At 67.2% G+C, this 55,095-nt stretch carries 59 protein-coding genes and 1 tRNA gene (1 of these 60 cut by a window edge); 29 read left to right on the top strand and 31 right to left on the bottom strand.

The features are described from left to right. From AB0M15_RS32805 to AB0M15_RS32825, 5 genes are all read left to right on the top strand, one after another. Window positions 1-442, top strand: partial view of a hypothetical protein gene (locus AB0M15_RS32805; protein ID WP_363826887.1) — the 3' portion only. Its footprint begins 167 nt before the window's first position; the window shows 442 of its 609 coding nt (coding positions 168-609); its start codon lies off the left edge, out of view; its stop codon occupies window positions 440-442. A 71-nt stretch (window positions 443-513) separates the two neighbouring features. Further along, on the top strand, window positions 514-1,425 hold the full coding sequence (locus AB0M15_RS32810; protein ID WP_363826890.1) for an alpha/beta hydrolase: 912 nt from the start codon (window positions 514-516) through the stop codon (window positions 1,423-1,425). 36 nt (window positions 1,426-1,461) lie between these two features. Continuing rightward, the gene (locus AB0M15_RS32815; RefSeq protein ID WP_363826893.1) at window positions 1,462-1,755 is read left to right on the top strand and encodes a hypothetical protein; all 294 of its coding nucleotides are present in this window, start codon (window positions 1,462-1,464) and stop codon (window positions 1,753-1,755) included. Window positions 1,756-1,787: 32 nt separating this feature from the next. Beyond that, window positions 1,788-2,183: a RidA family protein gene (locus AB0M15_RS32820; RefSeq protein ID WP_363826896.1), complete on the top strand. Its 396-nt coding sequence runs from the start codon at window positions 1,788-1,790 to the stop codon at window positions 2,181-2,183. After that, the gene (locus AB0M15_RS32825; RefSeq protein ID WP_363826899.1) at window positions 2,180-2,674 is read left to right on the top strand and encodes a GrpB family protein; all 495 of its coding nucleotides are present in this window, start codon (window positions 2,180-2,182) and stop codon (window positions 2,672-2,674) included. The genes AB0M15_RS32820 and AB0M15_RS32825 overlap by 4 nt, the downstream gene beginning before the upstream one ends. On the opposite strand, the gene AB0M15_RS32830 is transcribed toward AB0M15_RS32825, so the two are convergent. Beyond that, entirely contained in the window at window positions 2,667-3,983 is a 1,317-nt protein-coding gene (locus AB0M15_RS32830; protein ID WP_363826902.1) for an FAD-binding oxidoreductase, read from the bottom strand. The two genes, AB0M15_RS32825 and AB0M15_RS32830, sit on opposite strands and share 8 nt — an antisense overlap. 63 nt (window positions 3,984-4,046) lie before the next feature. On the opposite strand from AB0M15_RS32830, the gene AB0M15_RS32835 reads away from it, so the two are divergent. Beyond that, the gene (locus tag AB0M15_RS32835; protein WP_363826905.1) at window positions 4,047-5,015 is read left to right on the top strand and encodes a WYL domain-containing protein; all 969 of its coding nucleotides are present in this window, start codon (window positions 4,047-4,049) and stop codon (window positions 5,013-5,015) included. Here the strand turns inward: AB0M15_RS32835 and AB0M15_RS32840 are convergent. Further along, window positions 5,005-5,412: a hypothetical protein gene (locus AB0M15_RS32840; protein ID WP_363826909.1), complete on the bottom strand. Its 408-nt coding sequence runs from the start codon at window positions 5,410-5,412 to the stop codon at window positions 5,005-5,007. The genes AB0M15_RS32835 and AB0M15_RS32840 overlap by 11 nt on opposite strands. 85 nt (window positions 5,413-5,497) lie before the next feature. Between AB0M15_RS32840 and AB0M15_RS32845 the strand changes: the two genes are divergently transcribed. Then, on the top strand, window positions 5,498-6,130 hold the full coding sequence (locus tag AB0M15_RS32845) for a MerR family transcriptional regulator (RefSeq protein WP_363826912.1): 633 nt from the start codon (window positions 5,498-5,500) through the stop codon (window positions 6,128-6,130). A gap of 4 nt (window positions 6,131-6,134) precedes the next feature. On the opposite strand, the gene dnaB is transcribed toward AB0M15_RS32845, so the two are convergent. After that, complete coding sequence (gene dnaB, locus AB0M15_RS32850) at window positions 6,135-8,699, bottom strand: replicative DNA helicase (protein ID WP_363827181.1); 2,565 nt, start codon at window positions 8,697-8,699, stop codon at window positions 6,135-6,137. A gap of 389 nt (window positions 8,700-9,088) precedes the next feature. Here dnaB and AB0M15_RS32855 point away from each other — a divergent pair, with 389 nt between their 5' ends. Further along, window positions 9,089-10,405 carry an MATE family efflux transporter gene (locus AB0M15_RS32855; RefSeq protein ID WP_363826916.1) on the top strand — a complete coding sequence of 439 codons (1,317 nt, stop codon included), beginning with the start codon at window positions 9,089-9,091 and terminating at the stop codon, window positions 10,403-10,405. A 61-nt stretch (window positions 10,406-10,466) separates the two neighbouring features. After that, the gene (locus AB0M15_RS32860; protein WP_363826920.1) at window positions 10,467-10,913 is read left to right on the top strand and encodes a hypothetical protein; all 447 of its coding nucleotides are present in this window, start codon (window positions 10,467-10,469) and stop codon (window positions 10,911-10,913) included. Between the two features lies 1 nt (window position 10,914). Here AB0M15_RS32860 and AB0M15_RS32865 read toward each other — a convergent pair whose 3' ends face one another. From AB0M15_RS32865 to AB0M15_RS32910, 10 genes are read right to left on the bottom strand one after another with little or no spacing between them, the layout of a single operon-like run. After that, window positions 10,915-11,274 carry a YrdB family protein gene (locus AB0M15_RS32865; protein ID WP_363826925.1) on the bottom strand — a complete coding sequence of 120 codons (360 nt, stop codon included), beginning with the start codon at window positions 11,272-11,274 and terminating at the stop codon, window positions 10,915-10,917. 14 nt (window positions 11,275-11,288) lie between these two features. After that, on the bottom strand, window positions 11,289-11,663 hold the full coding sequence (locus AB0M15_RS32870; protein WP_164601935.1) for a DUF4913 domain-containing protein: 375 nt from the start codon (window positions 11,661-11,663) through the stop codon (window positions 11,289-11,291). Then, on the bottom strand, window positions 11,653-13,506 hold the full coding sequence (locus AB0M15_RS32875; RefSeq protein ID WP_363826934.1) for a TraM recognition domain-containing protein: 1,854 nt from the start codon (window positions 13,504-13,506) through the stop codon (window positions 11,653-11,655). Before AB0M15_RS32875 ends, AB0M15_RS32870 begins: the two co-directional genes overlap by 11 nt. After that, window positions 13,506-15,125 (bottom strand): ATP/GTP-binding protein, encoded by a 1,620-nt coding sequence (locus tag AB0M15_RS32880; RefSeq protein ID WP_363826937.1) that lies wholly within the window; start codon window positions 15,123-15,125, stop codon window positions 13,506-13,508. Before AB0M15_RS32880 ends, AB0M15_RS32875 begins: the two co-directional genes overlap by 1 nt. A gap of 16 nt (window positions 15,126-15,141) precedes the next feature. Next, on the bottom strand, window positions 15,142-16,662 hold the full coding sequence (locus AB0M15_RS32885) for an SCO6880 family protein (protein ID WP_363826940.1): 1,521 nt from the start codon (window positions 16,660-16,662) through the stop codon (window positions 15,142-15,144). Next, window positions 16,637-18,175: a hypothetical protein gene (locus AB0M15_RS32890; RefSeq protein WP_363826943.1), complete on the bottom strand. Its 1,539-nt coding sequence runs from the start codon at window positions 18,173-18,175 to the stop codon at window positions 16,637-16,639. Before AB0M15_RS32890 ends, AB0M15_RS32885 begins: the two co-directional genes overlap by 26 nt. 1 nt (window position 18,176) lies before the next feature. Next, window positions 18,177-19,037, bottom strand: coding sequence for a hypothetical protein (locus AB0M15_RS32895; protein ID WP_363826946.1), 861 nt, complete (start codon window positions 19,035-19,037; stop codon window positions 18,177-18,179). Further along, window positions 19,037-19,888 (bottom strand): hypothetical protein, encoded by an 852-nt coding sequence (locus AB0M15_RS32900; protein WP_363826950.1) that lies wholly within the window; start codon window positions 19,886-19,888, stop codon window positions 19,037-19,039. Before AB0M15_RS32900 ends, AB0M15_RS32895 begins: the two co-directional genes overlap by 1 nt. Window positions 19,889-19,933: 45 nt before the next feature. Next, a complete protein-coding gene (locus tag AB0M15_RS32905) occupies window positions 19,934-20,203 on the bottom strand; it encodes a conjugal transfer protein TrbC (RefSeq protein WP_363826954.1) in 270 nt (89 codons plus the stop codon). 14 nt (window positions 20,204-20,217) lie between these two features. Next, window positions 20,218-20,853, bottom strand: a complete 636-nt coding sequence (locus tag AB0M15_RS32910) for a DUF6668 family protein (RefSeq protein WP_363826958.1) — start codon at window positions 20,851-20,853, stop codon at window positions 20,218-20,220. Window positions 20,854-21,102: 249 nt separating this feature from the next. On the opposite strand from AB0M15_RS32910, the gene AB0M15_RS32915 reads away from it, so the two are divergent. Both AB0M15_RS32915 and AB0M15_RS32920 read left to right on the top strand, forming a co-directional pair. Beyond that, a complete protein-coding gene (locus AB0M15_RS32915; RefSeq protein WP_363826961.1) occupies window positions 21,103-22,509 on the top strand; it encodes a hypothetical protein in 1,407 nt (468 codons plus the stop codon). After that, window positions 22,506-22,745, top strand: a complete 240-nt coding sequence (locus AB0M15_RS32920) for a hypothetical protein (protein ID WP_363826966.1) — start codon at window positions 22,506-22,508, stop codon at window positions 22,743-22,745. Before AB0M15_RS32915 ends, AB0M15_RS32920 begins: the two co-directional genes overlap by 4 nt. Before the next feature lie 587 nt (window positions 22,746-23,332). Here the strand turns inward: AB0M15_RS32920 and rplI are convergent. The 5 genes from rplI to AB0M15_RS32945 form a co-directional block, all read right to left on the bottom strand. Continuing rightward, window positions 23,333-23,779 carry a 50S ribosomal protein L9 gene (gene rplI / locus AB0M15_RS32925; protein ID WP_363826968.1) on the bottom strand — a complete coding sequence of 149 codons (447 nt, stop codon included), beginning with the start codon at window positions 23,777-23,779 and terminating at the stop codon, window positions 23,333-23,335. Between the two features lie 14 nt (window positions 23,780-23,793). After that, window positions 23,794-24,027 (bottom strand): 30S ribosomal protein S18, encoded by a 234-nt coding sequence (rpsR, locus tag AB0M15_RS32930; RefSeq protein ID WP_020390880.1) that lies wholly within the window; start codon window positions 24,025-24,027, stop codon window positions 23,794-23,796. A gap of 79 nt (window positions 24,028-24,106) precedes the next feature. After that, entirely contained in the window at window positions 24,107-24,721 is a 615-nt protein-coding gene (locus tag AB0M15_RS32935; protein WP_363826972.1) for a single-stranded DNA-binding protein, read from the bottom strand. Window positions 24,722-24,810: 89 nt separating this feature from the next. Further along, window positions 24,811-25,101 carry a 30S ribosomal protein S6 gene (gene rpsF / locus AB0M15_RS32940; protein WP_164601910.1) on the bottom strand — a complete coding sequence of 97 codons (291 nt, stop codon included), beginning with the start codon at window positions 25,099-25,101 and terminating at the stop codon, window positions 24,811-24,813. A gap of 220 nt (window positions 25,102-25,321) precedes the next feature. Beyond that, window positions 25,322-26,020, bottom strand: coding sequence for a DUF4241 domain-containing protein (locus AB0M15_RS32945; RefSeq protein ID WP_363826977.1), 699 nt, complete (start codon window positions 26,018-26,020; stop codon window positions 25,322-25,324). 57 nt (window positions 26,021-26,077) lie between these two features. On the opposite strand from AB0M15_RS32945, the gene AB0M15_RS32950 reads away from it, so the two are divergent. Further along, window positions 26,078-26,881 (top strand): deoxyribonuclease IV, encoded by an 804-nt coding sequence (locus tag AB0M15_RS32950; protein ID WP_363826980.1) that lies wholly within the window; start codon window positions 26,078-26,080, stop codon window positions 26,879-26,881. Here AB0M15_RS32950 and AB0M15_RS32955 read toward each other — a convergent pair whose 3' ends face one another. Beyond that, window positions 26,882-27,280: a hypothetical protein gene (locus AB0M15_RS32955; protein WP_363826983.1), complete on the bottom strand. Its 399-nt coding sequence runs from the start codon at window positions 27,278-27,280 to the stop codon at window positions 26,882-26,884. Between the two features lie 63 nt (window positions 27,281-27,343). Here AB0M15_RS32955 and AB0M15_RS32960 point away from each other — a divergent pair, with 63 nt between their 5' ends. After that, window positions 27,344-27,883 carry an NUDIX domain-containing protein gene (locus AB0M15_RS32960; RefSeq protein WP_363826985.1) on the top strand — a complete coding sequence of 180 codons (540 nt, stop codon included), beginning with the start codon at window positions 27,344-27,346 and terminating at the stop codon, window positions 27,881-27,883. Here AB0M15_RS32960 and AB0M15_RS32965 read toward each other — a convergent pair. Further along, the gene (locus AB0M15_RS32965) at window positions 27,852-28,373 is read right to left on the bottom strand and encodes an MFS transporter (protein WP_363826988.1); all 522 of its coding nucleotides are present in this window, start codon (window positions 28,371-28,373) and stop codon (window positions 27,852-27,854) included. The genes AB0M15_RS32960 and AB0M15_RS32965 overlap by 32 nt on opposite strands. Window positions 28,374-28,524: 151 nt before the next feature. Here AB0M15_RS32965 and AB0M15_RS32970 point away from each other — a divergent pair, with 151 nt between their 5' ends. The 6 genes from AB0M15_RS32970 (at window position 28,525) to AB0M15_RS32995 (ending at window position 33,302) form a co-directional block, all read left to right on the top strand. Continuing rightward, window positions 28,525-30,006 carry a recombinase family protein gene (locus tag AB0M15_RS32970; RefSeq protein WP_363826991.1) on the top strand — a complete coding sequence of 494 codons (1,482 nt, stop codon included), beginning with the start codon at window positions 28,525-28,527 and terminating at the stop codon, window positions 30,004-30,006. A 163-nt stretch (window positions 30,007-30,169) separates the two neighbouring features. Beyond that, on the top strand, window positions 30,170-30,973 hold the full coding sequence (locus tag AB0M15_RS32975) for a hypothetical protein (RefSeq protein ID WP_363826994.1): 804 nt from the start codon (window positions 30,170-30,172) through the stop codon (window positions 30,971-30,973). A gap of 177 nt (window positions 30,974-31,150) precedes the next feature. Beyond that, window positions 31,151-31,227: transfer RNA gene (locus AB0M15_RS32980), tRNA-Lys, on the top strand. A gap of 454 nt (window positions 31,228-31,681) precedes the next feature. Beyond that, window positions 31,682-32,407: a hypothetical protein gene (locus AB0M15_RS32985; RefSeq protein WP_363826997.1), complete on the top strand. Its 726-nt coding sequence runs from the start codon at window positions 31,682-31,684 to the stop codon at window positions 32,405-32,407. 84 nt (window positions 32,408-32,491) lie between these two features. Next, a complete protein-coding gene (locus AB0M15_RS32990; RefSeq protein ID WP_363827000.1) occupies window positions 32,492-32,911 on the top strand; it encodes a hypothetical protein in 420 nt (139 codons plus the stop codon). After that, window positions 32,826-33,302: a hypothetical protein gene (locus tag AB0M15_RS32995; RefSeq protein ID WP_363827003.1), complete on the top strand. Its 477-nt coding sequence runs from the start codon at window positions 32,826-32,828 to the stop codon at window positions 33,300-33,302. Before AB0M15_RS32990 ends, AB0M15_RS32995 begins: the two co-directional genes overlap by 86 nt. Window positions 33,303-33,870: 568 nt before the next feature. Here AB0M15_RS32995 and AB0M15_RS33000 read toward each other — a convergent pair. The 5 genes from AB0M15_RS33000 to AB0M15_RS33020 all read right to left on the bottom strand — a co-directional run bounded on the left by AB0M15_RS33000 (window position 33,871) and on the right by AB0M15_RS33020 (window position 36,665). Beyond that, a complete protein-coding gene (locus AB0M15_RS33000; RefSeq protein WP_363827006.1) occupies window positions 33,871-34,335 on the bottom strand; it encodes an Imm1 family immunity protein in 465 nt (154 codons plus the stop codon). Then, on the bottom strand, window positions 34,332-35,114 hold the full coding sequence (locus tag AB0M15_RS33005) for a DddA-like double-stranded DNA deaminase toxin (protein WP_363827010.1): 783 nt from the start codon (window positions 35,112-35,114) through the stop codon (window positions 34,332-34,334). The genes AB0M15_RS33000 and AB0M15_RS33005 overlap by 4 nt, the downstream gene beginning before the upstream one ends. Window positions 35,115-35,120: 6 nt before the next feature. Beyond that, a complete protein-coding gene (locus AB0M15_RS33010; RefSeq protein ID WP_363827014.1) occupies window positions 35,121-35,381 on the bottom strand; it encodes a hypothetical protein in 261 nt (86 codons plus the stop codon). A 197-nt stretch (window positions 35,382-35,578) separates the two neighbouring features. Continuing rightward, window positions 35,579-35,809 (bottom strand): hypothetical protein, encoded by a 231-nt coding sequence (locus AB0M15_RS33015; RefSeq protein ID WP_363827019.1) that lies wholly within the window; start codon window positions 35,807-35,809, stop codon window positions 35,579-35,581. 640 nt (window positions 35,810-36,449) lie between these two features. Further along, window positions 36,450-36,665: a hypothetical protein gene (locus tag AB0M15_RS33020; protein WP_363827021.1), complete on the bottom strand. Its 216-nt coding sequence runs from the start codon at window positions 36,663-36,665 to the stop codon at window positions 36,450-36,452. Window positions 36,666-36,760: 95 nt separating this feature from the next. Between AB0M15_RS33020 and AB0M15_RS33025 the strand changes: the two genes are divergently transcribed. Together AB0M15_RS33025 and AB0M15_RS33030 are read left to right on the top strand one after the other, a co-directional pair. Continuing rightward, window positions 36,761-37,885 (top strand): helix-turn-helix transcriptional regulator, encoded by a 1,125-nt coding sequence (locus AB0M15_RS33025; RefSeq protein WP_363827027.1) that lies wholly within the window; start codon window positions 36,761-36,763, stop codon window positions 37,883-37,885. 14 nt (window positions 37,886-37,899) lie between these two features. Continuing rightward, window positions 37,900-38,475 carry an HD domain-containing protein gene (locus AB0M15_RS33030; RefSeq protein ID WP_363827030.1) on the top strand — a complete coding sequence of 192 codons (576 nt, stop codon included), beginning with the start codon at window positions 37,900-37,902 and terminating at the stop codon, window positions 38,473-38,475. A 111-nt stretch (window positions 38,476-38,586) separates the two neighbouring features. Here the strand turns inward: AB0M15_RS33030 and AB0M15_RS33035 are convergent, their stop codons facing one another. Genes AB0M15_RS33035 through AB0M15_RS33045 form a run of 3 tightly spaced genes read right to left on the bottom strand, consistent with a single transcriptional unit; the run spans window position 38,587 to window position 40,612 of the window. Then, complete coding sequence (locus AB0M15_RS33035; protein ID WP_363827032.1) at window positions 38,587-39,285, bottom strand: MFS transporter; 699 nt, start codon at window positions 39,283-39,285, stop codon at window positions 38,587-38,589. A 30-nt stretch (window positions 39,286-39,315) separates the two neighbouring features. Then, on the bottom strand, window positions 39,316-40,032 hold the full coding sequence (locus AB0M15_RS33040; RefSeq protein ID WP_363827035.1) for an SDR family oxidoreductase: 717 nt from the start codon (window positions 40,030-40,032) through the stop codon (window positions 39,316-39,318). 10 nt (window positions 40,033-40,042) lie between these two features. Then, window positions 40,043-40,612: a TetR/AcrR family transcriptional regulator gene (locus AB0M15_RS33045; RefSeq protein ID WP_363827038.1), complete on the bottom strand. Its 570-nt coding sequence runs from the start codon at window positions 40,610-40,612 to the stop codon at window positions 40,043-40,045. A 144-nt stretch (window positions 40,613-40,756) separates the two neighbouring features. Between AB0M15_RS33045 and AB0M15_RS33050 the strand changes: the two genes are divergently transcribed. The 6 genes from AB0M15_RS33050 (at window position 40,757) to AB0M15_RS33075 (ending at window position 45,660) form a co-directional block, all read left to right on the top strand. Continuing rightward, window positions 40,757-41,689 carry an SDR family NAD(P)-dependent oxidoreductase gene (locus tag AB0M15_RS33050; RefSeq protein ID WP_363827041.1) on the top strand — a complete coding sequence of 311 codons (933 nt, stop codon included), beginning with the start codon at window positions 40,757-40,759 and terminating at the stop codon, window positions 41,687-41,689. A gap of 46 nt (window positions 41,690-41,735) precedes the next feature. Next, on the top strand, window positions 41,736-41,891 hold the full coding sequence (locus tag AB0M15_RS33055; RefSeq protein WP_363827044.1) for a hypothetical protein: 156 nt from the start codon (window positions 41,736-41,738) through the stop codon (window positions 41,889-41,891). Beyond that, the gene (locus AB0M15_RS33060) at window positions 41,879-42,730 is read left to right on the top strand and encodes a hypothetical protein (protein ID WP_363827047.1); all 852 of its coding nucleotides are present in this window, start codon (window positions 41,879-41,881) and stop codon (window positions 42,728-42,730) included. The genes AB0M15_RS33055 and AB0M15_RS33060 overlap by 13 nt, the downstream gene beginning before the upstream one ends. 66 nt (window positions 42,731-42,796) lie before the next feature. Beyond that, on the top strand, window positions 42,797-43,927 hold the full coding sequence (locus AB0M15_RS33065) for a peptidoglycan bridge formation glycyltransferase FemA/FemB family protein (protein ID WP_363827050.1): 1,131 nt from the start codon (window positions 42,797-42,799) through the stop codon (window positions 43,925-43,927). 4 nt (window positions 43,928-43,931) lie between these two features. Beyond that, complete coding sequence (locus tag AB0M15_RS33070) at window positions 43,932-44,933, top strand: alanine racemase (protein WP_363827053.1); 1,002 nt, start codon at window positions 43,932-43,934, stop codon at window positions 44,931-44,933. 46 nt (window positions 44,934-44,979) lie between these two features. Further along, the gene (locus AB0M15_RS33075) at window positions 44,980-45,660 is read left to right on the top strand and encodes a methyltransferase domain-containing protein (protein WP_363827056.1); all 681 of its coding nucleotides are present in this window, start codon (window positions 44,980-44,982) and stop codon (window positions 45,658-45,660) included. On the opposite strand, the gene AB0M15_RS33080 is transcribed toward AB0M15_RS33075, so the two are convergent. After that, window positions 45,661-46,818, bottom strand: coding sequence for an NAD-dependent epimerase/dehydratase family protein (locus AB0M15_RS33080; RefSeq protein WP_363827058.1), 1,158 nt, complete (start codon window positions 46,816-46,818; stop codon window positions 45,661-45,663). It lies immediately after the preceding gene. A gap of 148 nt (window positions 46,819-46,966) precedes the next feature. On the opposite strand from AB0M15_RS33080, the gene AB0M15_RS33085 reads away from it, so the two are divergent. Continuing rightward, on the top strand, window positions 46,967-47,692 hold the full coding sequence (locus tag AB0M15_RS33085; protein WP_363827064.1) for a class I SAM-dependent methyltransferase: 726 nt from the start codon (window positions 46,967-46,969) through the stop codon (window positions 47,690-47,692). Here the strand turns inward: AB0M15_RS33085 and AB0M15_RS33090 are convergent. After that, window positions 47,610-49,823: a glycosyltransferase family 2 protein gene (locus tag AB0M15_RS33090; protein ID WP_363827069.1), complete on the bottom strand. Its 2,214-nt coding sequence runs from the start codon at window positions 49,821-49,823 to the stop codon at window positions 47,610-47,612. The genes AB0M15_RS33085 and AB0M15_RS33090 overlap by 83 nt on opposite strands. Further along, a complete protein-coding gene (locus tag AB0M15_RS33095) occupies window positions 49,820-50,743 on the bottom strand; it encodes an NAD-dependent epimerase/dehydratase family protein (RefSeq protein ID WP_363827073.1) in 924 nt (307 codons plus the stop codon). Before AB0M15_RS33095 ends, AB0M15_RS33090 begins: the two co-directional genes overlap by 4 nt. A 253-nt stretch (window positions 50,744-50,996) precedes the next feature. Here AB0M15_RS33095 and AB0M15_RS33100 point away from each other — a divergent pair, with 253 nt between their 5' ends. Continuing rightward, complete coding sequence (locus AB0M15_RS33100) at window positions 50,997-54,962, top strand: GH92 family glycosyl hydrolase (RefSeq protein WP_363827076.1); 3,966 nt, start codon at window positions 50,997-50,999, stop codon at window positions 54,960-54,962. Window positions 54,963-55,095: the final 133 nt, after the last annotated feature.

Consider the following 55,095-nt stretch of genomic DNA (forward strand, 5'->3'; position numbering starts at 1 on the left):
CAAGGTGTTGCTCTACTACTTCGACGGACCCGAAGACCTGCTCACCCAGGCGGTGCTCCAACTGCGGGAGCGACGGATCGACCGAAGCCTGGCAGCCGCGGAGCTGGCGGACTCGACGCTGGCCGGCCGGGTACGGGCGATGTGGCCGGTCCTCGTCGGTGACGAGTCCTGGGTGCTCGACCAGGCGATCGGCCTCGCGATGTACGACTCCGCCCGGTACGCCGAACTCGCCCGCACCGCATCGGTGCGCTACCTGCCCGCGCTGATCTCGATCTGCCCGCCGCAGTGGCCGGACGAGCGCAAGCACCAGGTGTCCGAGTTCATCCTCGCCGTCCTGCGGGGATTCCTGATCGAGTGGCGGACCAGCGGCGACGGGCCCGGGATCGAGTCCGGCTTCGCCGCGTTGAGCCGGGCGCTCGACCACGAGGAGGCCCGGACCTAGCCCTCGACAGTTTGCGAACCACGTGGTTCACTTTTGGCATCGGAGAGCTTTCGCCAGAGGTGGGGTGCGTCATGGAACGCGAGTCGGTGCGGTTCGTCAGCGGGGATGCCGAGTGTGTGGCCTGGTACTACCCAGGCAGCAACGGCGGGTGTGTGGTGATGGCCGGTGGCTTCGGGGTGACGAAGGAGCCGGGGACGGACCTGTTCGCCGCGAAGTTCCAGCGCGCGGGGTTCGGCGTACTGGCCTTCGACTATCGGCGATTCGGGGAGAGTGGCGGCTCGCCGCGGCAGGTTGCGCGGGTCGGTGAGCAGTTGGCGGATTGGCAGGCGGCGATCTCGTACGCCGGCGAGCTTGCCGGAGTCGAGAGGGTCGCGATCTGGGCGTTCTCGTTGTCAGGCGGCTACATCTTCCCGATCGCGGCGCGGAATCCGCAGTTGGCCGCGGCGATCGCGCAGACGCCCAACGCGGATGGGCCTGCAGCCTCTCGCAATGCGGCCCGACACCAGAAGCCGTTGGCGATGCTGCGCTTCGCCGGCCGCGCTTTGCTCGACGCACTCGGCAGCCTGATCGGACGACCGCCGCTGCTCGTTCCCCTGGTCGGACCGCCCGGCACGGTCGCCCTGCTGACAACGCCGGACTCGCTGCGCACGAACGAAGCACTTAACCCGGGCAATAAATACAGCGAATGGATCCAGGCCGTCGCCGCGCGGTCGGCGCTGCGCATCACCGCCTACCGCCCCGGCCGGGCGGCCTCACGGGTGAAGATCCCGCTGCTCGTCGTCGTGGCCGACCAGGACCAAACGGCGCTCGCTCAGCCTTCTATCGACGCCGTCGGCCAGGCACCTGACGCAGAACTCCTTCGCGTCCCTGGCGGCCACTACGCCCCCTTCCTCGAACAGCACGACGTCGTAGCCGAAACCGAAATCGCCTTCCTGACAAAGCACCTGGTCACGGACAGCCAGCCCTCGGCGAGCACCCGTTGAGATGCGGCTTGGGGAGTTCGTCAAAGGGTAGGTGTGGTGCACCTAGGAAGATGCGGTCTGCCGCGGCGGCGGTTGGCGCCGCAAGGTGGCAGGTATGACTGGATCGGGCGGGAGGCGATCGTCGAGGGGTGGCTGAGCCGGCAGGACTGGCAGGCGGGCGGGTGGGAGTTCGAGTGGTCGATCCTGGCGATCACTGGGGATACGGCTGCTGTCGGTGGTACCGGGGTGTATCGCGAGCTGGGGACGTTCTCGAATCTGTGGACGGTGACGCTCGACCAGCGCGGCAAATGTGTGATGTTCCGGATGTGGAACAACGAGATATCCGTTTGACGGTGGCTCGGTGGGCGCGTTTGCTCTGGAGGGTGACGATTGAGCGCAGCAATCCCCCGGCCCTGCATGAGACGCCTGGCTACCACCATGTGACGAAGATTCGTGCTGATGAGCTGATCATGTTCGCCGGGCAGTGCCCGTTGAGCCCCTCGGGTGAGTTGGCCAAGGGTGGGTTGAGCGGGCAGACCGAGCAGGTGATCCAGAACATCCTGGTCGCTCTCGAGGCGGCGGGCGCTCGGCCAGAGGATGTCGTGCGGACCGTCATCTATGTGGCCAGCCCGGACCGCGCGCAGCTCAGCGCGGTGTGGACCCAGCTCAACGAGTCGCCGCTCGCACCGGCTTTCACCACCGCGAGCACGCTCCTCGGCGTCGCCCAGCTCGGGTTCCCCGGACAGCTTGTGGAGATCGACGTCACGGCCGCTTTGTGAAGACACCTGCCGAGGTCGTCGCGTACGACTCTCGCTGGCCGGCTTGGTTCGACGAGATCCGGGTGTCGCTGGAACGGCTGCTCGACGGGGTGCCTTGCGAGATCGAGCATGTCGGGAGTACCGCCGTACCTGGTCTTGCCGCCAAACCGATCATTGATGTCGACGTGGTCGTACCGGCGGTTGATCAGGTGGCTGCGGCAACTGCTGCTTTGGTGTCCGGTGGTTACGAGCATGAGGGTGAGCTCGGGATCACCGGCCGGGAGGCGTTCGGATTGCCGGCTCAGGTGGCGCGCTATCACCACCTGTACGTCGTTGTGGCCGACAACAAGGCGCACCGCGATCACGTGCTCCTGCGGGACCGGCTGCGGGCGGATCCGGAGGCGCTCGCTCGGTATGCCGCGCGTAAGCGGGAGCTGGCGCCGTTGCTGCTGACGGATCGCTCCGCTTACGTCGACGGCAAGAGGGCGTTGATCGAGGAGCTGCTCAGGTGATCGGGTGATTGGCTCGCAGGATGCCGCTCGGGTCGTAGACGCCGCGGAGCCACTTGAGCCGTTCGTAGTCGGCTGGCTCGAAGGCTGCCTGGGTCTCGCCGGTGGTGAGTGGGCCCATGCTGAAGTTGAGCGATCGGCCGACGACGTCCTTGGCCCAAGGGGCGAGGATCGAATCGTGGAGGGCTCGCAGGTCGTCCTCTCCTGGTGACAGGACGGTGAGCGAGTACTGCGCGTCGCGGTGCCCGACAGCGTTCTCGACGGCGGGCTTGTGCGAGAGAGCACCGCCGAGATGCCTGATGCCGACAACGCACATCACGGGTGCGCTGGGGCCGGCGAGCTCGGGGATGGTGGCGAGGGCTTCGGGGTCGAGGTCGCTCAACAGCGCATTGCGAGAGCTGAACGCATCGGGCCGACCCGGCTCGTCGAAGATCTTGCCGGACTCGGCGAAGGGCAACTCACCAACGGTGTCGACGAGCGGCTCGCCCAGGGCGTCGCGAAGGTTGCTGACGACAGCGGGAGCATCGAGACCATCCGGGATGATGCTCAGCTGGATTTGGGCGATGTACTTGCCTCGGAGGTTGGCGGGGATCTGCTGGAGGTTGGGGAAGGGGAGGACGGCTACGGCTGAGGTGACCGAGTCGGGGACGGTTTGGGTCCACTCGCGCCACGCCTTGAGGACGATGGGGGTCGTGGCGAGGTCGTAGTACAGGCTGCCGCCGTGGAGGGTGGGGACGGGGAAGAGGTCGATCTCCATCGCGGTGACGACGCCGAAGTTGCCGCCGCCGCCGCGGAGGGCCCAGAAGAGGTCGGGGTCTTCTTCGGCCTTGTGTAGTTCGCCATCGGCGGTGATGACCTCGATGCGGCGAACGTTGTCGGCGGCGAAGCCGTAGCGTCGGGCCATCAGGCCGAGGCCGCCGCCGAGGGTGTACGGAACGGCGGTGACGCCGGGGAAGCTGCCGGACAACGGCGCGAGACCGTGCGGCGCGGTCGCGTCGATGACCTGCTGCCAGGTTGCGCCGGCTTGGATCCAGGCTGTCCGGGTTGGTGGGTCGACGGTCACGTGGTTGAGGCGAGTTGTTGTGATCAGGAGGCCTCCGCCGTCGAGCGGAGCGCCGTGACCGTGGCCGCTGGCTTTGACGGCGATCTCGAGGCCGTGCTCGGCGGCGTACCGGACCGCGCGTTGCACGTCCTCGGAAGTGGTGGCGCCGACGATGTGGGCCGGCTGGTGGGGTGTGCGGCGCTGGAAGCCGAGCCGCTCCTCGTCGTACCCGGGTGTGTCTGCGGTCCAGTGCTTTCCGGTGAGCTTCATGTGACCGACGCTAGAAGCCCTTCCGGACACATCTAGTCCGCAAGCTGTGCCAATCTGGGATTCATGAGCACGCGGAAGGATCTGCCCGGGCGACTGCTGCGGCTGCTCGCGCTGCTGCAGAGTCGTCGGGAGTGGTCCGGCAGCGAGCTTGCCGAGCGCCTGGGCGTCACCGACCGGACCGTACGCCGCGACGTCGAGCGCCTGCGATCCCTCGACTACCCGGTGACCGGGACGACCGGTACTGCGGGTGGCTACCGGCTCGCATCGGGCAAGAACGTGCCGCCGCTGGTGCTCGATGACGACGAAGCCGTCGCCGTCGCGATCGGACTGGCCGGCGCCGCGGCGAGTGGTGTCAGCGGGATCGCGGACAGCTCGATGAGTGCACTCGCCAAACTCGAGCGGGTACTGCCGGCTCGATTGAGGCCGTCGGTGGCTGCCGTCGGCGCCGCGGAGGTGGTCGGGCGGGAGGGGGCTCCACGGGTGGATCCGGGGCTGCTCGCAGTACTGGCCGCTTGCTGCCGGGATCTGGAGATCGTTGCCTTCAGCTACAAAAGTCGGCGCGGGGACGGCAGCCGCCGGCGGGTGGAGCCGACGCAGCTGGTGTCGGTGGTCGGCCAGTGGTACCTGCTCGCCTTCGATCCTGAGCGCGACGACTGGCGGACGTTCCGGGTGGACCGGATCGGCGAGTTGGCGCCGACCCGGCATCACTTCACTCCGCGCGAACTGCCTGCGGCCGACGCGGCGACGTACCTGGCCGAGTCCTTTGCGGGCGCGTCGTACCGGCACAGTGTCCGGATGGTCGTGCAGCTGCCGGCCGACGAGGTCCGCCGGAGTTTCTTCCACGGGTCTTCGGGGACGATCTCGCCGCTCGGGCCGGACAGTTGCGAGTACCGGTTGAGTGCGGACTCCCCCGGGATCCTGGTTCAGTACGTCGCGGCGATCGTTGCCTCAGGCGCCGACTACACGTTGGAGGCGTCGCCCGAGGCCGCTGAGTTGTTGCGGACGGTGGGGTCGCGCTTGGTCAGGCCGTGATCAGGCCCAGGCCCAGCGTCACGACGCCGACCGCCAGGGAGAGGGCGCCCAGCCAGAGCACCCAGATGAACTGGTTCGGCTTGGTCAGGCCCTTGCCTGCCGACGAGGCGAAGAACCCGCCCGACATCAGGATCGCCGCGACCGGGATGCCCAGCCGGCCGAGCCAGAGCAGGACGCCGGACAGGCTGGTCTGATCGACGTACAGGAGTCCGACCAGGCTCAGGATCACCAGGACGCCGGCGTGACCGTGGCCGGCCCGGGCGAACGACTTCTGGAAGTCGGTCATCGGGATGTCGCCACGGACGATCTTGGTCATGAACCAGCCGCCGAACTGGATCGTGACGATGGTGAGCAGGATCGCTCCGGCGATGATCCGGGACGCGTCGCTCAACTGCATGGCCCACTCCTTGTATGGATAGTGACGGTATCCGTTTATGGATACTGCTACTATCCATCACAGCCGAGAGGAAGGCAAGGCATTTATGCGGATCGCAGAGTTGAGCCGAATCTCCGGGGTGCCAGTGCCGACGATCAAGTACTACCTGCGCGAGAACCTGCTCCCCCCAGGCGAGCTGACCAGCCCGAACCAGGCCTCGTACGACGACACCCACCTGCACCGCCTACGCCTGATCCGCGCCCTGGTCGACCTGGCCCAGGTCCCGGTCGCCGGCGTAAAAGACATCCTGGAGGGCCTCGACTCCCCCACCATGCCGTTGCACGACAAGATCGGCCGTGCCCACTACGCCATCACCCCACAACGGCAGCTCACCTCGACCTCGGACGCGCATGACGCCGCGACTACCCAGGTACAGGAACTTCTCGCGTCCCGAGGCTGGTCCGTCCATGCCGACGCCCCGGCCCTCAACACCCTGATCGAGACGGTCGCGGCCCTACGCACCCTCCGTCAAGACCATCTGGTGAGCTTCCTCGACTCCTACGCCGCCGCCGTGGAAACCTTCACCGAAATAGAGGTCGCCGCCGTGGAGACCCGCCGCTCCCCCGACCAACTCGCCGAAAGCGTCATCCTCGGCACCGTCCTCGGCGAAACACTGATAGCCAGCCTCCGTCTGCTGTCCCACGAATCCATCTCCGCCAGACGCTGGACCAGCAGCTGAGGAACTAGCCGTCGTGGGCCATGTCTACGAAGCGGGAGTAGTGGCCTTGGAAGGCTACGACGATGTCGGCGGTGGGGCCGTTGCGGTGTTTGGCGACGATGAAGTCGGCTTCACCGGGGCGGGTTGATTCGCGCTCGTAGGCGTCTTCGCGGTGGAGCAGGATGACCACGTCGGCGTCCTGCTCGAGGCTTCCGGATTCGCGGAGGTCGGAGGCCATCGGACGCTTGTCGGAGCGTTGCTCGGAGCCTCGGTTGAGCTGACAGATGGCGATCACCGGGAGCTCCAGCTCCTTGGCGAGGAGCTTGATCGAGCGGGAGAACTCGGAGACCTCGAGCTGGCGGGACTCGACCTTCTTGCCGGACGTCATCAGCTGGAGGTAGTCGATGACGATCAGTTTGAGGTCGTGCCGCTGCTTGAGCCGGCGGGCCTTGGCGCGGATCTCCATCATCGTCAGGTTCGGCGAGTCGTCGATGAACAGCGGGGCCTCGGAGACCTCGCCCATCTTGCGGGCCAGCCGGGCCCAGTCCTCATCCGTCATCTTGCCGTTGCGCATGTGGTGCAGCGGCACCTTCGCCTCCGCCGACAGCAACCGCATGGTGATCTCGTTGCGGCTCATTTCCAGCGAGAAGACGCACGAGGTCAGGCCGTGCTTGATCGACGCCGACCGCGCGAAGTCCAGCCCCAGCGTCGAGTTGTGGGTCGGGATCATGGATCGGCCGGCCAGATAAAGGTGATCGGCGTTGTCCACCTCGACACAACGCACCGGTACGCTGTCGACCAAGCGGACCTGCTTGATCAAGCGGTTGCCGATCCGGATGGTCGACTCCGGCCGACGCTCCTTGTGCGTGATCATCTTTCGCGACAGTTTGAAGACATCGTCGACCGTACTGAACGTCAGCACGTGCCCGACCGAGGATTCCGCGGTCCGGCCCTGGAGGACCCGGGTCCGGTGACCGCACTTGTAGCCCAGGCTGACAATCAGCTCATAGACGTCCAGGGCCAGTCGCTCGTTGGTCAGCGTGATCTGGCAACTACCTGTCGGGTTCACCGTCCCGTCGGTGTCCATCAGACCCGCCAGCAACTCTCGCCGCTGCTGCTCGGACGCCCGGAGATACTCGGCCGGGATGTGCTTGTTGCCCAGGACACCGATCTTCCGCAGTACGGCCTGAACGGTTCCGTGGTCGTCGTGGCATGCCTGGCAGCGCCGTCCACCGGCGTAGTCAGCGCCACAATCCGGGCAGCTCGGCGCCGCTACCGCCTGCGAGAGGAAGCGCGCCTTGCCACCGCAGGACTGCCCGCAGGTACGAACCTCGACCGTCTTGGGCACGAACAGCTGCCCGCAGACCACACATTCCCGGCTTGGCCGCGACTCCCGCGGAAATTGGAGCGAGTAGTTCAGACCGGACTGCTGCCCCACGACCAGACCGGTCGCCTCCACGAACATCGCGACCTCTGGGTCGGCCGAGGTGAACCTGGCTGAGGCCGAGTGTCCATCGCCGAGCCAGACGCCGAGGGCGTAGGGCGGCAGCGGCAACGTCACAGTCGGCAGCTCGAGCGCCTTGGCGTTGTCCACCGAGTGATTCGCACGCTGCTCGGATCCCGCGCAATAGATCGTCTCGGCGATCTCGGCAGTCGTCCGTACGGCGGCGAACTGTCGCCGGCTCCGGGTCCGGTTGTAGTTGTTCTCCGCTGCCCACCGCGCCTTCCGAGATCCCCGGGTCTCCGTCAGCCACTGATGCTCGGCATCGGCAATGAGGGTGCTTCCGTCTGAGAACGTCAGTTCGTAGCAGGTCCGGTCGAGCATGATCTCGGTGGCGGCAACGACCTTCGTGGGGTGGCCGTCGGCGTCGATGAGTTCGTCGCCTACGCCGACTTCGCCCATGGTGGTCCAGCCGGATGGGGTCGGCAGGGGGGTGTCGAGGGCAAGGGCTTTTCCCATCGCCGGGCGGGCCGCGACGATGATCATCTGGCCGGGGTGGAGGCCGTTGGTGAGTTCGTCGAGGTCGGTGAAGCCGGTGGGGACGCCGACCATGGCGTCGCCGCGGGAGTCGATCGCCTCGATCTCGTCGAGGGCGCCTTCCATGATGTCTTTCAGCGGGGCGTAGTCCTCGGTGGTGCGCTTCTCCGTGACCGAGTAGATCTCCGCCTGGGCCTGGTCGACGACGTCGTCGACCTCGCCCTCGCCGGCGTAGCCGATCTGGACGATCTTGGTGCCGGCCTCGACCAGGCGGCGCAGGATCGCCTTCTCCCGGACGATGTGCGCGTAGTAGCCGGCGTTGGCGGCCAGCGGGACCGAGGCGACCAGGGTGTGCACGTACGGCGCGCCGCCGATCCGGCCCATCTCGCCGCGCTTGGCCAGCTCGGCGGCGACGGTGATCGCGTCGGCCGGCTCACCCCGGGCATACAGGTCGGTGACCGCGTCGAAGACGATCTCGTGGGCCGGCCGGTAGAAGTCCGTGCCGCGCAGGGTCTCGATCACATCGGCGATCGCGTCCTTGCTGAGCATCATCGCGCCGAGCACACACTGCTCGGCCGCCAGATCCTGAGGTGGGGTGCGGTCGAAGCCCATCTCCGGGTTGCGTTCTTCGTTCCCGCCGCCCGGCCCCCCGCGGAACTCCGCAACGCTCACTCGTCCAGCCTCCTAGTTCGGCTCGAATCGAACACCTGATCGAACCCTAGCGAACATCGCCGACACTTTCGCGGGCAGTCACGCGACCGTACGCCCCTGATGCCGACCCCTGGTAGCCAGCCATCCACAGGGGGTGTGGACAAGCCGTGCATAACCCCACGACGAGCTGTGCACAGGTTGGGCATATCCCTGTGGATATCTGCGGACAAAGCTCCACAACCTCGCTCTGACCTGCGGTTTTGTCTACACACAACTGTGGAGAAGAAAAAGATTCGATACCCACAGGTCCATTGCGCCGTGCACCGGCGTGGCCAGGCACAATGATCCCCATGCCCCTTACCAACTGGTCGCAGGATCGGGAGATTCTCCGGCTGGCGGTACCGGCCTTCTTCGCCCTGGTGTCCGAACCGCTGATGCTGCTCGCCGACTCGGCGATCGTCGGCCACCTCGGTACGCCGCAGCTCGCGGCCCTCGGCGTCGCGGGCACCATCCTGCAGACGCTCGTCGGCATCTGCGTCTTCCTCGCTTACGGAACCACCTCCGCGGTGGCCCGGCGTATCGGAGCGGGCGACCATCGCGGCGCGTTGACGCAGGGCATCGACGGGCTGTGGCTGGCCCTGCTGCTGGGCGTAGTACTGGCCGTGGTGGGCGTCGTGCTCGCCCCAGTGGCCATCAGCGGCTTCGACCCGTCGCCGGACGTCGCGGACTACGCGGTGACCTATCTGCGGATCAGCTGCCTTGGCATGCCGTCCATGTTGCTGCTGCTGGCGGCTACCGGCGTACTGCGGGGTCTGCAGGACACCAAGACGCCCATGATCGTGGCGATCTCCGCCAACCTCGCCAACATCGGCCTGAACCTCTTCCTGGTCTACGGACTCGACCTGAACATCGCCGGCTCGGCACTGGGCACAGCGATCGCCCAGACCGCAGCGGGAGTCGCACTGGTCTGGGTAGTGGTCCGTGGAGCCCGCCGCGACGGCGCCAAGCTGCGCCCCGACCGCCCGGGCATCCTCGCCTCGGCACAGGCCGGAATCCCTTTGGTCGTTCGCACTCTGACGTTGCGCGCGGCAATCATCTTGGCAACCTTCGTCGCCACTTCACTCGGTACTACGTCAGTCGCCGCCCACCAAGTCGCCTTCACCCTCTGGTCCTTCCTGGCGCTGGCCCTCGACGCCATCGCGATCGCCGCACAGGCGCTGACCGGCCGCGCACTCGGGGCCGGCGACGTCACCGGGACGCGGGCGATCACGCGACGGATGATGTGGTGGGGCCTGGTCTCGGGCTTCGTCGGCGGAGCCGCGTTGTGGGGGCTGCACAGTGTGTACATCCCCTGGTTCACGTCCGATCCCGAAGTACGTCACACGCTGGCGGCGATCCTGCTGGTGGCGGCGCTCTGGCAGCCGGTCAACGGGGTCGTCTTCGTGCTGGACGGCGTACTGATCGGAGCAGGTGACGGGCCTTATCTGGCGATCGCCGGCGTGATCGCGTTCGTTCTGTACGTGCCGCTGGCGCTCAGCGTGCTGTGGTTCGACCGCGGCGTGGTGGCCTTGTGGTGGGCCTTCGGCGGGTTCATGCTGCTCAGGCTGCTGACCTTGCTGACCCGCGAACGCCGGGACAGTTGGCTGGTGACCGGGGCGACGCGCTGATCCACGGCTAGGCGGCTGACCCGGTTTTGCGGCATCGTGGGCTGCGGACGGAAGGAACCGGATGGCTGACACGGACGACGACGACCTGGAGCAGGTTCACGAGGACGCGGAGCTCGATGCCCGCGAGGAGCGTGAGCTGCGTGAGGCTCGGCTGCGGCGTGACCTGACCGCCGAGCACGACGCCGAGGTCACCGACGCGATGCGCCGAGCCGACGTCGCCGAGCGCAACCACCGCTACCTGCGCGATCAGGCTGCCACCGAGCGGCTACTGGACCAGTCGGACGCCGGCCACCGCGCGGCCGCTGACGACGATCGTCGGGCCGATTGGAACTATGCGGAAGGCCGTGCCGAGCGCAGCCGCTCCGAGCAGGCTCCTGCCGCGGAAGCCGTCCGCAACGCTCCGGAGGAGCCGCCGGTCGCCCGCAAGAACGTCAAGCCCGTCCGCCGCCGGATGAAGGACAAGGAACAGGATCCGAAGGCGCTCCGCCACTTCGGCCTAGGCGACTGAGCTAGCTGGGCGTCGCCGTGACGGTCAGGTGGCCGGCGTGGATGATGACGAGGTTGGCCACCACGACCAAGACGAACACGGCGGCCAGGAAGTGGTGGTCGAGTGTCCACAGCGCCAGGCCGGCCAGCCCGAAGAAGGCGACCTTCACGATCGTCGTGATGACCGGGCTGCCGTAGTCCGCGGTAGGTGCGGCGAACAGGCCCCAGAGGACGGCGGCGAACACCGGCAGCCCGATGGTGAGCCCGAGGCGGAGCGCAGTACTGCTGCTTGCGTTCCAGCCCCACCAGGCGAAGATCGCCAGGCCGGCCAGTTCCACCAGGAACGCCAGACCGAGGTTGCTCCAGCGCCAGATCTCGTACATGTATGTCCTCGGTACTAGATCCCGCGCAGGTTGGGTTGGCGTTGGTCGAAGAAGAGGCCGGCGGGCGGCTCCTCCACCGGGAGCGGTGGGATCGGGTAGTCGCTGTGCACCCCACGGCAGGCCGCGAACGGGCCGTCGGGGTCGAGTAGCGCCTGCATGTGCGGGTCCGCGTGGTCGCGCCACCAGACCGACATACCGGTCGCCGGATCGAGCCGTAGGTGCTCCCAGGCCCGCCAGATCGAGTCCAGCCGGCTCAGTGCCTCGGCATGCCGGAACCACTCCGGGCACCACATGTACTGCTGGCCGATGCGCCGGCAGTACAGGTAGACCAGGCGGTCCTCGACGAAGGCCGCGACGTGCGGGTAGAAGAGTTCCTGCTCACCATCCACGACGCTGCTCCTCGGTCTGCTCCCAGATCGGCACCGGCGGGCCCGACTGCGCGGGCGGAACCTGGGGCGCCCCACCCGTGCCGGCTGCCACCCATGCGTTCGCCCCACCCTGCGCCGCCATGCCAGCAGCTGCACTCGGGTCGTGGTGAGCCAGTGAGGCCTTCACCGCGCCCGCGTCGGGGCGTGCCATCCACGGCACGGTCTTGATCATCGTCGCCGGGATACCGGACGGGAAGATGACAGCGCGACCGGGCGGCATCGAGGCGAGGTCGGAGACCTCCATGATGTGGTGCCGCTGGGTCTGCTTGCTCGTCCCGCGCTCACCCTTGTTGTACGAGACCGAGCTGGACAGGATGTCGTAGTCGCCGATCAGCTTGCTCAGCCGCTCGAGGAAGTTCGCGTCGGACGCGCCACCGCCGTACACCCGGATGTTCGCCGCGGACCAGAGCTTCTCCATCCCGCGCTCGCCCCAGCACTCCATCCCCTGCGCCCAGGACTGCAGGATCGTCATCAGCACGATGCCGCGGGAGCCGAAGTGGCTGTAGAGGTCCGGCAGGTTCTTCCAGCGGCAGACGTTCGCCGCCTCGTCCAGTACGCCGACCAGCGGGTTGGGCAGCCGCCCCATCGGACACGTCTTCGCGTAGTCCTCAGCCGCCTCCACGACGGCCACCGTCAACGCGGTCACCAGCGGGCCCGCAGTACCGGCGCCTTCCTTGGACAGGCTGTACAGCGTTCCGCCCTCGCGGACGAACTTGTGCGGGTTGAACTGCGGCCGGTTGTCGTTCGGACCGGCCGCAGTCACCCAGCGAGTCACCTTGCGGTTGACCAGGAACTGGGCGCTCTGCTGCGCGGTGCCGTAGACACCGGCGCGCTGCTTGTCGGGGGCGTTGATGACGCCGGACAGCGCATCCGCGGAGAGCTGCAGGCCGGGAGTGGAGCGCAGGATGCGCTCGGGCTCGTCGTTGCGCTGGTCGGCGAGCCAGCTGTAGACCTGAGTGATCGGGCGCTTGGCGACGGCCGCCGCGAGCAGCAGGCCGGCCAGCAGGTCCGTACCGGCGGAGTCGAAGAAGGCGTCCGTCTGGGCGCCTTCCTTGCGCTGCGAGGCGACGAAGTGCTCCGCCAGTTCCCGCGCCTTCGTCTCGTCGGTGATGTAGCTGAGCGGGTTCCACCACCAGTTGTTCGGCTCGCCGCAGACCTCCTGTGGGTCGAACACCCAGACCGGGCCCTTCTTCGACCGGGGGTCACGGGTGGCGTCGACGATGTCGCGCTTGTTCGAGGTGGCCACCACGGCCCCTGGCGCGTCCAGGATCGCCGGTACCGCGCGAGACGTCGTCTTACCGGTACGAGGACCCCAGATGTCGACGTGCATGTCCTCCCAGGACCCGAACACCTCGAGGTTGTCCCGGACAGTACGGCCGATCATCACGCCGGGGCCCGCGTGCCCCGCCCCCAGCCGGTTGGCGATCTCCTGCGCGCCTTGCCGGGTGAGTTTGTAGATCTCCTTGCGCTTCGACATCAGCTGCGCGGACTTGTCGACCCGGGAGCCGGAGTCGCGCCTCCTGGTGACGAGGTAGTAGGCGCCGACGGTCAGCAGGCCGAGCACGACGATCTCGATGATCAGTACGCCGGTAGCCGCGCCGGACCAGCGGACCCGGCCGTTGAGCATGTCGGAGATGTTGCTCATCGGATCGCTGACCGGCCGGGTGTGGTTGATCGCGGCGGCGATCTTGGTCGCCACCCAGGTCCCACCGACGACCAGCGCGAACAGCCCGATCCCGATGAAGACCAGAACCGATTCCGCCGACAGCCCACCGGGGCCCGTACTCCGCTTGCCTTCAGCCATTACTCATCCACTCCCGTGCGGGCGACAACTCGGGTGGTCGGGTCCGGTGGCGGCAGGGCCGTCATCGCCGGGTCGTCGAAGGTGTACTCCTCGACGACCTCCTCGGTACCGTCGTCGGCGATCTCCACCTTCAGTGGCCGGCCGTCGGCGCCGGTCTTCCACAGCTTGTTCGTGTCGTTGATCTCGCGCTCGACCGAGGTCAGCCCGACGTGCACCGGGATGCCCGGACGTCCACCGACCTTGACCAGGAAGTTGCCTCGCCCGGGGGGCGCCGCTTCCTCACCGGTGGCCGGATCCCACGCGGGCGGGTCCTGCCAGCCGATCAGCATGTTCTGCTCCTCGCCGGACAGCGGTACGACGGCGGTCAGGTTCTCCATCTCGGCGCGCGGCAGGCCACCGCAGATCACCATCCCGGAGCGCTCGACGAAACCCTTCGCCTTCATCCGGTCCTCGGAGTGCTCCAGCGCCAGCAGGTCGGACATCGTGTGCGAGATCATCGCCATCCCGACACCGCGTTGCCGGTTCAGCCGGGTCAGCGCGTCGACCCGGTCGACCAGGCCACGCCCGGCCCGGAGTACTCGCCAGAGCTCGTCGAGGATGACGAAGTAGTGCCGCCGCGGCTCGAGACCGGCATCCGCGAGGGCCTGCGAGACCGCGACCGCGCCGAACCCGTACGACCAGCAGGCCAGCAGTACGGCGGCCTGCAGGCTGGTCTCGGAGTCGTCGATGTTCGAGACGTCGAAGACCACCGGGCGGTCCATCTTCATCGGCTGGTCGGTCTGCTCGGAGAAGATCTCGCCGAGCCGGCCGCCGCCGACCAGACCGATCAGCGACGCCTCGAGGCCTTCGGTGATCTGCCGGTACCGATCCATGCTGCCGCGGTCGAGCGCGACGTCGCGGACCCGGTCGGGCGCCTCCTGGACGACCTGCAGCAGGTCACGGAGTACGGGGGTGCCCTCGTGGCGCTCGTCGAGCACCTTGAGCGCCTCGTCGAGAATGGTCTCCTCGCGGTCGGTCGGCGGCGCGGACCGCATGATCGAGATCAGCGCCGAGACCATCGTCGACCGCCGGCCGTGCGCGTCGGCCTGGATCGCCTGCCGCGCGCTGCCGGTGAGCCGCAGCGCGGCCTGCCGGGACTCGCCCGGGTCGAGCACGTTCAGGTGCCCACGGCCACGACCGAGCTCGATCACCTGGCCGCCGAGGGCCACCACGAGGTCCTTGTAGTCCGGCTTCAGGTCGCCCAGTACCAACGGCATGACCCCGTACCCGGCGAGGCCGAGCGCCATCCGCCGGGTGATCGTCGACTTCCCCAGACCGGGCTTGCCGAGCACGAACATCGACGGGTTGGAGATCAGCTTGGCGCGCATGAACCAGCTGATCGGGTCGCAGCACATGGTGGCGCCGGACAGGATGTTGCGGCCGATCGGTACGCCGACCATCGGGCTGCCCGTCCCTGCCGAGAACGGCCACATGCCGCAGACCTGGACCGTCGTTCCGCGCCACTCCTGCGGGGCCTGCAGGTACGTCGAATAGCCGCGCGCCGGACCGGGCCAGCCACGCGGCATCGGCCGGCGGCCACCCCGGCTCGGGTCGACCGGCTTCTTCTCCTTCTTGCTCACACTGACTCCCGCTGGGTCATAGCGATTCCCGGAGGCCGGCCGGAACCGACAGGTGGCTCTGCAGCACGACGCCGAGCGGCAGCGCCGCCACGAAGGCGGAGTCCTGCGACCCGTACGCCGGGCGCAGCAGTACGCGGGCAGTCGCACCGAGGTTGTCGATCGCGGCGACCATGTCGGGGATCTGCTCAGCCGTCATCACCGTGCCGGTGACGACCAGGCCGAAGTTGACCAAGCCGGCACCGCGGGCCTCTTCCATCGCGGTCCGGTCGGCCGCCCTGGCCTCCGTCATCGAGCGGGCCGACGGGCGGGACGAGGTGGTCGCGCGGAAGGACGCGTTGCGCTTGTCCGCCTCGACCATCCGGGCCGCGGTGGCGGCGTCGAGCGGGCGGTAGAGCAGGGTGACGCGCTTGCGGTCGATGTCCGGGTGGGGGCCGACCAGCTGGGACAGTACGGACGAGAAGACCTCACCGCGCGGTGCCTGGGTCATCTGCCAGGTCACCGACCAGGCGCTGTCGTGCCGGTACTTGTCCCAGAACGACTGGGCACCGGCCGGGCCGACGTCCGTCCACTGCAGCTCGGGCGACATCCCCTGGCTACGGGCCTCGTCGATCAGCCCAGCGGCCGCCGGGTCGTACGCGATCCGGATCGTCTCGCAGAGCTCCTGCGCGTTGACCGGGCGGGCAGCACCGGCGCCGGTGGAGTTCAGGCTCTGGGTCAGCGCGGGAAGCCGGGACGCGAGCTCGCGGCCCATGTCCTCTTCCTTGCGCCGTTTGCCGCTGCGGTCGGTGCCCTTGAAGGTCAGCGCGACCCGCGCCGAGACCAGCGCGGAGCCCTCGGGGTAGGTCTGGACGACCTCGGTCAGCATCGCCCGAGCGATCGCCGGGGTGCCTTCCTGCATGTTGTTCATCACCTCACGGCGCAGCCGGATCCCGGTGTCCGGGGCGCTCTCGACCGTCACCGAGGCGGCGATGATGCCCGGCTCGTGACCCAGCGACGCCAGCCACTGACCCCAGTGCGCGACCCAGACGTCGATCTGGTCCTCGTCGACCAGCGAAGCACCGTCCGGCTCGGCGTTGATGATCACCGTGAAGTGCCGCGTACTCGGGTAGAACAGCAGCGCGAACGGCCGGCCGTAGGAGTCCTTGTACTCGCTCAGCTGGGAGGCCGCCGCCAGACCGGGCAGCTGGAACTTGCCCCATGGCGTCCGCCCGAGCGGACCGGAACGGTAGATGTTGTGCTTGGCCATCTTTGCTCGCTGCCATCCAATACGGGTCGAGAGCCGTTGCAGGGCGGACTGGTTGTGTTTGTCCTTCATCATCAGCAGCAACAGGGAGCTGCCGACGATCAGCATGACGATCAGCGCCGCGCCGAGACCACCGGCGGTCAGGGCGATGATGGTCATCACCATGCCGCCCATCATGATTCCGGTGCCCAGCGTCCCCAGACCGCCGATACCGGCCGAGGCCGGCTGGCGCCAGTTGCCGTAGGTCCGCGGGGCGGTCCGGACGTTGTCAGCCGCTGCCACTTGGTCCCTCATCCATCGCGTCGTTGTTGATCGTCTCGTTCGCGCCGGCCTGGGCCGCGTCCTTGGTCATGTCGATGCCCTTCTTGACGGCTGCCGCGGTGGCGACCACCGCGATGCCGACCGGGCCTGCTGCAGCACCGGCACCTGCGGCCGCACCACCGGCGGCAGCTCCACCGCCTGCGGCAGCACCACCCGCAGCGGCACCGCCACCACCAGCTGCCGCGCCGCCCGCAGCACCACCGCTCGCGCCACCGGCTGCACCGCCACCCGCGCCACCGCCCGCACCGGCACCAGCACCACCACCGGCACCACCACCGCCGCCGCCACCACCGCCGCTAGCGGGCGAGGCACCCCCGCCGGCACCACCGGTGCCACTGGGCTGGGGTGATCCGCTCGGACCAGAAGGAGCCTGCTGACTCGGCCTGGGGACGTTGCGGGCACCGCTCGGGCCGTCGCCCTGGCTCTGGGTCGACTCGTTCACCTTGTCGCCGAGCTTGTCGGCGCCGATCAGCTTGGCCGCGATCATCCCGGCTCCGGCCGAGCCGGCCGTCGCGGCGACCATCGGCGCGATGAAGCGCATCAGGGCCGGCAACGCGAACAGGGCGAGTACCAGCATGGTGATGCCGACGACCATGTTCATGATCTGCAGGCCGACCGGGTCCTTCACCTCGGAGAAGTTGAAGCCGTGGCCGTTGTTCGAGGCGAGCATGATCGCTGTCGCATAGACCAGGGCGGCCACCGGTTTGTACAGGATGAAGGCGAGCAGCCAGGACAGGATCCGCTTGAACCAGGCCTTGCCCATCTCGGTGTTGGTGGCCGCCGCGGCGATCGGCAGGACGCCGAGCAGCAGGATCAGCATCCCGCTGCGAACCACCATCAGGACGACCTGGATCACCGAGGCGAGCAGGGTCAGGATGCCGATCGTGATCATCAGCCCGATGCCCAGCCCGCCGGCCGCGGCGCCGAATCCCATCACGCCCTTCATGGCGTCGCGGAAACCGTCGCTGGCCTTGACGACATTGTCCTTGTCGTTGAGGTCGACGCAGGCCCAGCCCTGGGCGTTCGTCACCGAGGTGGTGACGATGCAGTTCGCGAACCGGTCGCCGAACGAGATCAACGCCTGGACCACCGCGATGCTGAACACCGAGGCGGCGCCGAAGGTCGCCAGCGAGCGGATCAGGTCGCGAGCGCTCTCGCCGCGCTGCGTGAACGCCATCTGGATGGCCGCCACCATCACGCCGAGCACAGCGACGAAGACGCTGATGTACTGCGTATGGGTCCAGATCCAGCCGACCGTCCCGCTGGCCGGCTGGCCGGTCGCCTCGCTACCGACTGCCGGGGTGGGGATGTAGACCCAGAAGGTGGCGATCGTGGTGAACATGGTGGCCACGGCCTCGGCCAGGGCGTCGAGAATTGGCTGGAACACGAGAGTGATCAACTTTCCGACGGCGGTTCCGAGAGCTTCCACAACCCAGCCGAGCAGGCAGTCGTACCAACTGCCGGCGCAGAGCGCGATCCTGATCATCTCAACCCGCCTTCGGGGACACGAAGCGCAACAGGGCGGGGAGCGCGACGATGCCCATCATCATCATCGTCACGCCCGTGATGACCTTGAGTGAGTCGTCGGCCGGTGCTTCCATCAGCTTGATCGCGGTGGCGTAGATCAGAGCCGCCACCGGTTTGTAGAGGACGAACGCGACCAGCCAGGAGATCGACCGCTTGAACCACATCATGCCCATCTCGGTGTTGGTCGCCGAGGCGGTCAGCGGCACCACGCCGACCAGCAGGATCAGCATCCCGTAGCGGATGATCATCAAGACCAGCTGGATCAGTCCGCTGATCACCATCAAGATCCCGACCAGCACCACCAGCGCCAGCCCGATCCGGCCCTGGAGGGGTTTGGTGAGCTTCTCGGTCAGGCTGTTCTGGAACGTGTCGCCGTCCAGCGCCTCGGTGATGATCCAGCTGGAGAAGCTGTCCGAGGCAGAGATCAGCAACGCGGCGAAGCCGGTGATCCCGGCCGACACCATCGCCATCGTGATCAGGCTCTTCAGGATGTCGCGGAGCGGCTCGCCGCGCTGCGAGACCGCCATCTTGATCGCCCCGAAGATCACCGCGATCGACGCGGCGAAGATCAGGATGTACTTGGTGTGCCCGGACACGAAGCCGATCGTCTCGTTGCCCTCCAGGTTCGGCGACTGGATGTCGATCCAGAGGAAGCCGACCGCCTTGACCACCGCGACGACGGCCTCGATCACCAGCGCCTTGATCGCGTCGAAGATCAGCCCGAAGAAACCGCCGAGGGCGAAGTTGACGGCCTTGCCGAGGAACTGGGTGATGCAGTCGTCCCAGTTCGGCGGCCACCAGCAGTTGATCAGCGGGAGCATCACGCGCCCCCGAACCGGACGTACCCGGTCATCGACTGCAGCAGATCCGGCTCGGTCGAGCCGTTGAAGCTGCCGTCGGTCTGCAGCACGCCCTTCCAGTCACCCTTCGACCAGGCCATCGTCACCGGGATCGACGCGACGTTCTTGTCGTCGATGCGGACCGCGATCGCGATGATCGCGCGGTTCGGCAGGTAGTCGAGCACCTTGAAGGCGGTGAACTGGGCCACCGTCTTGGTCTGTCCCGGCGTGGGCGGCGTCGCCTTGCCCTCGGCCAGCGCCAGCTTCAGTCCCTGGTTGGGGACGAACCGCTCGCGCAGTACCGGGATGGTCAGGTCCGGGTTGCGGATCTGACCGAGCGTCACCAGGGCGGCGAGCACCGCGCCGGTGGGCGAGTGGGCGAAGCAGGAGCGGACCCCAGCGCCGTTCGTCAAGGCCGGCCCACCTTCCTGCTGCATCGGGATCAACATGTCCGCCTCGAACTCCCAGGTCACCGCCGTCGGCGTCGTCCTGGGGATCCGCTGGTCGGGGTTCAGGGTCTTGCAGCCGCCGTGGCCCGGCTTCGGGCGGGTCGGCGGCGGAGTCGTCGTACCGGTCGGCTCTGCCGGCGGGGTCGCCGCCGGGCCGCTCGGCTCCTCGGTGGGCTGCTCGGTAGGAGCGGTACGGGTGGTCGGCGCCGTCGGCTGGCTCGCCGGGGTGTCGTTGCCCCGGGCGAAGAACCAGACCAGAAGGCAGACGAGCACCGCACCGACGACGATCACCGAGGCGACGAACCCGCGCCCTTGCCAAATGGCCTCGTCGTCGGTGCCGCCACCTCCGGCCCCGGAGTCGTCGTCCCTGCTGAACAGTCCCACTCCCGGATCAGCCTCCGGCGGTCGGGCGCGGGCAGTGGTTCAACGTCACGTCAGCTGTCCGACGAGGACGGTCGCGGACGCGATCACGATGCAGGCGGCCAGAACCCAGCCGAGCCGGGCAGCGTGCTCGCCACCCTCACCGCGACGCTGTCCGACGGCCATCATCGCGCCGGCGATCAGGATGCCGAGGATGCAGACGGTGAAGGCGATCCAGCGGACCCAGTCGACGACCTTGAGCAGCTTGTCCGAACCGGGCGGCGGCGTTCCGCCGTTGCCCATGATCAGGTCGGGAATCATCTGTGCCAACATCATCATTGCGGTGGTGCCTTTCAGTAAGGGGCGGGGTATCCCGCTGGATTCGACGCGCGAAGAGCGTAGATGGATTCAAGGACTTCGAAAACCTCGTCCGGGGTGTTGTCAGGGGTGGGATCCTCCCCCCTTCGCCACTCCTCGATCCACGGAATGTCCCAGACCCTCGGAACGCCGCCGCCGACGATGTCGGCGAAATCGTCCAGCACTCTGGGCAATCGGCCAGGGGCGTCGGCGATCAGCACCAGGCCGAGCACCGCTACTCCCTGGACCACTCCGGACGCCCACTCGATCGCAGCGCGCTGGGCCGCTCGCAGACCCGATCCATGGGTCCGGGCGACCAGTACCACCGGGGTCGGCACGGGTGGCGGCGGGATCGGCCAACGGTGGCCGGCCGCCCTGGTGCCGGGCAGCAGTTGCGACATCGTCGTCTCGCCCGCTCCACCGTGCACGCCGACCCACCACAGGGTGTCGGCGGCCGGGATCGCGAACTTGGGCAGCCGCTGGTCCTCCGCCGGCGCCGGTACGCCGTGCTGCGGCGTCGCCGGGCCTCGCGGAGTCAGGTCTGACTGCTGAGGCGGGCCCTGGTGCAGCTGCTGCGGACCTGGATCCGGCTGTTGTTGCCGTGTCCACGGGTTCTGCGGCGGTTGCGTCATCGGCCCTCCTCTCGCGGTGTGTCACAGGCTGTCGCCCACAGTATTCTCTCGCTATCCGGGTGTGCTGGCGTGACCCATCCACAGGCGAGGATGTTTCTACCCCCTTGTCGGGGTCAGACGAGCCGAGTCCGGCTCGCGTTCTGGCATGCCATCGGGCGGAAGCATGAGTTACGGGCGGACGACATGCTAGAACGGCATCGGCAGAGACGGATCAACGAGGGAGTTTTGTGGCTGGAATGAGAGGTCACCATGGCTGAGAAGGGCATTCCGTCCTGGCCGAAGGTGACGATCCGGCTGTACGACGACCACAACGCCGAGGTGAAGATCGCCGGGCGCAGTCACCCGGTCAACCACCACGACCCGCGGCAGGCGGCGATCCAGCTCGTCAGCGAGCGCGCGGCCCAGCTCGGCCGTCCGGTCAAGGCGACCGCGATCGAGTCGGACGGTGCCTCCTGGCCACTGATCATCCATCCGGACGGCCAGGTCGAGTCGGTCGACGTCGATGTCAAAAGCAGCAAGCCGATCTGGCCGATCATCGTGGCGACGATCGTGGCCGGCGTACTGATCGCCGCGACCGTCATCTACCTGGTCGTCCTCCGGCCGCAGGGCGACGACGTGACCACGCCGACCGTCTCGCCGAAGCTGCCTGAGCTGCCCGCGCCGAGTGTCCGGGTCGACCAGTTCGCCGCCCGGCCGGTACCGATGGGCTGGACGACCAATGCCAGCTGGACCGTGGACATCGACCCCGACACCGCGCCTGCCGTCTCCCCTGACGGCAAGGAGGTCGCGATCATCACGCGGGACGAGAAGATCGCGGTCTTCGACAGCAACGGCAAGGTGCTCTGGCAGGACAAGGTGCCGCGCGGCACCGAGACCCCGGTCTACACCACCGTCGACGGCAAGCGGGTCGTGGCCGTGGTCGCGCCGGAGTCGTTGTACTACTGGGCCGGTGACGGCGCCGAGGCGGTCGAGCTCGAGCTGCCGAACTCGGCCACCGTCCAGTTCTTCGGTACGTCGCCGCTGGTCGTGCTCAGCAGCGATGCCGGTGCGAGTGTCGTCACCGGCGGTGCGCTGAAGCCGTTGCCGACCGCTCAGCGGCTGACCACGCTGCTGCTGGCCGAAGGCGACAAGGCGCTCTCCGCGCGGTACGCGGGTCCGTTGTACTGGGACCAGCCGGACAAGGAGGTCGTCGCGTTGATGCCCAAGACACCGAAGGGCGCGACGGTCATCGACCACATCGTTGCCGCCAGCCCCGGTCGCGCGCTGGTGGTCTGGAAGACCCCGGTCGCCGATCGGGTGATCCCGACGGTGAACGACAGCACCACCGGCGCTGTCCTCGCGATCTGCCCGACCGTGGCCGCGAACGAGGCGGCCGGCTGGCAGTGGGTGCCGGACGAGGCGCACAAGGTGGCCGCGTGGGGTGAGTGTCTGATCAACTTCAGCAGCAAGAAGACGGTGTTCACCAAGGACTTCGAGCCGCTGTCGATCACCGGGGTCACCGTCTACGGCCAGTTCGGCAGCAATCTGCTAGCTGGTACGCCGGGAGGCAAGCTCCGCACGTTGCCAGCCGACACCGCCCGCCCGTGGGGTGTCGCCGGCACCCACGCGATCGTCGTCCACGACGGCGTCCTGTACGCCCTGGACAAAGCAAAGTGAAGCGCCCGCTCGCCGCCCTCCTCACCACACTGACCCTGCTGCTACCAGGTCTCCCAGCCGCAGCCGCCGGCGACGACCCCGCTCCCCAGTCCTGGCCCACCATCGAAAACCCAGGCACCACCGGCGGCTCGGCCAACGACCCCAAAACAGTCGACTGGCCAGAAATCACCAAACCCGACAACAGCTCCACCAACGACCCCAAACCCACAGAATGGCCCGCCCCCGAACCGGGCTAACCCTCACAACGAGAAACCCCGGAGCAGCAAGACCCTGAGCTGCCACATCCACACTTGTGGGTGCAGCAGAAGCCGACCCGGTGCTGCCATGCCCCGGATCTTGTGGGTACAGCGGACGACGGCCCGGAGGTGGGTGCCGGGCCGCGACGTCGTAGGCAAGGCACGCCAGTGGTTGTGGACAAGGCCGACGCTGAGCTGGCTTGCTCCGCCGGCTGTGGACGGAGCGGAGACCAGCGCTGACTGGCGGCGCCCGCAGCTGGTGGGAGCTGGGGCGTCCGCCGCGGCCGGAGCGGACGCTGGTGTGGAGCTGTGGGTATCCGCCGCGGCCGGAGCGAAGGCTGGCGAGCGGCTGTGTCTCCGCCGGGGTCGCGGGTGAGGCCGGTGGGGGCCTGCGGGTGTGGGGGCCGGGCGGGTGGGGGGCGGTGCGGGGAGCGGTGCGGGTGTGGGTGGGGCCGGTGCGGGAGCGGTGCAGGTGGGTGAGGTCGGCGTGGGAGCGGTGTGGGTGGGTGGGGTCGGGGTGGGAGTGGTGCGGGCAGAGCGAAGGCCCGCTCTCCGGGGAGGGCGGGCCTTCGGGTGGTGCTGGTGCCTTAGACCGCCTGGACCTCTAGGCGGACGGTGGCGGCCACGTCGGAGTGCAACTGCACTGAGACCTGGTGCTTGCCGGTGGTCTTGATCGGCGAGCCGATGGTGATGGCGCGCTTCTCGACCAGCGGGCCACCCGCGGCCTTGATCGCCGCGGCGATGTCCGCCGGGGTGACCGAGCCGAACAGGCGACCGGTCTCGCCGGCCTTCACGTCCAGCGTGACGCCGAGCTGCTCGAGCTGGTTCTTGACCTCGCTCGCGTGCTCCTTGCCCTGGATCGCCCGGGCGTCACGCGCCCGCTTGATCGACTGGATCTGCTTCTCCGCACCACGGGTCCAGCCGATGGCCAGACCACGCGGGACGAGGTAGTTGCGGCCGTAGCCGTCCTTGACCTCGACAATTTCGCCGGGGGCTCCGAGGCCCTCGACTTCCTGCGCCAGGATGAGCTTCATGTCTCAGACCTCCCTCAGCGAGCGGTGCTCGTGTAAGGCAGCAGAGCCACCTCGCGAGCGTTCTTGATAGCGGTTGCGACATCGCGCTGGTGCTGGACGCAGTTGCCCGTCACCCGACGCGCGCGGATCTTGCCGCGGTCGGAGATGAACTTGCGCAGCAAGCCGGTGTCCTTGTAATCGACGTACGTTGCCTTGTCCTTGCAGAAGCCGCAGACCTTCTTCTTCGGCTTCCGAATGATCTTGGCCATTGTGGTGCTCTCTTCCTACTACTAGAGCCCGGCTACTGCCGGAATGGTCACTCGGAAATACATGTGTCCTGCAGCGAGATCAGAACGGAGGCTCTTCCATCGAGCCGCCGCCACCCTGACCTGCCCAGGGGTCGTTCTGCGGGGCAGCGGACTGACCGCCGCCACCGCCACCACCGGCCGGAGTGGCCCACGGGTCGTTCGCCGGGGCGCCGCCGCCACCTTGGTTGCCGCCGAAGCCGCCCCCTTGGTTGCCGCCGCCACCGCCGCCGAAACCACCGCCGCCGCCCTGGTTGCCGCCACCACCGAAGCCACCGCCGCCGCCGTCGGTGCGCGACGTCTTGGAGATCTTCAGCGTCGCGTACCGCATGCTGGCGCCGATCTCCTCGACATCGCACTCGAAGACGGTCCGCTTGTTCCCGTCGCGGTCGTCGTAGCTACGGGCCTTCAGGCGACCGTGCACGACGACCCGGGAACCGCGGGTGAGGGATTCGGCGACGTTCTCGGCAACCTGGCGCCACACCGAGCACGAGATGAAGAGGGTCTCCCCGTCCTTCCACTCGTTGGATTGCCGGTCCAGCGTCCGCGGGGTGCTCGCGATGGTGAAATTCGCCACCGCGGCGCCCGAGGGCGTGAACCGCAGTTCCGGATCACCCGTCAGATTTCCGATCAGGGTGATAGGTGGTTCGCCTGCCATTGCCGTTCCTCCTGCATTCGGGTGTGGCTGTGTCTACAGCTATCAGTAGCGGATGGCACCGACACCGGAGCTGTTGACGACCCCAGGGATCAGTGCTGGTCCGGACGGATGACCTTGGTGCGCAGGATCGACTCGTTCAGCGTGAGCTGACGGTCGAGCTCCTTCACGACCGCCGGCGTGGCGGTCAGGTCGATGATGGCGTAAATGCCCTCAGACTTCTTCTTGACGTCGTAGGCCAGCTTGCGACGGCCCCAGATGTCGAGCTTCTCGACCGTGCCACCTTCCTTGCGGACGATGTTCAGGTACGTGTCGAGGGACGGTTCGACGGTGCGCTCTTCGAGCTCAGGGTCGAGAATCACCATGACTTCATAACGACGCATGCGCGAACTCCACCTCCTTCGGACTTTGGCGGCCACGGTCTTTCCGTGGCAGGAGGGCGATGCGTGCCCGCCGCCGACAATCGCCGTCAGCGCCGAGCTGGGTCAAACGTGGGTCAAGCAGTAAGCCCGGTCGAAGGACCGGGCCCACACCAACAGAATACCAGCGCCTGGACGCCCCCTTGACCACTATCCACAGGCCAGTTATCGCCGGGCGTGGCGCTCAGTCCGCCTCCACGCCTTCGGCGGGGTCCTCGCCCCCGTCTTCGTCAGGGTCGTCACCGACGACGAGCAGATCGATGTGGACCGCCAGCGGCTTTCCATCCGCGTCCAGCGTGCTGAGCACAGGATAGGCGCCGTCCCCCCAACCAGAATGGGCCAGTACGACGTTCTCCCCCGCCGTCGCGGCCGGCATCACGATGTTCGCGCAGCCCTCGATCAGATGCGTGCCGGAGTCCATCAGCGAGAACCAGCTCCGGTCGGTACCGTCGTCGAAGAGCTCCTCGTACCAGTTCCCGTCCGGCATCGCCGTCCCGACCGCCTCGGCGTCCGCGAACCCGACCGTGCCCGCGTCGACGAAGACCGCCAGGCACTGGCCTTCCTCCAGCGGCTCGTCCGCAGGCTCGGCAGCTGCCACGGAAACCGCCTCCCCCTCGGCCAGTACGACGCTCAGGTACGCCTCGCGTCGATGGCTTCCGTCCTGCTCCTTCGACACGTCCGCCACCGTCACCATCACCGGGTAGTCGCCCGGCGGTACTCCGACGATCGCACCGCTGCCCAGGTTGACGAACGGGTCGCTGGCCTCGAGCCGGCCGCTCGGGACGCGGAGGAGACCAAGCTCGTGGACGGTCAGGTTGTAGGACTGGTCATCGACCTGAACAGGTCCGGGCCTGAGGGCGTGGAAGTTCTCTGTGCTGCGCATCGGGCAAGGCTAGGCGTGGTTGCGGAAGTGTCGGTAGGCGGTCATAAGGTGATGGCCATGGTCTTGAAACTGGGTGCGCACGTCGAGCAGAACGACCCGTTGGCGGAGGCGGCTGACCGCGGCGCTGAGGTGGTGCAGTTCTTTCTGGGCGACCCGCAGGACTACAAGGCGCCGAAGGTGGCGTACGCCGACGGCGCCGAGGCGCTGAAGGTGCGGGCCGAGGCCGAGGGGATCGACCTGTTCGTGCACGCGCCGTACCGGCTGAACGTGGCGACGCTGAACAACCGGATCCGGATCCCCAGCCGCAAGCTGCTGCAGCAGACCCTGGACAAGGCGGCCAAGATCGGCGCCAAGGGGGTCATCGTGCACGGCGGGCACGTCGGCGAGGACGACGACCCCGAGGCCGGCTTCGACAACTGGCGCAAGTGCATCGAGCGCGCGGACCTGCCGGTTCCGCTGCTGATCGAGAACACCGCGGGTGGCGAGAACGCGATGGCCCGCAAGCTGGAGCGGATCGCCCGGCTGTGGGACGCGGTGCAGAGTTCGGGCAACGAGCACGTCGATCGAGTCGGCTTCTGCCTGGACACCTGCCACTTCCACGCCGCCGGCGAGGACCTGCCGACGGTGGTCGAGCGGGTCGTCGCGATCACCGGCCGGATCGACCTGGTGCACGCGAACGGCTCGCGGGACGCGTTCGGCTCGGGCGCGGACCGGCACAGCAACTTCGAGGAAGGCGAGATCGACCCGGCCGAGATCGTCGCGGTGGTGAAGGCCGCCGACGCTCCCGTGGTGGTCGAGACTCCGAACGGCGACCACGGCCAGAAGGCCGACATCGACTACCTCCGCGCCAACCTCAAGTAGCTAGTCCGCCGGTGGGCGGTTGAGGTTGTGGAGCCAGTAGGTGATGCCCCAGGGGAGCAGGAGGGCCAGGCTGCTGGTGTCGCGGCCGGGGATGAGGATGTCGGCGCCCACAGCGACGACCAGGCAGATGGCTGAAAGTTGGAAGAGGTTCGTGGGGCCGACCTTGGTGCCTAGGGTGACCCGGCCCAGTCCGCAGCCGGCGTAGAGGGCGGCCAGGGCGAGGATGGCGAGGGCCGCGAGGGTGATGCCCACCCAGGCTGCCGTGTCGTAGCGGTCGGACGACTTGACGATGTCGGCGATCAGGAAGACGCCGATAAACGCGGTCAGTACGGCGCAACCCCAGAGCACGCGGATCGTGGTGCGCTGGGCGCGCTCGGGATTCGGTTCGGCAGCAGCCATGCGCGGGACGGTACCGCAGACCCGCAAGGCCTCGGTGCACCAGCCGCAGACGAGAATGGCCCGATGCAGACCTGGGCCGACCGACTTCCCGACCTGTACGCCCCCGGCCACTGGCCATGGGGTGAGCTCGACGTCCAGTTCACCACCGAGCAACCGGCCGACGAGCTGATCAGCAACGCGCACGTCATCGGTCGGACCGAGGGCGGCATCGTCGTCTGCGCCAACGACGTCGGCTGGCGGTTCCTGCCCGGCGGTACCCGCGATGCGGACGAGACGATCGACAGGCTGGTCGAGCGTGAACTGCTCGAAGAGGCCGGCGCCCGGCTCACCGGCCCACTCATCTGGCTCGGCGGCCATCGAGCCGATCACCGGCGACCCACGCCGCGCTACCCACATCTGCCGCACCCGGTCTCGTACTGGGCGAACTACGTCGTCGACGTCGTGGTCGACAGCCTGCCGACCAACCCCGAGGACGGCGAGCAGGTCACCGAGGTGCTGGTGCTCCCGCCGGACGAGGCGATCGCCTATCTCGACGGGATGGACGACAACGACGGCGTGATGGGCAACCTGGTCAGGCTGGCTCAGGCAATGGGTCTGGTCTGACCGACCACGGCAGTACGAACGCGCTGACCAGGCACAACGCGCCGGCGACGAACATCGCCGTACGCAAGCTGGTCAGCCCGGCCAGTACGCCGCCTGCCGCCATGAACGCGGGCTGGACCGACCGCGACGTGATCGACCACGAGGTGAGTACCCGCGCCATGAACCCGTCCTGCGTGACCTCCATCCGGTAGGTCGCGAACGACGGGTTGAACGCGCCCGCGGCAACCAGCAGCCCCGTCTCGGCCACGATCAGCAGTACGAACCCGTCCACCCCGGACGTCGCCAAGGGCAGCAAGAGCAGCCACGGCGTGCGTAGTACGCCGAAGACCAGCAGCATCCGGTGCAGCCCGAGCCGACGGGTCAGCCGAGGCGCAAGCCAGGCACCGAGCACGCCGCCGAGACATGGCAACCCTGCGACCAGCCCGTACTGCCACGGCTGCATGTGCAGGTCACGCAGCATCAGCACGGGCAGCAGCGGCGACACCATCATCACCGGACCCCCGGAAGTGGCCTAGTTGCCCTTCCCCAGGAACGGGCATCCATCTAGGCCATCTACGGCTCCCGGAAATGACGTTTGAGCACATCGAGCCCGGCTGACACAGCTCTTAGGTGTCCGCCACGTCGAGAGGCCAGGCGTCACCATGCCAAAGAAGCCCGCGCTTGCGCGCAAGCCCAGAGCAGTTCTTTACCTCCGGCTCTCGGAGTCGGACGACACGTCTACGTCCATCGCCCGTCAGGAGACCGACCTCCGCGCCCGCGCCGAACGCGAGGGCTGGGAGGTCGTAGAGGTCCTGATCGATGACGGCCTCTCCGGTGGATACACCCGTGAGAAGGCGCTCCGAGCGCTGGAGATGATCCGGACCAGTGAGGCCGATGTCCTCGCCGCCTGGAAGTTCGACCGATGGAGCCGTCAGGGCCTGACTGCCCTCGCTCAGCTCATCGATGCATTGGACGTCAACCCGCACAGCCTCTTCATCGCGGACCAGGACGGCCTCAGCTCGTCGCAGCCCGCGTGGCGCATCATCGCGTCCGTCCTGGCCGAGGTCGCCCGGATGGAACGCGAGAACACCCAGGTCCGTGTCCGGTCCAGTATCGCCGCACTCAAGAAGGACGGCCGGTACTCCGGTGGCAACGTGCCGTACGGGTACAAGTCCGTGAAGGACCCGGAGGGCGTGGGCCGTGTTCTGGTACCGCACCCAGAAGAGGCCGAGATCATCCGCGAGGTAGCGAGGCGCGTACTCGCAGGCGAGACCCGCCACAAGATCATGCTGGATCTCAACAAGCGCGAAATCCCGACCCGCCGGGGTAACCGCTGGTCGGCGCAAGTCCTGCGTCAGATCCTTGTCGGCGAGGCGATCGTTGGACGCGTCACCCACGAGGGCGAAGTACTCCGCGACGCCGACGGCCTGCCTTTGGAGGTCTGGCCGCCCGTCCTGGACCTGGAGACGTGGCACCGCATCCGCGCCAAGCTGGAGACCGACAAGGCCGGACGTGATCGGGCGCAGCGCAGGCGACGCGCCCGTCGCTTGTCAGGGATCGTCACATGCGGCGACTGCAACCGCCCGCTCTACGTCAGGTACAGCAAGGCGAACGCCGCCTCGTACGGTTGCGGAGCGAAGGCCAACGGCAAGAAATGCGCCGGAGTCAGCATGAAGGCCGATGTGCTCGAAGCCTGGGTTACTGCTCGCTTCCTGGAGCAGTTCGGCCCCCGCGAGGTCATGCGGCACGTGGAGGAACTGCCGGACATCGCCGCGCTCGCCGAGGTCGAGGCCGCCATCTCAGCCACCGCCGCCAAGATGACCAACGATGACGCCGACGTCTCCGCTCTCGCATCACAGTTGGCAGCTCTGAAGGAGCGCCGAGCCGAGCTGAAATCCCGTCCTGCCGTACGCGTCGTAAAGCTCGTACCGACCGGCCGCACCTTCGCCCAGACGTGGGAGGCAGCCAGCGAGGAGGAGCGGAACGCGATCCTGGCCGACAACGTGGTGATTCTGTCCGTCCGCAAGGGCAAGCGCGGCGGCGGTCCGATCGACATGGGCAGAGTCACGCTCGTCACTCAGCCCGAGCGCCTACCTGAAGATGCCGCATCCGGAACAGACCGCGTCTACGCCGAGGCCGCCTGAGCTACCCGCTTCACACTGAGCGTAGGACCGCGCCCTGACACAACTCATTAGAGGCCCCTGGCCGCAGCCCACATGCACGATGCGGCAACGGCCAAGGGCCCTCTTTGAATGTGCCAACGAGATCTCGGTAGCCGAATCTAAGGACGGTCTTTAGGATTTGTGCATGCAGCGACTAACGGATGACTTGGTGCAAGGACGCGGGTGGATGTCGCCACCTGACCATGCCACAGTCGCTAGCAACGCCTTCTATCGCCAGTTCTATGAGGATTTCGTCTTCACCAGTCTTCAACTGACGGCCGTGTCCAACCTTGAGGATCTAACAGACGCCATCGTGGGTTTCTTGGAGGACATGGCTCGTCGGGACCTCAAAGAGGTGTTGAAACCGATCATTCACAACACCGAGGTCGTGAGGGAGTCGCTGGAGGCGACGGAGTCGACCCGCGCGCAGGTTTCCCTCGTGCGGAGCGTTGAGAACCTGCTCGTCTACCTCGCCGAGATCTTGCGCGAGATCTTCATTCAGTCCCCTGCGACCCTGCGAAGCCAGGAGTCAGTAGCGCTTGAGGACGTCCTTGCGCACGAGTCCCTTGATGACTTCGTACAGTGGGCGGCTGATCGACGCGTGACTGACCTTTCGTTTAAGGGCTACGCGGAATTGGAGCGTTACTTCAACGACCGCCTCAAGCTAACCATCACTGATGATCCCCAACTCAAGCGGTGGTTCGGCGAAGCAGTGGCCGTGCGCAATCTGTTCGTGCATCGGCGAGGGCGCGTGGACGAACGGTATCTGCGGGTCAGCGGCGACGCCGCGTTGAAAGTCGGTGACGAATACGAGGTGTCACGCCGCGATGGGTACGAATCGCTGCTGGCATCTCGGCTTATCGTGCAAGACCTTGACGAGCGCGCCACTGCCAAGTTTCGACTTAAGACGGTCGCGACAGACGCAGTGAAGAAGACGAAGAGCACGTAAGGAAACTGCACCGGCGCTCAGCATCGCAGCAACCCACAGGGCGATGCGCAGAGCATGTGTAACACCCCCACCCCCTCACGCCGTACAGCCACCCCTCCCGCCCTCGTGGTGGGTAGGGGTCCAGTCACATGCCCCACCCCCTGCCAGGCCTGCACACCCGGGGCCTGGCCCCTGTCATGGACCGCTAGCTCAGTTGGTAGAGCAGGCGCCTCTTAAGCGTCGGGTCCTAGGTTCGATTCCTAGGGGTCCACCCATCGCGCCCACCGAGGAGTCCCGTTGTCGTCGGCCACTCACCCGGTGGACGCCGCGTGGCGCCGCACGCGCCTGCTCGTCCTACAGCGTGACAACTACCGCTGCCAGATCCGTGGCCCGAAGTGCACGGGGCACGCCACCCACGTTGACCACATCCTTGGCCGTGGCCTGAGCGAGTCACTGGACGATCTCCGCGCGGCGTGCGAGCCCTGCAACCTGGAGCGCGGCGACCCACGGTCACTCACACCGAAACCGCGTCCACGCACGAATTGGTGAACGCGATGGGCGCCGCACGTCGCCCGCGTTTCTTCCCGGCCGGCGAGGCGGCCAGATCACCGCCGCCTGATTTCTCTCCCCCCGAAGCCGCCCGCTGCCCCCTTCCCGCGGGCGCGACCAAATCACCCGTTCACCAACGAAGCGAACGTGTGAAACCCCAACGAAACAAGGAGAAACTCGATGCTCCGCCGTCATGCTGCAACACCTACAGCCGCGAAGTCGCACAAGGTCTGGTCCGCTACTGCAGAACTGCGCACTGCTCAGCGCCGTCTCCTTGAGCAGACCGACTATCCGGTGAGCGCCGACGCGTTCGCTCAGTCTTCAGCGCTCGTCCGCCAGGCCGACGCGCTGTATTCGGCCTACTGTGTCGAGCAGAACAAGAGCGCCGATGCCGTCGCCGCGAAAGCTGACGCTCTGGTGGCGGACCTCGTGTCGGGCCGCGCATCGGCGGCCGATCTCGCTGTTCGCCATCCGGCCCTGACGGACCCGTTGGCCGGTGACACCCCGGCGTGGCGAGCCGTCCAGCGCGCGTGTTCCACGATCTCGGCCAAGGCATGGCAGGTGGGCCGCACCGAACTGGACACCATCGGCGCCGACCTGTACGCCGAGACTGCCCGCGTTGTTGCCCGGGCTGACGAGCTAGACGAATTCCACCCCGAGGCTGGGAAGCTCCTCGCTCGCTACGAAGCCCTCTCCGCTGTCGCCGCGATCATTCACCGCGCACACGCGGCCGTCCGCATCTCTGCACCAGGGACGATCCTGTCCGCCGTGCACGACGCCCGCACGCAGCGCGAAGACGCCCTGAAGGCCGCCGAGGATCTTGCAACTCAGCGCCGAACGTGGGCGCGGCTCGACCGGACTTCGCCGGGCCGCGACTCGCGGGCCTCAGATGTCTTCTCCATCTGAGCATGCCCACCACTCCCAAATCGTTTCGACTCACTGCGAATTCCGTTGCTCCCCGCAACGGCCCCACCTGGAAAGGCAAAACGAATGAAGATGTACGGCCTGGATATCAAGACGCGCCGCACGGATCCGCCGCACTTTCACGGCGTTCCCCCGACCTTCGCCGCCGACGTGTTGGCCGCCGGCCTGGACCGTGACCGCCAGGCCGCCACGCGCGTGAGGAACTTCGTCACCTCGGCAAAGTTCGCCGTGAACAAGGCCGCCGTACCGGGCGCCATCCCTACCGAAGGCCGACCAGATCTCTACCTGGACGCCCCCGGCTCCAGCACACCTCTTCTGGACACGACGATGGCTCCCGAAGGCATCACTGACGGCGCCCCGCAGATCGTCCCTCAGTGGACGTCTGAGGGCTCGCTTGCGGGTGCGCATACCGAAGGCCAGGCGCCCGCCTCCGGGTCTTTCGTCGTCTCGGGCGAACACGGTCACCCCGGCGCCGATCTCCGGTGAGGTCACCATCACTCGCGAGGTCTTCGACACGAAGGGCGCGCTGAGCGCCAATAACCTGGTGTGGTCGCGGATGCAGGCCGCGTATCTGAAGGTGGCCGAACAGCGCGCCGCCGCTGCCCTGGCCGCCGCGACCCTGACCGCCGTGCCCGCAGTCGGCGTGAACACCGCCCTGGTTGATGGTCTGTCGGGCGCGTTGTTCTCGCTCGCCATGGGTGAGATGACGCAAGACCTGACAACCCTGCTTCTGGGGACCGCCCTGTCGGCGCCACTGGAGGCCGCGCGATCCACCGCCGGTGAACGGCTCGTCTCGCTGATCGCAGAGCAGCCACCGCGCATGAGTCTGGCGTCCGTGAGGGAACCGTGGCGTGTTCGCTGGCCGCGTCCTACTTGATGCGTCCTGGCGCATTCCTGTCGCTGGTTTCCGCCCCGAGGCGCCTGGAGTTCTCCAAGTCCGTGGAAGGCGTTCAGGTGGCCATCTGGGGCTATTCAGCGCACACCCCGGTGGACCCGACCGGCATCCGCCGGATCACGTACGCACCCGCCTGACAGGTGCCCACTGCAACGAATAGCCCGGACCTCTCGGAGGCCGGGCTATTCGTCGTGCTGAAGCGCGCTCAATCGCGGGCATGGTGGGGCTGCGGTAGGGGGCAGGGGACACCCCGGGGCAGCTCTATCCCTACCTTCTTCTATGCGCGATCGCATTAAGAGAGAGGTAGGTAAAGCCCGCCCCCGGGTGTCCCCTGCCCCCCTAGGAACTCCAGCGAGGGGCACGGGGCACCTTCGGGGCACGGTTTCCCTACCTTTCTCTAATGCGCGATCGCACTAAAGAAAGGTAGGAAAACGCCGCCCCTGTACTGCCTCCTGCCCCTCGCCATACAATCCACTGCCGCGTTGGTGAGCCGGGCTCACAGCCGCTCGCCAGTCGCCCGGCCTCAACCGTCAACGCGGCAAGGCGATCGTCAGAACCAACCGCCCTCGTCCTCGTCCAACGGCTCCGTGGGCCAAGGTGCCCATTCCGCGCCCTGAGGAAGCCGTTCGGCGCCAGACACAAGGAAGTCAGTAGCAACCGCCAGGAGCACGTCCAGCTCAACTAGCGAGTCAGCCGGGAAAAGATCCAGGTGTCCGGCGTACTGGTACCGGATCGGATCAGGGTCGGCGTCGCCTTTGGCGTAGTGCCGATCCTTGCCGCTGATGAAACTCACGCTGCCTACCTTGCGGTCGGCGAGGACACCAATCCGCAGCTCGTGGTCAGCTCCACCGATGTCCAGCTTGGGACGCTCCGCGATGTAGAGCGTGACGACCGACGACTCTTTCGGCTGGGTCAGCATGGCGCCGAGCAATCCCCGCACGTCGTCGGCGGTCCGGATCTCGACGGGGCTTTCATCGTGCTCGTGCAGGTAGTAGCCCCTAGCGGTGAAGCTCATTGCTTGCCCCTTCCGTAGAACGTCCACGGACCTCCGTTGGGCCAATGGACCGTGAGTTTCGCTCCCGGTGGAAGGAACAGCTCAACCCACTCCGAGCAGCTCCGCTCACCCGGACACGGCCGGTTGTTGATGAAGATGGTCTCATTCCGTAGTCCTCGCTCCCGCATGAACATGGCGAACTTGATCTCGACATGCGACGTGCTGGACATGGGCGGGAGACCCAGCCGTCCCGCGTGATCGTCGGCAAGCTTTTGGTAGTGGCCGTTCCCGCTCACCAGGGGCTTTTCCTGACAGTCGCCGTCCGTCCACAACCCTCGCGTCTTTCCCTCGTCGTTCTCCCGCACCGGCAACCGGCGGATGACCGCCTGCGCGTCCGGATCGCCACCGTCGTCCGGCGGGCGTGTCACCGTCGATCCCGGCTTTGCCGATGCAGTTGGCTTCGCGCCGCCTACGGCCGGACCACCTGTAGGTCTGGCAGCATCCCGAATTCCTCCCGATGTCGGCCCGCCGCCGGTGTCGCCCACCATCTGCACGGCCCAGTTCCGGGCCTGCCGATACGCGATCTCACAGAAGTGCGCCGCCTTCTCACACTCGTTCGCGGCAGCGTCCAGATGGTAGGCAGCAGCCTGCAACGCAGGACTCCCGCTCGACAGACCACCGACAAACCCGGCCACCTCCCGACATCGCCGGGCTCGCTCCTGCAACGCCTCTATGACCCGGGGCATCAGGTCAAGGCAGGCAACCAGGTCCCCGGCAACCCTCTGCAACTCGGACGGCATGCGCGGCTAGAGCTGCTGGGCGTACTGCCCGCACTTGTGAGACGCGATCTGCAATGACTCGACCGCCGAAGCCAGCGACTTGGACGCCGCATCCAACACCTCGGCGATGTCGCGGTCAGCACCGGTCGCCGACCCCTGGATCAGGGCAAGCACTTGTTGACTGGCCTGGCTGAACTTGTTCTGGAAGCCACCGAGACTGGCGGCCCCTTGGTTGGCATCTTGGGCAACGGCATGCAACTGGCCGCGTAGCTGTTCGACAACGGACATTCCCTGCTCCTCACGCTTGAAGAAGTGGAACGGCGTGCGGGCGCAGTGGCGCGGTACGCCCGCACACCGGGTCTTGGGAGTCCTCGGCGCGGTGTCGCGAGGTGTCGGACACCGCGCCGAGGTACTCAAGCGGGCGACCAGTGCACTGCGGCACATGCCGCAGTCGTGGACGACAACATCGCCAGTAGCCCGCCGCATCAGTTGCCGCCCAACGGCAGGATGCGAAGGTCGGCCGCTCGTTCTAGCCGCGCCTTCAAGTCGGCTGTCACGGCAAGAGACCTGAGATGCTCCTCACCGGGAATCAGCACGCACGTGACGCCGTCCCGAATCACCGCGTCAACCAGGGAGGCGAACGCGTCCGGCCTTTCCGGCCTCTCGGTGAAGACCTTCTCCAAGCGATAGCCGGAACGGCTGGCGTAATGCGCCATCCATCCTCGGACGTCTGCTGCCTCCCGTGCCGATCTGAAGACCTGCTCATGGACAAACGCGTACAGCGCTGGACGTGTATCGCCTCCAGTCACGAGGCTGCCGCCACAACGAGATCCGGGCAGGTCATTCCTCGGCCTCGCGTCGCAGTCTGAGTGCGAGCGCCCGTGCATCGGCCTTGGAAACGCTCGGGCCGGCGGAGACGTTGATGAGTTCCTCAAGGTCGTCCACAGCCATTCCCAGTGCCTCATCCCACCCGTGCCCGTAAGCCCGCTCATAGGGCCACCTCGCCCACGACTCCATCCGACGTAGCCACCGACGCCACCCCATTTGCCGTTCTCCGTTCTGCCTCTGCCCTGGGCTCGCCCCGCGTTCTTCGCTGCCGCGCTGAAAGAGCCGGAGGTAGCCCTCAGCGCTGGTGAGGCCGCGCTGAGGGCCACTCGTGCGGTCCAGGGGATTTCCCCGCACACGCAGAGCCCGGCCGTCCAACCGGTGCTCTGCTCTCCGTCGTACGGGGAGCGGACTGCAAACCGCCGCACCCCGTACTCATCTCCGCAGGCCGATCCGCCCGAAGGTTTGCGGAGGTTTGGAGCGAGGCGGGTCAACGCCTCGGAACCGTCACCCGCCCCACTGCTCATGGAGTCACTCTTCGTCTAGCCACTCGGCGCCCGACGCGTCCTTGTGGTGGCCCTTGTGGTGGCCGCTGATGCATCGCCGTCCGGTCATCGGGTTGGTGCCATCGCACGGTTCGTCTGCATGCAGAACAGGCCAGCCGCGCGGGCTCCCGTCGACCTCCGAGGGGGTTTCGTCGTGGCCACCGGCCCACTCCACCCCGTCGACAACTTCGTGTGTGGACATGCCGTCAACGATCACGGATCGCCGAACTATGCTGAACTGACTGGTAGTACGTGTTATTGCACTGACCGTGAGCGGGGAGGGTGTTAGCTCAGGCGATGGCGGCATCCGAAAGTCGTACCGGCATGCGGGGTTTGGTGAGTCCAAGCTCCGAGGTTGGCGTGGTCTCAGGCTTTGTCCTGAAACTGATCCGTGGATCGATCGGCCTCACTCAGACCGATATGGCTGAGCGCCTCGGTGTGGACATCAGCACGATTCAAGGCTGGGAGACCGGCAAGCGGCCACTGACAGCCCAGCGCGCTGCCGACTTGCTCCGTCTGAAGACGCGCCTGGTCATGCTAGGGGGCGCCCGAGCTGCTGTCGGAACGTTGCAGGACGCGATCGAGGCCGACGGCATCCTTTCGCTGGCGATCGCAGCAGGTGGACAACCCATCAGCGTGGATTTCAACCCGCTTGCTGCTGCGGTCCACCGGCAGAGGCTTGTTCACATGATCACCTGGCCGTTCACGGGCATCTTGCCGCCACCTCTCCGGGACCTCGTATTGACACCCGCGAGAGGGCCCGTCGCCAAACACCCGATTCTCTCCAGTGGGGACCAGGCTCGTTTCTTCGATCACCTGTTGGCGACCGTCGACTCTCGGCAATCAGCTCAGATGCCCGTGCTGCGCCGCCAGGCCACGTACCTGTTGGGGTTCGATCGGCGTAAGGAGTCCGCCGACTGGCTCGCTGCTGAACATCAGCGTGCCTTTGTTGCCGGGTCACCCTCGGCGGACCTGCCTGCTGGCATCGCCGCTCGGTCCGCGACGGTCGCACTCGCCCGTCATGGAGACAGCGATCCCTTGCGTTACTTCATCAAGCACACCCTCAGCCGAGAGGATCACGCAGCAGCCAATCTGGCTTATTGGGCCTACTGGCTGGGCGAGATCACAGAGTCCTACGCGGACGACTCGTACCTGATCGCTGGGGCAGATGAGCACGGCTGGGCGGGAGGCCGCCTAGCCGCGCACCTTCTGAAGCACCTGGACAACGACGTGCACAGTCATCTGAACATTCACAGCCTGTGGGTGCTGGTCCTCGCACGGCCCGATCTGCTGAGGCGGGATCACAACCTCCGGCTGAGGACCGGCGACCGTGTTGAGCAAGCTCTCGATGCGGGGTTCGACGGCGAGACGCGGGACGAGTTGATTAACTTGCGGTGCGCTGTGCAACTCGCTGGCCGCTGACGAAGGGATGGACCGTGGCAGACAACACGACCGATCAGGACGCTTCGGGCACCATCGCCTTCGCCTACGAGATGGGCGTTCTCAAGCGCCTTCGCCGCGCGGGCTGGTGGCATGCCGGAGTACGCGATCCTGAATCTGTCTCTGAGCACAGCCTTCGCGTTGCCCAACTCGCAGCACTGATCGCCGCTGAGGAGGGTGGCGACCCGGCCCGTGCTGCGTACATGGGGATGTGGCATGACTCGCAGGAGACGCGCATCGGCGACATTCCGCACAGCGCCCGCCCGTACGTCGAGGTGGCGTCCAACGAACGGATCACCGAGGACCAGATCGCAGGGCTACCCGATCGTGCGGCCAAGAGCGTGCGGGACGCCGTAACGGAGTACGAGGCCTGCGAGACGATCGAAGCTCGCTGTGCCAAGGACGCGGACCGGCTCGAATGCCTGATGCAAGCCGTCGAGTACCAGGAAGCTGGCTACACCCGAGTCGACGGCTGGATCGAGTCCTCCCGTTCCAAGATCAAGACAGACTTCGGCAAGCGGCTCGCCGAGGCCGCGCTAACGGTCTCACCGCTCGCCTGGCGCAACCGCTAGCGCCCGGCCTCAACGGCCCTCAGAAGGGCGCCTGCCGCCTGCCAGGCGCAGCAGTAGCCCCGGCAGGCACACGGCCACAGGTTGCGCGTAGACCGTGGAGCGCTGATACGGTCAGTAGGTCATTTCTGGCCCACCGAACAGCTGCGAGTTCCAGAACAGCGTGCGGAGCCCGCGATCGCGCCAGATGTACCGCCACCCTGCAGCGACGTCGCGCTTGCCAGGCCGTGCGACCGGCTCCGGCTCAGGCTTGCGAATGCGCCGGACCCCAACCGCCGAGAGCAGGTACGACACGGCATCGATCACCAGCGTCAGCGGAGCGCCGACCAGACTGACCAGCGCACCACCGATCGGCGGCCCGACACTCAGCGTCGTCCAGGTAGTCGACTCGAACCGGCTGTTCGCCTCGGCCCGCCCCTCGACAGGCACCAGCGCCTTCAAATGCGCGCCACTCGCTGCTGTGAAGGCGATCACTGCTGCCGACTGCACCACGCCGACCACACATAGCTGTGGATAAGTCAGCGCATCGAAGGCCACCGCGACCGGCACGCTCAGCAACGCGACGAACCGCACCACATCCGCCGCGATCATGACCGGCCGCTTGCGCCGCTGCTCGATCAAGTCCCCCATCGGCAACGCCAGCGCGGCACCCGCCAGCGCCGACAATGCGGCCAGCAACGCCACCTGGAAGGTGCTCACGTCCAGCACGAGGACAGCGATCAGCGGCAGCGCGCCGTACCCGATCCCGCTCCCGATCGCGCTGATCGCATAAGCGGCCCACAGCCGCCGGAAGTCCTGACTCAGTGACGGCACGCGCCCGAGCGTAGAAGCTGCCACCGACATTTAGCGCAGGTTGAGTCCACCGTCGAGCATGATCACTTCGCCGGTCAGGTAGGAATGCCCGACGATCGACGCGATCAGGTCGGCGACGTCCGCGGGTTGGGCGGGGCGGCGCATCGGGCTGAGGGTTTTCCACAGGGTCTGGGCTTCGGTCCAGTCCGCTGTCATGGGGGTGTCGACCAGACCGGGGGCCACTGCGTTGACGCGGACCTCGGGGCCGAGGGCAGCGGCCAGAAGTTTGGTGACGTGGTTGAGGGCGGCCTTGGTCGCCGCGTAGGCGATCGAGCTGCCTTTGGGGCGTACGCCGGCATGGCTGGTGACGTTGACTATCGCGCCGTGGGACTCGCGGAGGGCGGGCAGGGCCGCGGTGCAGAGGAGCCACGGTGCGATGAGGTTCACCTCTAGGAGACGGCGCCAGTCCGCTGCCGACAACCCATCGAGCTCCGCATGCGGCACCGGCCAGCTGATGCCGGCGTTGTTCACCAGTACGTCGAGCCGCCCGAACTCAGCAAGCACACGAGGCACCAACCCAGCGGCCTCGGCCTCCTGCGACAGGTCTGCCTGCAGATAGGACCCACCCAACTCGGAAGCCAGCGCGACCCCAGCATCCCGGCTACTGCGGGAGTGAACCACCACAGCCAGACCGTCAGCAGCGAACCGTCGTGCCGTCGCCTCCCCGATCCCAGAGGTCGACCCGGTCACCAGCGCCACTCTCTGCATGGCCCCCACCCTAGGAGGAGCGGTAGCGCAGACCATCCATCAGCAAGTCGAGCAAGCGACCGGCCTGCTCGCGATTGGAGCTCGCTGCGAGCGCAACCCCGCTCAGGCTCATCAGCACGTCCTCGGAGGAGAAGTCCGGCCGAATCTCGCCGGCCGCGGCCGCCCCCTCCAGCAGGGGCTGGATCGCTCCGGTCAGCAGCTCGAAACTGTGCGCGTACGGATCTGCTCCAGAGGCGATCAGTGCCCGCAGCGCGTCGGCCATCCCGATCTTGCGGGTCATGAAATCGACGAAGCGATCCATCCACGCTCGAGTCGCCTCGACCGGCGGCATCGCAGCGAGCAGCTCGGGCGCGGCCGCGCAGACGGCGGCGAGCTCGCTCCGATAGACCGCCTCGACCAGCGCCTCCCGGGTCGGGAAGTGCCGGTACAGCGTGCCGATCCCGACCCCGGCGTTCTTCGCGATGCCTTCGAGCGTCGCGTCCGGGCCGCACTCCGTGAAGGCCTTGCCGGCGGCGTCGAGCAGCAGATCGCGGTTGCGCTGGGCGTCCGCCCGCAGCGGCCGCTCACTGGTCGCACTCATCCCGATCCCCCTCTCGACGCCTTCGCTACGCCCCAGAACCTAGCCGACCCAGGCGTGGGCTGGTGAAACGGAGGATCCTCCGGTTAACTGGGGATCTACCGGAGGCTCCTCCGGTTAAACCATAGCTCGGACAGGGAGAGTCGGATGAGCAGAATCACCACCCCCTTCACTCGCGAATCGACCGCCGCGGAGGTTCTCGCCGGTGTCGATCTGACCGGCCGCCGGGCCGTCGTCACCGGCGGCGCGTCCGGCATCGGCGTCGAAACCGCCCGAGCCCTCGCGGCCGCCGGCGCCGAGGTCACGCTGGCCGTCCGCAACGTCGAAGCCGGCGAGAAGGTCGCCGCCGACATCACCGCGACCACCGGCAACAAGGGCCTGTACGTCGCTCCGCTCGAGCTCGCCGATCGCGCCTCGGTCCGAGCGTTCGCCACCAACTGGCAGGGCCCGCTGCACATCCTCGTCAACAACGCCGGCGTGATGGCCGAGCCGCTGAACCGTACGCCGGAAGGCTGGGAGCACCAGTTCGCGACCAACCACCTCGGCCACTTCGGACTCGCCCTCGGGCTGCACCCCGCGCTGGCGGCAGCCGGGGACGCCCGGATCGTCTCGGTCAGCTCCTCGGCCCACCACCGGGCCGGCGTCGACTTCGACGACATCCACTTCGAGCGTCGCCCGTACGACCCTTGGGTCGCCTACGGCCAGTCCAAGTCCGCGAACGTGCTCTTCGCGGTCGAGGCAGCCAAGCGCTGGGCGCCGGACGGCATCATCACCAACGCGCTGATGCCCGGTGGCATTCGCAGTGGCCTGCAGCGGCACATCGACGAGGAAGACCCGGCTCTCAAGGCGACCTTCGAGAGCTTCCCGTGGAAGTCGACCGAGCAGGGCGCCGCGACTTCGGCCCTGCTGGCGGGCTCCCCGCTGATCGACGGGATCAGCGGCCGGTACTTCGAAGACGTCAACGAGGCCGAGCCGACCGTAGTACCGGGCATGTCCGGGGTAGCCGAGCATGCGCTGGACCCGGAAGCCGCGAACCGCCTCTGGGAGATCTCCCTCGAGACTATTTCTTACCTGAGTTAATTATCGTACGGTCCCTCTATCTGCTCTCGATGGAGGGACCGCCCCGATGATCTCCACTCGTGTACTGCGCATCGCCCTGGTGCTGCCGCTGCTCGCAGCGGTCGCACCAGGCACGACCGCCGAAGCCAGAACCACCACCGAAGCCAAGACCAGCTTCGCCAAGCCCTTTGCACCGTCCGCGACATCGTCGTGCTGCCGTTGACGCCCACCAACAAGTGGGGCGGCAACTGGAAGGTCGACTACAGCAAGCCGTGCGCGCAGCCGTACTTCAACTCGATCATCGACAAGTACGCGTCCTGGGGCGTCGACTTCCTAAAGGTCGACGGGGTGACGGCCGACAACGTGCCCGACATCCAGGCGATCTCGCAGGCGATCGACCAGTCCGGCCGCTCGATCTGGCTGACCGCCAGTGCCTGGCCGGTCGACCTTGCGGCCGGCGACGGACTGCGGCCGTGGGCGAACGGCGTACGGATCGACACCGATGTCGAGTGCTACTGCGGTACGACGTCGACGTGGACCAGCTCGATCGACGACCGGTGGGCGGATCTGCCCAACTGGCTCAGCAAGGTCACCCCGAGCTACCTGCCCGATCTGGACTCGATGCCGATCAACAACAACACCGGCAGCGCACTCCAGGACGGACTCAACGACGCCGAGCGGCAGTCGGTGATGACGTTCTGGTCGATGGGGTCGGCTCCTCTGTACGTCGGTGGCGACGTCTACTGGATGGACAACTCGGCCATCGCCATCCTGACCAACCCCGAGGTGGTCGCTGTGGACCAGGCGGCCGTCCTGCCGACCCGCATCACCGCAGGCAACTCGCAGGTCTGGAAGAAGGTCATCAACGGCGTCACCTACGCCGCCGTCTACAACCTCGGATCATCGTCGACCAACATCACGGTGACCTGGAGTTCTCTCGGTCTGACTGGCAACAAGACCGTCCGCGACCTGGTGGCGCGGACGGATCTCGGCAGCTTCAACAGCAGCTGGACTGCCTCGAATGTGCCCGCTCACGGGTCTCGTTTGATCAAACTCAGCTGAGCGGTAAGCGGTCAGGTTCCCGGCTCGGCTACGGTCTGGCGCCTCGGGCCGGTAACCTGACCGACCGTGAGTGACTTGAGCATCCGGACCATCTCTGCCGAGCAGCACGCCGCCTACCTCGCGGCGCAGCCCTCGGCCAGCTTCCTGCAGACCCCTGGCTGGGCGGCGGTGAAGAGCGAGTGGAAGGCCGAGTCACTGGGCTGGTTCGATCCGGCTGCTCCCAACGATCTGCTGGGCGTCACCCTGGTGCTCTACCGGCAGATGCCGAAGGTCAAGCGCTACCTCGCCTACCTGCCCGAGGGCCCGGTGATCGACTGGGACGCGATCGACCTCGGCCGGTACCTCCGTCCGCTGGCCGCGCACTGCCTGGAGCAGGGCGCCTTCGGCCTGCGGATGGGCCCGCCGGTGCCGATGCGGCGCTGGCGCGCGCAGACGATCAAGGACGCCATCGCCGGTGGGCAGCAGCCCAAGCTCGGCGATGTCCGCCCGGATGTGATCGAGCCGTCCGGCGCGACCGTGGCGGCCCAGTTGCGCGCGCTGGGCTGGAAGGCGCCGCGAGCGGTCGAGGGCTTCGCGGCCGGCCAACCGCAGTACGTCTTCCAGGTGCCGCTGGCCGGCAAGACCGAGGAAGACCTGCTGACCGGGATGAACCAGCAGTGGCGGCGCAACATCAAGAAGTCGGCCAAGCTGGGGGTCGAGGTCAGCCTGGGCACGGCGGAGGACCTGAAGGCCTTCCACGCGCTGTACGTGCTGACGGCCGAGCGGGACCACTTCACCCCGCGGCCGCTGCCGTACTTCCAGAAGATGTACGAGGCGATGTCGACCCAGCCGGCCGACTGCTGCGACTTCCGGCTGTACATGGCCTACCACGAAGGCGATCTGGTCGCTTCGACGATCTGGGTTCGGGTGGGCGGTCATTCCTGGTACTCCTACGGTGCCAGTTCGACCGAGAAGCGAGACGTCCGTGGATCGAACGCGATCCAGTGGCGAATGATGAGGGACGCGCTGAACTCTGGCGCGTTCGTGTACGACCTACGGGGCATCACCGACACCTTGGACCCGAACGACTCGCATGTCGGGTTGATCCAGTTCAAGACCGGCACCGGCGGCGAAGCCGTCGAGTACGTCGGTGAGTGGGATCTGCCGTTGAACAAGGCGCTCTACACCGCATTCGACCTCTACATGAGACGGCGATGACAACATGCCCCTGATCCTGCACATCGATTCCGATCGATGGCGCGACCACCTACGTTCCACGTGGAACCCCGACATCGTCCCGGTCGCCAAGGGCAACGGGTACGGCGTCGGCAACACCCGGCTGCTGGCCGAGTCCCGCGCGCTCGGCGCGCGGACGGTGGCGGTCGGGACGTACAACGAGGTCCCGCCGGACTTCAAGGACGACGTCGTGGTGCTCACGCCGTGGCGGCCGTTCCTGGAGATCCCGCAGGGCAAGAACGTCATCCACACGGTCAGCCGGCTGGCCGACCTGGTCTCGATCCCGGCCGGCAGCCGGGTGCTGATCGAGGTCCAGACGTCGATGCGCCGGCACGGCATCGGTGCCCGCGAGCTGCGCCACACGATGCTGCTGAACGCGCTGGACCGGATCAAGTTCGAGGGCTGGTCGCTGCACTTCCCGATGGGCGCGGGCGGTACGTCCGCGAACATCAGGGAGGCTCAGGAGCTCAGTCGCGCCGCCCGCGCGGTCCGCAACGGACCGGTCTGGGTGTCGCACGTACCGGCGCAGAAGCTGGCCGACATCGGCGACAACGTGAAGCTCCGGATGGGTACCGGCCTCTGGCTCGGTGACCGCGGCGCTCTCACCGTGCGGGCGACCGTGCTCGACGTGCATTCGGTACGCCGCGGCGAACGCGTCGGCTACCGGCAGCGCCGGGTGGCCGGCGACGGGCACATCCTGGTCGTCTCCGGTGGTACCGCCCACGGCGTCGGCCTGGAGGCCCCGACCGCGGCGGCCACCGTCCGGCAGCGCGCGATCGCGATGGCCAAGGGCAGCCTGGACGCGGCCGGGATGGCGTTGTCGCCGTTCACGATAGAGGGCAAGCAGCGCTGGTTCGCCGAGCCGCCGCACATGCAGGCCAGCATGCTGTTCCTGCCGTCCTCGGTGGCCCCGCCGGCCGTCGGCGACGAGGTCGGCGTGGACGTCCGCTTCACCACCACGGTCTTCGACAAGATCTCGATGGACTGAGCCGGGGCTTGACTTCAGGTGCACCTGAAGTTCGAGCCTGGACGGTATGGGTGACTACGATTTCTTGGCAGGCCTCCGGCTCGGCGCCGGTGACACCTGTGTGGATGTCGGTTGTGGCGACGGGACCGCCGTCGCCGCGCTGACCAGCGCGCACGTCAAGGCGATCGGGATCGATCCAGATCCCGAGGTGATCGCCGGCGCAAGCAAGCGGACGCCCGGCGCGGTGTTTCACGTGGCACATTCCGACGACCTGCCCCTCGAGAACGAGTCGGTCGACGGCTACCGCGCCGCCAACCTCTTCCACCTGCTGCCGGATCCGCTGCCGACCTTGACCGAGGCCCGACGGGTACTACGCCCTGGCGGGCGGATCGCGCTGATCGGCCAGGACTACGGCTTCCTGCTGCTGGACAGCGACGACCAGGACCTGACCGACGTCATCGGCCTCGGGCTGGAGTCCCGGTCGGTGGCGCCGCGGGCGGCCCGGAGCTACCGCGATCTCCTCCTCGACACCGGCTTCCACCAGGTGGAGGTCGCCGTCCACACCCGGGTGACGACCGACTATCAGCAACTGGCCGACGACCTGGCGGACGCCGCGACGGCCTCGATCAAGAAGGCGCTGATCACCCGCGAGGACGCCGACGGCTGGCTCGCCGAGCAGGCCGATCGAGGCCGACGCGATCGCTTCCTCGCCATCGCCCCGATCCTCGTCGTCACCGGCACCCGCTAGCTAGCCGGTCTTCAGCCCACCGCGCCACGTGACGGTTGGCAGCAGGGCGCCGAGGTTCACCCGGTCCTTGTGTTCGGCGACGATCGGGAACATCGACTCGATCAGCGTGTCCGACAGCAGGTGCGGCTGCAGGCCGAGGCCGACCAGGCCGGTGTGCTTGACGTTGTAGTAGTGCTCGGGCTGCTCGACCCGGGGGTTCTCCAAGTGGTCGACCTGGACCGGACCGGGGAAGGTGTCGGCGACCAGCTCGGCAATCTCGCCGACCGAGAAGCTCTCCGTCATCTGGTTGAAGACGCGGAACTCGCCGGCGTCCGCCGGGTTCTCGACCGCCAGCCGGATGCACTCGATGGTGTCCCGGATGTCCAGCAGGCCACGGGTCTGACCGCCGGTGCCGTAGACGGTCAGCGGCTCGCCGAGCACTGCCTGGATGACGAAGCGGTTCAGCACCGTGCCGAACACCGCGTCGTAGTCGAACCGGGTCGCCAGCCGCGGATCGCGGATCGTCTGCGGAGTCTGCTGGCCGTACACCACGCCCTGGTTGAGATCGGTGACGCGCAGTCCCCAGACCCGGCAGCCGAACTCCAGGTTGTGCGAGTCGTGCACCTTGCTCAGGTGGTAGAACGAGCCCGGCTTCTTCGGGTAGAGCATCCGGTCCTTGCGCCCGTTGTGCTCGACCTCCAGCCAGCCCTCCTCGATGTCGATGTTGGGCGTGCCGTACTCACCCATCGTGCCGAGCTTGACCAGGTGGATGTCCGGGTCGACCTCGGCGATGGCGTACATCAGGTTGAGGGTGCCGATCACGTTGTTCTGCTGCGTGTACACGGCGTGCTGCCGGTCGATCATCGAGTACGGCGCGGCCCGCTGCTCGGCGAAGTGCACGATCGCCTCGGGCCGGTACTCGCGAAGTACCCGATAGACGAAGTCGGCATCGCACAGGTCACCGGTGTGCGCCGTGATCTGCTGTCCCGACACCTCTTGCCAGGCTGCCACCCGGGTGTCGAGGTCTTCGATCGGTACCAGGCTGTCGACACCGAGTTCCCGGTCATAACCTCGCCGCGCGAAGTTGTCGAGCACCGCTGTCTGATGTCCGCTGTCGGACAGATGCAGTGCTGTCGGCCACCCCAGGTAACCGTCACCACCCAGGACGAGAACGCGCACGGACCAACCACCTTCCGGACGGAAATGTTGCCTTTGTCCTGTCATGTGTACCCAGCTGATGGAGGATTCACCTGGTTGGAAGCTGGCAATCTCCTGTGAATCCGGTCGCAGCGGCAACCGTTGGGGCGGACGATGCAGAATGGGCTGGATGCAAGAACATGCCGGAGCCTTCAGCAACGCCACCGGGCGCGCCCTCGAGCAGGGCGGCGCCGACCAGCCGCGGTATCGCCGCTATCAAAGGGAACTGATCGCACCGTACTGCGGACGCTCCGTGCTCGAGGTCGGCGCGGGACTCGGCGAGTTCGCCGCGGAGCTGACCGGTCTGGACCGGTTGGTCGTCACCGACGCGGACCCGGGCGCGGTTTCCCTGCTGGACAAGCGTTTCAGCGACCGATCCGAAGTGGAGGCCAGACAACTTGCCCTAGGCAAGGACTTCGAGTTGGCCGAGCCGGTCGAATCGGTGATCGCGATCAACGTGCTCGAGCACATCGAGGACGACGCCGGCGCCCTGGCCGCGCTGGCGAAACTCGTCGTGCCCGGCGGCACCATCGTGTTGTGGGTACCTGGCTACCAGCAGCTGTACGGCGAGTTCGACCGTCGCGTCGGGCACTTCCGCCGCTACACACCAGCCACTGTCAGCGACGCGGTACTGCGAGCAGGCCTGACCGTGGAGGTCTCCAAGCCGGTCAACCTGCTGGGCGGGATCGCTTGGTGGGCAGCGGTACGGCGCGGTGGCAGTACTGCGCCCAACCCGAAGCTGGTGGCGATCTACGACCGGGTCGTCGTACCGGTCACCCGGGCGGTCGAGCGTCGGGTACGCGTTCCTTTCGGCCAAACCGTACTGTGCGTGGCACGTACTCCCGCAGCCAAGTAGTGGTCATCACCCGCGCGTAGTTGGCGCCGTAGACGAGTCCCGGTCCCTTCTTGCTCGTACCGTCTCCCCTGCGCCGCATGGTCATCGGCAATTCGACCACGCGGGCACCACTGGCCAGTACTCCGAGCAGCAGCTCCGACGACTGGTACTGCGGCTCCCGCAGCGTCACCTTGCAGGCAAGGGCCGTCCGCATCGCGCGGAACCCGAACGACGTGTCGGTCAGGTGCCGCCGGGTCAGAATCGACGCCAGGACAGCGAAAACGCGAACCCCGAGCCAGCGCAGCCTGCTGTCCGCGTCCTCTTCACCAAGCCGGCGGGAGCCGGTGACGAAGTCCGCCTTGCCCTCCAGGATCGGCTGCAGCAACACGTCGAGCTCGTCGTTGTCGTACTGCCCGTCGGCATCAGTAGTTGCCACGTACTCCGCTCCACCCTGCCCAGCAAGGTGATACCCGAGCCTCAAAGCGGCACCCTGCCCACGGTTGCGCGGGGCAACACAAACGTAGGCGCCCTGAGCTGCAGCGATCTCCGCCGTATCGTCCTCGGCCCCATCAACCACCACGAGCACATCAACCGGCAACCCCGCACAGGTCTTGGGCATATTCGCCAGCACCGCCCCGATGCCACCAGCCTCGTTGTACGCCGCAATCACCACCACGACCGGCGCGAAAGCCACCACGCCATGTCTGGCCCGAAAATCGTCCAGCGCCTCCGAATCAGTCTGCTCCGGATAACTCCCCAACGCCGGCCTCGCTTGATCCTTACCGAGAATGGCCCGCAACCCGATCGCCCCAGCGACCGGGAAGAACACCAACCCCGGCAGCTGATAGCGCCAGGAGAACTCGAAGGCCGCGGACCCCAGCAACAGGATCACCCCAGCCCCTGCCGGCAAGAGAGCTGCAGCACGAAGCCCTGACTGCTTAGCCCGGCCAACCCCCGCTACGGCGGCCAGTGCGATCAGTACCCCGAACCCCAGCGCCAGACCCGACGTGTACCCGCCGTTGAGCTGGTAGGCACGCAGTACGGCGGCCGGGCCGTGGTTGACGTGTGGCGCCTGACCACCCCACTCCTGCGAGGCCTCAGCGGTGTGGGGATCCTCGAGGTTCGGGTAGGTCAGCTGGAACTGCCAGCGCTCGAGCGGTACGTCGTCCGGCGAGGTGGTCTTGGTCGGCGCGAAGCCCTTGAGGAAGTCCTTGAGCGCGGCCCACGCGACATCGAACGGCTGATGCCTGATCACCAGCGAGCTGAACTCCTTGGCCAGCTCCTGCTTGGTGGTGCCGGGTGGCAGCGGTCCAGGCCAGTTCGGGTCGCCGTAGCGGTTGTGCGCGTACTTATCCACACCCAGTCGCTGGCCGAGCGGCTCCTCCGGGCAGAACAGCTTGGTGCCCGCGTCGAGCGGGAGCTTGGCGCAGTCGGCGACCTGCGCAGTCCGGCCGTAGAGGACTGTGACGTCCGAGCCCGAGACGGCCCACTTGCCCGTCTCGCTGTGCATGTACCCGACGTAGGCGCCGAGGACGACGGCGAAACCGGCCAGGGCGGCAGCGGTCCGCAGAAGGAGCCGACTGCGGTGGTGACGCCAGTCGGAGCCGACTACGACGAGGTACAGGACCGCAGCGACGATCAGGGTCAGGCCGATCGTGCGTACTGCGAAGGCGGCGCCCAGGAGGAGTCCTGCGAGCAGTGCCCGCTTCCAGCCGGGCTTGCCCCAGCCGAGCAGAGTCCAGAGGATCGCTACGAGCAGTACGGCGAAGGTGGTCTCCGACATGATGTTCTGCTCGATCTGCACCTGGTAGGCGTCGAGCAGAATCGGTGCGGCGGCCACTGCGGCCAGCCAGCGATAGACCGTGAGCCGCCGAGCCACTGCATAGATGGCGACGCCGATAGCCAGTCCGGCCAGGTGCTGCACGATCACCACGCCTGTGAGGCCGCCGAGGTCGACCAGTGGCTTCAGGACGAAGTCGTAGCCGATCGGGTTGAGCTGATCGGGCTTCAGGTCCTTCATGTTGGTCAGGTACTGGACCGAGTCGACGTAGATGATCGCCGGTCGGTAGGCGATGGTTGCCAGCACCCGCAGTACCAGGCCCGCCACCAGGAAGATGGCGAGCAACCAGTGCGTCCGCAGCGCCCTTCTCACTGGGCTTGGAAGTACTGCCAAGTCCGTGCCAAGCCGTCCTCCAGCGACACCGTGGGCCGGTAGCCGAGCGTCTCCGCGCTGGCAGACACGTCGACCACCACTGCCGGCATCTCGCCGGCCGGTGCCTCCACATGCTCAGCGGGCACTGCGGCGCCCGTCACCGTGCGCACTGTCTCGACCAGGTCGAGCACCGAGACCGAGTTGCCCGAGCCGATGATCGCGCGACCATCGAACCGGGTGTCGAGAGCCAAGAGCACGGCGGCGACCACGTCATCGACGTACACGAGGTCCCTGCGTTGCTGGCCGTCGCCGTAGACCTTCACCCCGGTACCGGCGAGGGCGGCTCGCATCATGCGCGGCACGAAGCTGTCCTTATGCGACATACCCGGGCCGTAGACGTTGGTGAAGCGCAGGGCAGCCGTCGCCACGCCGTAGCTACCGGAGTACGCCGAGAGCAGCATCTCGCCCGCTGCCTTCGTGGCGCCGTACGGCGTGAGCGGACGCAACGGCTGGTCGGCAGTGATCGTCTCGGTGCCGACATCGCCGACCACTGCGTTGGTGGAGGCCATCACGAAGCTGTCGACGCCGCTACCCCGGGACAACTCGAGCAGTACTTGGGTGATGGTGACGTTCTCGGCGAAGGTACGCATCGGGGCGTCGACGGAGCGCAGTACCGACGTCAGCGCCGCCAGGTGGACCACGGCCCGCGGCCGCGTCTCGAAGGCCGCGATGCAGACCTCCTGCTCAGCCAGGTCACCCGTGATCGCCGTGACCCCCTCATCGGAGGCCCACGACGCATCCGGCGGCTCCCGGTCGACCGCCGTCACCGGCAGGTCCCGCTCGCGCAGCGCAGCCACCACGGCCCGCCCGATGAAGCCCGAGGCACCCGTCACGAGCACCCTGTCGTCGAATCCGTCCATAACAGCAACCTACCGTCGCCGCTCCAACTCGCCGGTGGCCGCAAGCGGTCCGCGATGAACCCTTGACCAGGGGTGACGATGATGGGGAAGATCACCCCGGACGCGGGCTGACAACCTTGTCATCGGGGCCGCGTAAATCTCCGGTACGCGGCGACCGCCGTACGCCGGTCTTGTCGTGCAAGGAGCGTTGATGGATCTCCGCCGCCCCCTGGGGCTCGTCACGGCCGTCGGGCTTGTTGTGACAATGTCTGCCATGTCCTCCACGTCAGCGAGCGCCGGCTCCACCGCGAGCCCGGCTGCCGAAGCGCAGCCGGCCGTGTCCGGTACCAGCTTCTTCACCTCCTTCGAGCCGGGCCAGCCGCAGCCCGGATACACCGACGCGGTCGAGACCGGCCCCGACGGTCAGCCGCGGTCCGGTGGGGTCGAAGGCCCGACGCCGACCGGGATCGGCGGCAGCGAGATGGACAAGGTCACCAAGGTGACCGCGAACGGCGAGAACACCGGCGGCGGCGAGATCGCGACCAACGCCGCCGACGGCGACAAGTTCACCAAGTGGCTGGTGTTCGAGCCGACCGGCTGGCTGACCTACGAGACGTCGGCACCGGTCGTGATCCGCAAGTACGCGCTCACCTCGGCCAACGACGCCGACGGCCGCGACCCGCAGAACTGGACCGTCTCCGGCTCGAACGACGGTACGACCTGGACCACCCTGGACACCCGGACCGGCGAGAGCTTCGCCGACCGGTTCCAGACCAAGGAGTACAGCTTCAGCAACGAAACGGCGTACAAGTTCTTCAAGTTCGACGTCACGCTGAACCACGGCGAGGACATCGTCCAGCTGGCCGACTGGTACCTGTCCAACGGCGCCCCGCTGCCGCCTCCTGGTAAGACGGCAGAGTCGCGCCTGGACTCCGGCCCGACCAGCGCATACAACGCCCGCGCCCGGACCGGCTTCACCGGCGTCAAGTCCTTCCGGTACGCCGGTCACCAGACCGCCGAGGGCCGGGGCTACACCTGGAACAAGATCGCCGACGTCGACCTGACCATCGGCCCGGACACCCAGCTCGGGTACAAGATCTTCCCCGAGCACGTCGAGGGTGACCTGAGCTACCCGAGCACCTTCGCCGCCGTGGATCTCGCGTTCTCCGACGGCACCTACCTGAGCGATCTGAAGGCCAAGGACCACCACGGCTTCGAGCTCAGCCCGCGCGGTCAGGGCGACGCCAAGGGCCTGTCCACGAACCAGTGGAACAACATCGAGGCCGACCTGGGCAAGGTCGCGGCCGGCAAGACGGTGACCCGGATCCTGGTCGGCTACGACAAGCCGTCCGGCCCGGCCGACTTCCGCGGCTGGATCGACGACATCCGGATCAGCAAGGCGACCACTTCGGACGCCGCCTCCCAGCTGACCGCCCGGCACCACCCGTCGGACCTGGCGATCACCACCCGCGGTACGAACTCCACCGGCGGCTTCTCCCGGGGCAACAACTTCCCGGCGACTGCCGTCCCGCACGGCTTCAACTTCTGGACGCCGGTGACGAACGCCGGCTCGATCTCCTGGCTGTACGACTACGCCAAGGGCAACAACGACCAGAACAGGCCGGAGATCCAGGCGTTCTCGATCAGCCACGAGCCGAGCCCGTGGATGGGTGACCGGCAGACCTTCCAGGTGATGCCGTCCACGGCCGACACGCCGACCGCGAACCGGGACGCGCGGGCCTGGTCGTTCAGCCATGACAACGAGATCGCCCGGCCGTACTACTACGGCGTCACGTTCGACAACGGCAACGCGGCCGAGCTGACCCCGACCGACCACGCCGCGATGATGCGGTTCTCCTTCCCGGCCGGCAAGGCGTCGCTGGTGTTCGACAACACCAGCAACCTCGGCGGCCTGACGCTGGACCCGGCGACCGGCGTGGTCACCGGCTACAGCGATGTGAAAAGCGGGCTGTCCACCGGCGCCGGCCGGCTGTTCGTGTACGGCGTCGTCGACCAGAAGGTCGTTGCCAGCGGCAAACTCTCCAACGGTGGCGGCGCGAACGTCGGCGGCTACTTCACCTTCGGCCCGTCGGTGAAGCAGGTCCAGCTGCGGATCGCGACCTCGCTGATCGGCACCGCGCAGGCGAAGAAGAACCTCGAACTGGAGCTGGCCGAGGGCAGCCGGTTCGAGAAGGTCCGCAACGCGGCCCAGAACGCCTGGGACGCCAAGCTGTCCACAATCGAGGTCGAGGGCGCGACCACCGACCAGCTGCACACGATGTACTCCAACCTGTACCGGCTGTTCCTCTACCCGAACAACGGCTCGGAGAACACCGGTACCGCCGCGAAGCCGGTGATCAGCTACGCGTCGCCGACCTCGCCGAAGGTCGGGGCGGACACGCCGACCACGACCGGCTCGAAGATCGTCACCGGCCAGACCTTCGTCAACAACGGGTTCTGGGACACGTACCGGACGGTCTGGCCGGCGTACAGCCTGTTCTCGCAGGACGACGCGGCCGACCTGGTCAACGGGTTCGTCCAGCAGTACAAGGACGGCGGCTGGATCTCGCGCTGGTCCTCGCCGGGGTACGCCAACCTGATGGTCGGCACCAGCTCGGACGTCGCCTTCGCCGACGCCTACCTCAAGGGGATCAAGGGCATCGACGTACAGGCTGCCTACGACGCGGCCCTGAAGAACGCGGCGGCCCGCCCGCCGACAGACAACGTCGGCCGCAAGGGCCTCGACCACTCGGTGTTCGCCGGCTACACGGCCAACACCACCGGAGAGGGCTTCAGCTGGTCGATGGACGGCTACATCAACGACTTCGGCATCGCGAACATGTCGAAGGCGCTGTACGACGCGGCCAAGAGCAATGACCCGCGCAAGCAGGAGTACAAGGACAACTACGACTACTACCTGAACCGGGCGCGCAACTACGTCACGCTGTTCGACCCGGCGCTGAACTTCTTCCAGGGCCGCAATGGTGACGGCACCTGGGGCAACTCGCCGACCACCTTCGACCCGATGGACTGGGGTCACGACTACACCGAGACGAACGCCTGGAACATGGCCTTCTCGACCCCGCAGGACGGCGCCGGCCTGGCTGCCGTGTACGGCGGTCGCGACGGTCTGGCGAAGAAGCTCGACGAGTTCTGGAGTACGCCGGAGGACGCACTGCACACCGGCGGCTACGGCGGCACGATCCACGAGATGCTCGAGGCGCGGGACGTCCGGATGGGCCAGTACGGGCATTCGAACCAGCCGTCGCACCACATCGCCTACATGTACGACTTCGTCGGGCAGCCGTCGAAGACGCAGGAGAAGGTGCGCGAGGTGCTCGACCGGCTGTACCTCGGGTCCGAGATCGGCCAGGGCTACCCGGGCGACGAGGACAACGGTGAGATGTCGTCCTGGTACCTGTTCAGCATGCTCGGCTTCTACCCGCTGCAGGTCGGCTCGCCGAACTACGCGATCGGGGCGCCGCTGTTCACCAAGGCGACGGTCCGGCTGTCCGGTGGCAAGAAGTTGACCATCAGCGCGCCGAACAACAGTGCGACGCACAAGTACGTGAAGGGCGTGAAGGTCAACGGCAAGGCGTGGAGCTCGACCAACCTGCCGCACGACCTGATCGCGTCCGGCGGCAAGATCGAGTTCGACATGACCGACCAGCCGTCGACCTGGGGTTCCGGCCGCAACGACGCCCCGCCGTCGATCACGACTCCGGGCGAGGACCCGAAGACGTGGCGCGACTCGACCGAGGACACCGGTGCGGTGACCTCGGCCGGTGGAGTGGACGTGTCGGCGCTGACCGACAACGACTCGAAGAAGCAGGTCACGCTGACCGGCGCGACGCCGACCGTTTCGGTTCAGCTCGAGCAGGGCCGGCCGGTCACGATGTACACGCTGACCAGCGGCAACACCGGAGTAGCGCCGTCGGCGTGGACGCTGGAAGGGTCGAACGACGGGACCACGTGGACCGAGGTGGACAAGCGGAGTGGCCAGTCGTGGGCCTTCCCGGCGTACACCCGGTCGTTCAGCGTGGCCGCGCCGAAGCCGTACACGCAGTACCGGCTGGTGATGACTCCGGCAGCCGGCGCCACCGGCGTCACGCTGTCCGAGTTCGAACTGCTCGGCACGCTGAAGGGCGTCGAGGCGGGCACCCACCCGAGCGACAAGCGGGTCGCCCAGTCCAAGCCGAGCGTCACCCCGTCCCAACCTATTGACCGCAACTTCGGCTGACAGGAGACAAAAAAAATCCGGCGGAACCTGCCCCTGAGAGGTTCCGCCGGGAAATTATGGAGGGGTGGCGACCCCGCCCGGCCTGCCACCCCAACACCAGTACTGACGAGCAACACTCCGCTTAGGTTGCCTT

This window comes from Kribbella sp. NPDC051718 (assembly GCF_040681515.1).
Classification (GTDB): domain Bacteria; phylum Actinomycetota; class Actinomycetes; order Propionibacteriales; family Kribbellaceae; genus Kribbella.

Coding starts and splice junctions, on each gene's coding strand:
- AB0M15_RS32965 (WP_363826988.1), bottom strand. CDS start 28,373: ATGATGGTGTCGCCGCTGCTGCCCGTGCTGATGCTGCGTGACCTGCAC.
- AB0M15_RS33005 (WP_363827010.1), bottom strand. CDS start 35,114: ATGCCGTCCGAGTTGCAGAGGGTTGCCGGGGACCTGGTTGCCTGCCTT.
- AB0M15_RS32810 (WP_363826890.1), top strand. CDS start 514: ATGGAACGCGAGTCGGTGCGGTTCGTCAGCGGGGATGCCGAGTGTGTG.
- dnaB (WP_363827181.1), bottom strand. CDS start 8,699: ATGGGCTTCGACCGCACCCCACCTCAGGATCTGGCGGCCGAGCAGTGT.
- AB0M15_RS33000 (WP_363827006.1), bottom strand. CDS start 34,335: ATGAGCTTCACCGCTAGGGGCTACTACCTGCACGAGCACGATGAAAGC.
- AB0M15_RS33040 (WP_363827035.1), bottom strand. CDS start 40,032: ATGCAGAGAGTGGCGCTGGTGACCGGGTCGACCTCTGGGATCGGGGAG.
- AB0M15_RS32970 (WP_363826991.1), top strand. CDS start 28,525: ATGCCAAAGAAGCCCGCGCTTGCGCGCAAGCCCAGAGCAGTTCTTTAC.
- AB0M15_RS32960 (WP_363826985.1), top strand. CDS start 27,344: ATGCAGACCTGGGCCGACCGACTTCCCGACCTGTACGCCCCCGGCCAC.
- AB0M15_RS33050 (WP_363827041.1), top strand. CDS start 40,757: ATGAGCAGAATCACCACCCCCTTCACTCGCGAATCGACCGCCGCGGAG.
- rplI (WP_363826968.1), bottom strand. CDS start 23,779: ATGAAGCTCATCCTGGCGCAGGAAGTCGAGGGCCTCGGAGCCCCCGGC.
- AB0M15_RS33085 (WP_363827064.1), top strand. CDS start 46,967: ATGCAAGAACATGCCGGAGCCTTCAGCAACGCCACCGGGCGCGCCCTC.
- AB0M15_RS32910 (WP_363826958.1), bottom strand. CDS start 20,853: ATGACGCAACCGCCGCAGAACCCGTGGACACGGCAACAACAGCCGGAT.
- AB0M15_RS33015 (WP_363827019.1), bottom strand. CDS start 35,809: ATGGCGCATTACGCCAGCCGTTCCGGCTATCGCTTGGAGAAGGTCTTC.
- AB0M15_RS32890 (WP_363826943.1), bottom strand. CDS start 18,175: ATGATCAGGATCGCGCTCTGCGCCGGCAGTTGGTACGACTGCCTGCTC.
- AB0M15_RS32840 (WP_363826909.1), bottom strand. CDS start 5,412: ATGCAGTTGAGCGACGCGTCCCGGATCATCGCCGGAGCGATCCTGCTC.
- AB0M15_RS33020 (WP_363827021.1), bottom strand. CDS start 36,665: ATGTCCACACACGAAGTTGTCGACGGGGTGGAGTGGGCCGGTGGCCAC.
- AB0M15_RS32895 (WP_363826946.1), bottom strand. CDS start 19,037: ATGCTCCCGCTGATCAACTGCTGGTGGCCGCCGAACTGGGACGACTGC.
- AB0M15_RS33075 (WP_363827056.1), top strand. CDS start 44,980: ATGGGTGACTACGATTTCTTGGCAGGCCTCCGGCTCGGCGCCGGTGAC.
- AB0M15_RS32955 (WP_363826983.1), bottom strand. CDS start 27,280: ATGGCTGCTGCCGAACCGAATCCCGAGCGCGCCCAGCGCACCACGATC.
- AB0M15_RS32905 (WP_363826954.1), bottom strand. CDS start 20,203: ATGATGATGTTGGCACAGATGATTCCCGACCTGATCATGGGCAACGGC.
- AB0M15_RS32875 (WP_363826934.1), bottom strand. CDS start 13,506: ATGGCTGAAGGCAAGCGGAGTACGGGCCCCGGTGGGCTGTCGGCGGAA.
- AB0M15_RS32830 (WP_363826902.1), bottom strand. CDS start 3,983: ATGAAGCTCACCGGAAAGCACTGGACCGCAGACACACCCGGGTACGAC.
- AB0M15_RS32865 (WP_363826925.1), bottom strand. CDS start 11,274: ATGTACGAGATCTGGCGCTGGAGCAACCTCGGTCTGGCGTTCCTGGTG.
- AB0M15_RS32935 (WP_363826972.1), bottom strand. CDS start 24,721: ATGGCAGGCGAACCACCTATCACCCTGATCGGAAATCTGACGGGTGAT.
- AB0M15_RS33055 (WP_363827044.1), top strand. CDS start 41,736: ATGATCTCCACTCGTGTACTGCGCATCGCCCTGGTGCTGCCGCTGCTC.
- AB0M15_RS33045 (WP_363827038.1), bottom strand. CDS start 40,612: ATGAGTGCGACCAGTGAGCGGCCGCTGCGGGCGGACGCCCAGCGCAAC.
- AB0M15_RS32985 (WP_363826997.1), top strand. CDS start 31,682: ATGCTCCGCCGTCATGCTGCAACACCTACAGCCGCGAAGTCGCACAAG.
- AB0M15_RS32915 (WP_363826961.1), top strand. CDS start 21,103: ATGGCTGAGAAGGGCATTCCGTCCTGGCCGAAGGTGACGATCCGGCTG.
- AB0M15_RS33010 (WP_363827014.1), bottom strand. CDS start 35,381: ATGTCCGTTGTCGAACAGCTACGCGGCCAGTTGCATGCCGTTGCCCAA.
- AB0M15_RS33025 (WP_363827027.1), top strand. CDS start 36,761: ATGGCGGCATCCGAAAGTCGTACCGGCATGCGGGGTTTGGTGAGTCCA.
- AB0M15_RS33070 (WP_363827053.1), top strand. CDS start 43,932: ATGCCCCTGATCCTGCACATCGATTCCGATCGATGGCGCGACCACCTA.
- AB0M15_RS32885 (WP_363826940.1), bottom strand. CDS start 16,662: ATGAGGGACCAAGTGGCAGCGGCTGACAACGTCCGGACCGCCCCGCGG.
- AB0M15_RS32855 (WP_363826916.1), top strand. CDS start 9,089: ATGCCCCTTACCAACTGGTCGCAGGATCGGGAGATTCTCCGGCTGGCG.
- AB0M15_RS33100 (WP_363827076.1), top strand. CDS start 50,997: ATGTCCTCCACGTCAGCGAGCGCCGGCTCCACCGCGAGCCCGGCTGCC.
- rpsR (WP_020390880.1), bottom strand. CDS start 24,027: ATGGCCAAGATCATTCGGAAGCCGAAGAAGAAGGTCTGCGGCTTCTGC.
- AB0M15_RS32945 (WP_363826977.1), bottom strand. CDS start 26,020: ATGCGCAGCACAGAGAACTTCCACGCCCTCAGGCCCGGACCTGTTCAG.
- AB0M15_RS32975 (WP_363826994.1), top strand. CDS start 30,170: ATGCAGCGACTAACGGATGACTTGGTGCAAGGACGCGGGTGGATGTCG.
- AB0M15_RS32860 (WP_363826920.1), top strand. CDS start 10,467: ATGGCTGACACGGACGACGACGACCTGGAGCAGGTTCACGAGGACGCG.
- AB0M15_RS32845 (WP_363826912.1), top strand. CDS start 5,498: ATGCGGATCGCAGAGTTGAGCCGAATCTCCGGGGTGCCAGTGCCGACG.
- rpsF (WP_164601910.1), bottom strand. CDS start 25,101: ATGCGTCGTTATGAAGTCATGGTGATTCTCGACCCTGAGCTCGAAGAG.
- AB0M15_RS32835 (WP_363826905.1), top strand. CDS start 4,047: ATGAGCACGCGGAAGGATCTGCCCGGGCGACTGCTGCGGCTGCTCGCG.
- AB0M15_RS33095 (WP_363827073.1), bottom strand. CDS start 50,743: ATGGACGGATTCGACGACAGGGTGCTCGTGACGGGTGCCTCGGGCTTC.
- AB0M15_RS32950 (WP_363826980.1), top strand. CDS start 26,078: ATGGTCTTGAAACTGGGTGCGCACGTCGAGCAGAACGACCCGTTGGCG.
- AB0M15_RS32990 (WP_363827000.1), top strand. CDS start 32,492: ATGAAGATGTACGGCCTGGATATCAAGACGCGCCGCACGGATCCGCCG.